49 protein-coding genes and 1 pseudogene (2 of these 50 only partly in view) are annotated in these 55,131 nt (G+C 74.0%); 20 read left to right on the top strand and 30 right to left on the bottom strand.

Going from position 1 to position 55,131, the window contains the following annotated elements; translation table 11 throughout:
* The 3 genes and pseudogenes from OHT74_RS04605 to OHT74_RS04595 form a co-directional block, all read right to left on the bottom strand.
* Positions 1-712, bottom strand: a pseudogene (locus OHT74_RS04605) (MFS transporter); its annotated part reaches 644 nt to the left of the window's first position; the annotation flags it as partial.
* A complete protein-coding gene (locus OHT74_RS04600) occupies positions 709-1,347 on the bottom strand; it encodes a TetR/AcrR family transcriptional regulator (RefSeq protein WP_328619430.1) in 639 nt (212 codons plus the stop codon). The pseudogene OHT74_RS04605 and the gene OHT74_RS04600, both read right to left, overlap by 4 nt.
* Before the next feature lie 117 nt (positions 1,348-1,464).
* Positions 1,465-2,589 (bottom strand): M20 family metallopeptidase, encoded by a 1,125-nt coding sequence (locus OHT74_RS04595; RefSeq protein ID WP_328619429.1) that lies wholly within the window; start codon positions 2,587-2,589, stop codon positions 1,465-1,467.
* A 93-nt stretch (positions 2,590-2,682) separates the two neighbouring features.
* Between OHT74_RS04595 and OHT74_RS04590 the strand changes: the two genes are divergently transcribed.
* Entirely contained in the window at positions 2,683-2,925 is a 243-nt protein-coding gene (locus OHT74_RS04590) for a DUF6158 family protein (protein WP_266660845.1), read from the top strand.
* A 66-nt stretch (positions 2,926-2,991) separates the two neighbouring features.
* Here OHT74_RS04590 and OHT74_RS04585 read toward each other — a convergent pair whose 3' ends face one another.
* The gene (locus OHT74_RS04585) at positions 2,992-3,156 is read right to left on the bottom strand and encodes a DUF6126 family protein (RefSeq protein ID WP_266660843.1); all 165 of its coding nucleotides are present in this window, start codon (positions 3,154-3,156) and stop codon (positions 2,992-2,994) included.
* Between the two features lie 195 nt (positions 3,157-3,351).
* Here OHT74_RS04585 and OHT74_RS04580 point away from each other — a divergent pair, with 195 nt between their 5' ends.
* Complete coding sequence (locus OHT74_RS04580) at positions 3,352-4,887, top strand: MFS transporter (RefSeq protein WP_328619428.1); 1,536 nt, start codon at positions 3,352-3,354, stop codon at positions 4,885-4,887.
* Between the two features lie 30 nt (positions 4,888-4,917).
* On the opposite strand, the gene OHT74_RS04575 is transcribed toward OHT74_RS04580, so the two are convergent.
* Entirely contained in the window at positions 4,918-6,252 is a 1,335-nt protein-coding gene (locus tag OHT74_RS04575; RefSeq protein WP_266660841.1) for a tetratricopeptide repeat protein, read from the bottom strand.
* A 152-nt stretch (positions 6,253-6,404) separates the two neighbouring features.
* On the opposite strand from OHT74_RS04575, the gene OHT74_RS04570 reads away from it, so the two are divergent.
* Positions 6,405-7,772 (top strand): M64 family metallopeptidase, encoded by a 1,368-nt coding sequence (locus tag OHT74_RS04570; RefSeq protein WP_328619427.1) that lies wholly within the window; start codon positions 6,405-6,407, stop codon positions 7,770-7,772.
* Between the two features lie 20 nt (positions 7,773-7,792).
* On the opposite strand, the gene OHT74_RS04565 is transcribed toward OHT74_RS04570, so the two are convergent.
* Both OHT74_RS04565 and OHT74_RS04560 read right to left on the bottom strand, forming a co-directional pair.
* Entirely contained in the window at positions 7,793-8,944 is a 1,152-nt protein-coding gene (locus OHT74_RS04565) for a serine hydrolase domain-containing protein (RefSeq protein WP_266660838.1), read from the bottom strand.
* Between the two features lie 124 nt (positions 8,945-9,068).
* The gene (locus tag OHT74_RS04560) at positions 9,069-9,632 is read right to left on the bottom strand and encodes an HPP family protein (protein ID WP_328619426.1); all 564 of its coding nucleotides are present in this window, start codon (positions 9,630-9,632) and stop codon (positions 9,069-9,071) included.
* Between the two features lie 185 nt (positions 9,633-9,817).
* On the opposite strand from OHT74_RS04560, the gene OHT74_RS04555 reads away from it, so the two are divergent.
* From OHT74_RS04555 to OHT74_RS04535, 5 genes are all read left to right on the top strand, one after another.
* Positions 9,818-10,024 (top strand): hypothetical protein, encoded by a 207-nt coding sequence (locus tag OHT74_RS04555; protein WP_328619425.1) that lies wholly within the window; start codon positions 9,818-9,820, stop codon positions 10,022-10,024.
* 65 nt (positions 10,025-10,089) lie between these two features.
* Positions 10,090-11,163: a GNAT family N-acetyltransferase gene (locus OHT74_RS04550; RefSeq protein WP_328619424.1), complete on the top strand. Its 1,074-nt coding sequence runs from the start codon at positions 10,090-10,092 to the stop codon at positions 11,161-11,163.
* 187 nt (positions 11,164-11,350) lie between these two features.
* Positions 11,351-12,343 carry an isopenicillin N synthase family dioxygenase gene (locus OHT74_RS04545; RefSeq protein WP_328619423.1) on the top strand — a complete coding sequence of 331 codons (993 nt, stop codon included), beginning with the start codon at positions 11,351-11,353 and terminating at the stop codon, positions 12,341-12,343.
* A gap of 102 nt (positions 12,344-12,445) precedes the next feature.
* Positions 12,446-13,630, top strand: coding sequence for an alpha/beta hydrolase family protein (locus OHT74_RS04540; protein WP_328619422.1), 1,185 nt, complete (start codon positions 12,446-12,448; stop codon positions 13,628-13,630).
* 91 nt (positions 13,631-13,721) lie between these two features.
* Positions 13,722-14,255, top strand: a complete 534-nt coding sequence (locus OHT74_RS04535) for a GNAT family N-acetyltransferase (protein WP_266660829.1) — start codon at positions 13,722-13,724, stop codon at positions 14,253-14,255.
* A 41-nt stretch (positions 14,256-14,296) separates the two neighbouring features.
* Here the strand turns inward: OHT74_RS04535 and OHT74_RS04530 are convergent, their stop codons facing one another.
* From OHT74_RS04530 to OHT74_RS04520, 3 genes are read right to left on the bottom strand one after another with little or no spacing between them, the layout of a single operon-like run.
* The gene (locus tag OHT74_RS04530) at positions 14,297-14,944 is read right to left on the bottom strand and encodes a hypothetical protein (RefSeq protein ID WP_328619421.1); all 648 of its coding nucleotides are present in this window, start codon (positions 14,942-14,944) and stop codon (positions 14,297-14,299) included.
* Positions 14,945-14,987: 43 nt separating this feature from the next.
* On the bottom strand, positions 14,988-15,269 hold the full coding sequence (locus tag OHT74_RS04525) for a hypothetical protein (protein WP_266660825.1): 282 nt from the start codon (positions 15,267-15,269) through the stop codon (positions 14,988-14,990).
* Entirely contained in the window at positions 15,266-16,000 is a 735-nt protein-coding gene (locus OHT74_RS04520) for an HNH endonuclease family protein (RefSeq protein ID WP_328619420.1), read from the bottom strand. The genes OHT74_RS04525 and OHT74_RS04520 overlap by 4 nt, the downstream gene beginning before the upstream one ends.
* Before the next feature lie 230 nt (positions 16,001-16,230).
* Here OHT74_RS04520 and OHT74_RS04515 point away from each other — a divergent pair, with 230 nt between their 5' ends.
* The 5 genes from OHT74_RS04515 (at position 16,231) to OHT74_RS04495 (ending at position 29,124) form a co-directional block, all read left to right on the top strand.
* The gene (locus tag OHT74_RS04515; RefSeq protein WP_266998824.1) at positions 16,231-17,100 is read left to right on the top strand and encodes a DUF4132 domain-containing protein; all 870 of its coding nucleotides are present in this window, start codon (positions 16,231-16,233) and stop codon (positions 17,098-17,100) included.
* On the top strand, positions 17,097-22,049 hold the full coding sequence (locus tag OHT74_RS04510) for a DNA-binding protein (RefSeq protein WP_328619419.1): 4,953 nt from the start codon (positions 17,097-17,099) through the stop codon (positions 22,047-22,049). Before OHT74_RS04515 ends, OHT74_RS04510 begins: the two co-directional genes overlap by 4 nt.
* Before the next feature lie 102 nt (positions 22,050-22,151).
* Positions 22,152-23,315 carry an ATP-binding protein gene (locus OHT74_RS04505; protein WP_266660817.1) on the top strand — a complete coding sequence of 388 codons (1,164 nt, stop codon included), beginning with the start codon at positions 22,152-22,154 and terminating at the stop codon, positions 23,313-23,315.
* Positions 23,312-27,220, top strand: coding sequence for a vWA domain-containing protein (locus tag OHT74_RS04500; RefSeq protein ID WP_328619418.1), 3,909 nt, complete (start codon positions 23,312-23,314; stop codon positions 27,218-27,220). The genes OHT74_RS04505 and OHT74_RS04500 overlap by 4 nt, the downstream gene beginning before the upstream one ends.
* Positions 27,217-29,124: a hypothetical protein gene (locus tag OHT74_RS04495; RefSeq protein WP_328619417.1), complete on the top strand. Its 1,908-nt coding sequence runs from the start codon at positions 27,217-27,219 to the stop codon at positions 29,122-29,124. The genes OHT74_RS04500 and OHT74_RS04495 overlap by 4 nt, the downstream gene beginning before the upstream one ends.
* Positions 29,125-29,209: 85 nt before the next feature.
* Here the strand turns inward: OHT74_RS04495 and OHT74_RS04490 are convergent, their stop codons facing one another.
* Positions 29,210-29,734: a hypothetical protein gene (locus OHT74_RS04490; protein WP_328619416.1), complete on the bottom strand. Its 525-nt coding sequence runs from the start codon at positions 29,732-29,734 to the stop codon at positions 29,210-29,212.
* A 77-nt stretch (positions 29,735-29,811) separates the two neighbouring features.
* Between OHT74_RS04490 and OHT74_RS04485 the strand changes: the two genes are divergently transcribed.
* The gene (locus OHT74_RS04485; RefSeq protein WP_328619415.1) at positions 29,812-30,576 is read left to right on the top strand and encodes a hypothetical protein; all 765 of its coding nucleotides are present in this window, start codon (positions 29,812-29,814) and stop codon (positions 30,574-30,576) included.
* A 7-nt stretch (positions 30,577-30,583) separates the two neighbouring features.
* Here the strand turns inward: OHT74_RS04485 and OHT74_RS04480 are convergent, their stop codons facing one another.
* From OHT74_RS04480 to OHT74_RS04470, 3 genes are all read right to left on the bottom strand, one after another.
* Positions 30,584-32,242: a carboxylesterase/lipase family protein gene (locus tag OHT74_RS04480; protein ID WP_328619414.1), complete on the bottom strand. Its 1,659-nt coding sequence runs from the start codon at positions 32,240-32,242 to the stop codon at positions 30,584-30,586.
* Positions 32,243-32,336: 94 nt separating this feature from the next.
* Positions 32,337-32,846: a mycothiol transferase gene (locus OHT74_RS04475; protein WP_266660805.1), complete on the bottom strand. Its 510-nt coding sequence runs from the start codon at positions 32,844-32,846 to the stop codon at positions 32,337-32,339.
* Positions 32,847-32,956: 110 nt separating this feature from the next.
* Positions 32,957-33,145: a DUF6381 family protein gene (locus tag OHT74_RS04470; RefSeq protein WP_383513136.1), complete on the bottom strand. Its 189-nt coding sequence runs from the start codon at positions 33,143-33,145 to the stop codon at positions 32,957-32,959.
* Between the two features lie 235 nt (positions 33,146-33,380).
* On the opposite strand from OHT74_RS04470, the gene OHT74_RS04465 reads away from it, so the two are divergent.
* The gene (locus OHT74_RS04465; protein WP_328619413.1) at positions 33,381-33,818 is read left to right on the top strand and encodes a hypothetical protein; all 438 of its coding nucleotides are present in this window, start codon (positions 33,381-33,383) and stop codon (positions 33,816-33,818) included.
* Positions 33,819-33,896: 78 nt separating this feature from the next.
* On the opposite strand, the gene OHT74_RS04460 is transcribed toward OHT74_RS04465, so the two are convergent.
* The 3 genes from OHT74_RS04460 to OHT74_RS04450 are packed head-to-tail and all read right to left on the bottom strand — an operon-like array spanning position 33,897 to position 36,560.
* Positions 33,897-34,922 (bottom strand): NAD(P)/FAD-dependent oxidoreductase, encoded by a 1,026-nt coding sequence (locus tag OHT74_RS04460; protein ID WP_328619412.1) that lies wholly within the window; start codon positions 34,920-34,922, stop codon positions 33,897-33,899.
* Complete coding sequence (locus OHT74_RS04455; RefSeq protein ID WP_328623256.1) at positions 34,919-35,470, bottom strand: isoprenylcysteine carboxyl methyltransferase family protein; 552 nt, start codon at positions 35,468-35,470, stop codon at positions 34,919-34,921. Before OHT74_RS04455 ends, OHT74_RS04460 begins: the two co-directional genes overlap by 4 nt.
* A 28-nt stretch (positions 35,471-35,498) precedes the next feature.
* Positions 35,499-36,560 carry a type III polyketide synthase gene (locus OHT74_RS04450; protein ID WP_328619411.1) on the bottom strand — a complete coding sequence of 354 codons (1,062 nt, stop codon included), beginning with the start codon at positions 36,558-36,560 and terminating at the stop codon, positions 35,499-35,501.
* Positions 36,561-36,636: 76 nt separating this feature from the next.
* Between OHT74_RS04450 and OHT74_RS04445 the strand changes: the two genes are divergently transcribed.
* Positions 36,637-37,575, top strand: coding sequence for a UbiA family prenyltransferase (locus OHT74_RS04445; RefSeq protein WP_328619410.1), 939 nt, complete (start codon positions 36,637-36,639; stop codon positions 37,573-37,575).
* A 64-nt stretch (positions 37,576-37,639) separates the two neighbouring features.
* On the opposite strand, the gene OHT74_RS04440 is transcribed toward OHT74_RS04445, so the two are convergent.
* Positions 37,640-38,692: a PHP domain-containing protein gene (locus tag OHT74_RS04440; RefSeq protein WP_328619409.1), complete on the bottom strand. Its 1,053-nt coding sequence runs from the start codon at positions 38,690-38,692 to the stop codon at positions 37,640-37,642.
* A gap of 183 nt (positions 38,693-38,875) precedes the next feature.
* On the opposite strand from OHT74_RS04440, the gene OHT74_RS04435 reads away from it, so the two are divergent.
* Positions 38,876-40,237 carry an FAD-dependent oxidoreductase gene (locus tag OHT74_RS04435; RefSeq protein WP_328619408.1) on the top strand — a complete coding sequence of 454 codons (1,362 nt, stop codon included), beginning with the start codon at positions 38,876-38,878 and terminating at the stop codon, positions 40,235-40,237.
* A gap of 74 nt (positions 40,238-40,311) precedes the next feature.
* On the opposite strand, the gene OHT74_RS04430 is transcribed toward OHT74_RS04435, so the two are convergent.
* Together OHT74_RS04430 and OHT74_RS04425 are read right to left on the bottom strand one after the other, a co-directional pair.
* Positions 40,312-40,806 carry a hypothetical protein gene (locus tag OHT74_RS04430; protein WP_328619407.1) on the bottom strand — a complete coding sequence of 165 codons (495 nt, stop codon included), beginning with the start codon at positions 40,804-40,806 and terminating at the stop codon, positions 40,312-40,314.
* 130 nt (positions 40,807-40,936) lie between these two features.
* Positions 40,937-41,986 (bottom strand): BTAD domain-containing putative transcriptional regulator, encoded by a 1,050-nt coding sequence (locus OHT74_RS04425; RefSeq protein ID WP_443047275.1) that lies wholly within the window; start codon positions 41,984-41,986, stop codon positions 40,937-40,939.
* 96 nt (positions 41,987-42,082) lie between these two features.
* Between OHT74_RS04425 and OHT74_RS04420 the strand changes: the two genes are divergently transcribed.
* The gene (locus OHT74_RS04420; protein WP_328619405.1) at positions 42,083-42,886 is read left to right on the top strand and encodes an NADPH-dependent F420 reductase; all 804 of its coding nucleotides are present in this window, start codon (positions 42,083-42,085) and stop codon (positions 42,884-42,886) included.
* Positions 42,887-43,067: 181 nt separating this feature from the next.
* Positions 43,068-43,808, top strand: coding sequence for a hypothetical protein (locus OHT74_RS04415; RefSeq protein ID WP_266998837.1), 741 nt, complete (start codon positions 43,068-43,070; stop codon positions 43,806-43,808).
* 53 nt (positions 43,809-43,861) lie between these two features.
* Here the strand turns inward: OHT74_RS04415 and OHT74_RS04410 are convergent, their stop codons facing one another.
* Together OHT74_RS04410 and OHT74_RS04405 are read right to left on the bottom strand one after the other, a co-directional pair.
* Entirely contained in the window at positions 43,862-44,443 is a 582-nt protein-coding gene (locus OHT74_RS04410) for a TetR/AcrR family transcriptional regulator (RefSeq protein WP_328619404.1), read from the bottom strand.
* 65 nt (positions 44,444-44,508) lie between these two features.
* Positions 44,509-45,399: an SDR family NAD(P)-dependent oxidoreductase gene (locus OHT74_RS04405; RefSeq protein WP_328619403.1), complete on the bottom strand. Its 891-nt coding sequence runs from the start codon at positions 45,397-45,399 to the stop codon at positions 44,509-44,511.
* Positions 45,400-45,595: 196 nt separating this feature from the next.
* On the opposite strand from OHT74_RS04405, the gene OHT74_RS04400 reads away from it, so the two are divergent.
* Positions 45,596-46,210 carry a HutD/Ves family protein gene (locus tag OHT74_RS04400; protein WP_328619402.1) on the top strand — a complete coding sequence of 205 codons (615 nt, stop codon included), beginning with the start codon at positions 45,596-45,598 and terminating at the stop codon, positions 46,208-46,210.
* On the opposite strand, the gene OHT74_RS04395 is transcribed toward OHT74_RS04400, so the two are convergent.
* The 8 genes from OHT74_RS04395 to OHT74_RS04360 form a co-directional block, all read right to left on the bottom strand.
* The gene (locus tag OHT74_RS04395; RefSeq protein WP_328619401.1) at positions 46,182-47,600 is read right to left on the bottom strand and encodes a GH1 family beta-glucosidase; all 1,419 of its coding nucleotides are present in this window, start codon (positions 47,598-47,600) and stop codon (positions 46,182-46,184) included. The genes OHT74_RS04400 and OHT74_RS04395 overlap by 29 nt on opposite strands.
* A 43-nt stretch (positions 47,601-47,643) precedes the next feature.
* Complete coding sequence (locus OHT74_RS04390) at positions 47,644-48,477, bottom strand: carbohydrate ABC transporter permease (protein ID WP_328619400.1); 834 nt, start codon at positions 48,475-48,477, stop codon at positions 47,644-47,646.
* Positions 48,474-49,442: a carbohydrate ABC transporter permease gene (locus OHT74_RS04385; protein ID WP_328619399.1), complete on the bottom strand. Its 969-nt coding sequence runs from the start codon at positions 49,440-49,442 to the stop codon at positions 48,474-48,476. The genes OHT74_RS04390 and OHT74_RS04385 overlap by 4 nt, the downstream gene beginning before the upstream one ends.
* A complete protein-coding gene (locus OHT74_RS04380) occupies positions 49,429-50,742 on the bottom strand; it encodes an ABC transporter substrate-binding protein (RefSeq protein ID WP_328619398.1) in 1,314 nt (437 codons plus the stop codon). The genes OHT74_RS04385 and OHT74_RS04380 overlap by 14 nt, the downstream gene beginning before the upstream one ends.
* Before the next feature lie 228 nt (positions 50,743-50,970).
* Entirely contained in the window at positions 50,971-52,014 is a 1,044-nt protein-coding gene (locus tag OHT74_RS04375) for a LacI family DNA-binding transcriptional regulator (RefSeq protein WP_328619397.1), read from the bottom strand.
* Between the two features lie 112 nt (positions 52,015-52,126).
* Positions 52,127-53,350: a glycoside hydrolase family 64 protein gene (locus OHT74_RS04370; protein WP_328619396.1), complete on the bottom strand. Its 1,224-nt coding sequence runs from the start codon at positions 53,348-53,350 to the stop codon at positions 52,127-52,129.
* 19 nt (positions 53,351-53,369) lie between these two features.
* On the bottom strand, positions 53,370-54,803 hold the full coding sequence (locus OHT74_RS04365) for a glycoside hydrolase family 16 protein (RefSeq protein ID WP_328619395.1): 1,434 nt from the start codon (positions 54,801-54,803) through the stop codon (positions 53,370-53,372).
* 201 nt (positions 54,804-55,004) lie between these two features.
* A protein-coding gene (locus tag OHT74_RS04360) for an ABC transporter permease (RefSeq protein ID WP_328619394.1) crosses the window boundary here: on the bottom strand, positions 55,005-55,131 show its end. 941 nt of this gene lie beyond the right edge of the window; only the last 127 of its 1,068 coding nucleotides appear in the window; its start codon lies off the right edge, out of view; its stop codon occupies positions 55,005-55,007.

Raw genomic sequence — 55,131 nt, 5'->3', positions numbered from 1 at the left:
CGCCGAGCCCGAGCAGCGTCGGCGGCGCGGTCCAGCCGTGGGCCGGTACGCCGACCAGCGCATGGACGAGCAGGGCGAGTGCCGCGGCCAGCAGCGCCGCGCCGGTCAGCGCGGGCCGGTCCGATCCGGGCCCCTCCGATCCGGGCCGGGGCGGCGCGGGCACCCGTACGGCGAGGGCGAGCGCGGCGATCGCGAGGGCGATCGGCACGTTCAGCACGAACACGGAACGCCAGCCCGACTGCGCGACCAGCACGCCGCCGAGCAGCGGCCCCGCCGCGGCGGCCACGCCGATGGCACTGGTCCGGACCGCCACCGGGGTGGAGAGCCGGTCGGGCGGGTAGGCGAGGCGCAGCAGTGCGAGGGTCGCCGGTTGCATCAGGGCCCCGAACACCCCTTGCGCGGCGCGCAGGGCGATGACCCAGCCGACCCCGGGCGCGAGCGCGATCCCGGCGGAGGTCGCGGCGAAGCCGAGTACGCCGATGAGGAGCAGCCGCGGATGCCCGTACCGGTCGCCGAGGCGGCCGGCGATGACGAGGAACGCGGCCACGGTGAGGAGATAGGCGGTGCTCGTCCACTGGACCTGGGCCACGCTCGCCCCGAGATCGTGGCGCAGGCTGGGCTGCGCCACGCTGAGGACGGTGCCGTCGAGGGCGACGAGCATCGCGCCGCCGACGCTGACGAGGAGCGCGATCCGCTGCCTGGGGCGGGTCATGCGGGGACCGCCCCGAGGTGGGCGTCGAGGGCGGCGTCGACGAGCCGTTCGACGCCGGCCCGGTGGTCGGCCGCGCCGCCGAGGACCAGGGGCAGGCTGCCCCAGGCCCACAACTGGGCCACACCGTGCAGGTTGGCCCACAGGGCGGCGGCGGTGACCTCGGGATCCCCGCCGGCCCGGCAGCGGGAGACGAGCCCGACGAGCAGGCGGAACAGGGGAATGGTGGACTCGCGCAGCCTCGGCTGCTGCCCGGATTCCTCCTGCCCGGATTCCCCCTGTCCGGCGCCCTCCTGTCCCTCGCTGTCGAGCAGGTCGTGGCGGAACATCAGCTCGAACATCCCGCGGTGCTCCAGCGCATAGCCGATGTACGCGCACCCGAGCGCCCGCACCTGCTCGCGCGGCGAGGAGGCGCCGGCGGTCGCGGCAACGAACCGGCCCCCGAGGTCGGCGAATCCGCGCCGGGCGATCGCCGAGAGCAGGGAGTGATGGGTGGGGAAGTAGCGCCGGGGTGCGCCGTGCGACACCCCGGCGCGGCGGGCGATCTCGCGCAGACCGAGGGCGGCGGTGCCCTCGCTCAGTAGAAGGTCGACGCCGACGTCGATCAGTCGCTCCCGGAGCGGGCTGTGCTGTTCCATGGAGAGTGTCTACCAGTCGACGTAGACACTGTCTACTCAAATGCCGGGCATGATCATCGCGCGCAACTCCGGGACGATGAGCACCGGTTCGTCCAGCCGAGCCGTCAGGGGCAGGCGCTACGCGGTCTCGCTCCCGCTCTCCTGCGCGTTCTGGATCGCGCGCACCAGCCGGGCGACGAGGTTCGCCCGTTCCGCCATGGCTTCGATCACCACGTACTCGTGGTCGGCGTGGGCGCCGCCTCCGACGGCTCCCAGGCCGTCAAGGGTCGGTACTCCCAGCGCGGCCGTGAAGTTGCCGTCGCTTCCGCCGCCGACCGACCTGCCTTCGAGGCCGGGAAGCAGCTGCCGGGCCACCGCGAAGAGACCGGCCGACGCCGACTCCGGCATCGGGGGCCGCCCGATGGATCCGTGGACGGTGATCTGTGCGTCTTCGAGATGCGGAGCAAGCGCTGCGAACGCGGATTCGATGCGTTCCTTCTCGTCGGCCGACTCGACCCGGACGTCTGCGATGACCGTCGCCTCTGCCGGAACGACGTTGTCCAGGGTTCCCGCGGACGCGACGGTCGGGGTGACGGTCGTGCCGATCTCGGGGCGACCGAGCGCGGCGATGTCCAGTACCTGGTGTGCTGCCTCGATCAGGGCGTTGACCCCGGCTTCGGGTTCCAGGCCCGCGTGCGAGGCCCGGCCCGCGACGGAGACCCGGAAGGTGCCGCAGCCCTTGCGGCCGGTCTTCAGGGCCCCGCCGTCGGCGGCGCCTTCGAAGACCAGGACGGCGCCGCAGGCGAGGGCCCGTTCCTCGATGAGGGCGCGGGAGGAGTGGGAGCCGACCTCCTCGTCGGCGGTGACCAGGATCTCGACGCCCGACCGGTCCTCGAGCGCCGCCAGACCGTGGATCGCCTGCACCAGGCCGCCGAGCATGTCGAAGACCCCGGGGCCGGTCGCGTGCCCGTCCTCGACCGCGAACGGGCGGCGTGCGAGGGTGCCGAGCGGAAACACGGTGTCGTGGTGACCGAGGATCAGCACCTTGGGATCGCCGCCGGCCGACCAGTGGACGTGCGGTCCGGCTTCGCTGTCGATGAGGACGGCCTGTCCGCCGAGGCGGCTCTCGATGACGCCGGCGACGGTTTTGGCCGATGCGGCCAGGGCCTCGAGATCGCGCGAGGGAGACTCGGTTTCGACGAGTGTCCTGAGGTCCTCGATCATCGCGTCAACACTCACGTCGACGGTCGTGCGCAGCGTCATGGGGCAAGGGTAGCCGGGAGGCCGCGGCGGAAGGCCGCGGCCGGGACGAACGCGGCGGTGCAGGGGATGATGGAGTGGAGGAGGTGCAAGGCCATGGCCGAGCATGACGGCGGTCCGTCGGCAGGGAAGCTGGAGGAGGGCAAGCTGCTCAAGGAGCTGGAGGCCATCCACCGGACCCGCCACGAGACCCTGCTGTACGGGTCGGACGAGGCGCTGGTCACCCATACGCAGCGGATGAACGAGCTGGAGCACGAGTACGTACGACGGCACCCGCAGCGCGCCCAGACGCCGGGGCGGACCCGGTCGGGCGCACGCGCCCGGAGCGGCGAGGCGTGAGGGCCTGAGGGCCTGCGCGGCCTGAGGAGCCTGGGGAGCCTGCGAGGCCCAAGGAGCCTGGGGGCCTTACTTCTTGGCGTGCTCGCCCAGGTAGAACAGCAGCCAGACGAACCCGGCGAACACGTGCGTCCCGAAGATGTAGAAGAACGCGCGCAGAGCGACGCCCTTCTCCTTCCACTTCTCGTGCTTCGCCGCCGCGGAGGCGTGATCCTCGGTCTTGTCGTCCGGCACAGCGGATCTCCGTTCGGGGGCGGGCGGGGGCGGGCGGGGCGAGGGCGGGGCGGGTCGAAGAAACAGCGTACGTGGGTCCCCGAGTATGAGCCTCCTTTGCATCGAATGAGACAAATTTGTATCATTCGAGGCGAGGGAGGCTCACTGTGATGCGATGCGACCGCCTCCTCGCCGCGCAACCCCGAACGGAACCCCATGCACGCCCGCCGCACCGCCGCTCCACTCGACCCGCGTCGGTGGACCGTCCTCGCCATCCTCTCCGGCAGCCTTCTGCTGATCTCGATGGACACCACGATCCTGAACGTGGCCTTCCCCTCCCTCGTAGGCGACCTCCAGCCAGGTGCCGTGCAGCAGCTGTGGATCATCGACGTCTACGCGCTCGCCCTGTCCGGCCTGCTGGTCACGGCCGGCGCCCTCGGTGACCGCTGGGGCCGCAAGCGCCTGCTGATGGCGGGCTTCGGGATCTTCTCCGTCGCCTCCCTCATCGCCGTCTTCTCCACCGAGGCCTGGCACGTGATCGCGGCCCGCGCCCTCCTCGGCATCGGAGGCGCGGCGATCATGCCCTCGACCCTGTCGATCCTGCGCAGCGTGTTCACCGACGCCAAGGAGCGGGCCTTCGCGCTCGCCGTCTGGGCGGCCGTCTTCGGCGGCGGCATGGCCTTCGGCCCGGTCGTCGGCGGGCTCCTCGTCCAGGACTACGGCTGGCACTCCGCGTTCCTCCTGAACCTCCCCGTCGCCGCCGTCATCGTCGCGGCCGGCCTGCGCTACCTCCCCGAATCCCGCTCCGCGCGCAGCGCCGGCCGCTGGGACTGGTGGGGCGTCGGCCAGTCGATCGTCGGCATGCTCGCCCTCGCGGGCGGCATCAAGCAGCTCGGCAAGAGCGGCGTCGCCGCTCCGCTCCCGTGGGTCCTGCTGGCCGTGGCCGCCGTCGCGCTGACCGTCTTCGTACGCCGCCAGCTGCGCGTGGAGAACCCGCTGCTGCAGGTACGGCTGTTCGCCAAGCCCGCCTTCGGCGTCGCCGCCACCGCCATCTTCCTGCCCATGGTCGGCATGGGCGCGATCCTCTTCCTCGTCACCCAGTGGTTCCAGTACGGCCAGGGTTACACCCCGCTCGAGGCCGGGCTGCGCCTGCTGCCCGCCCCGCTCGCGCTGATCTGCGCCTCGCTGGTGGCCCCCCGGCTGATGCAGCGCTTCGCGATCCGGCACGTGCTGGGCGCCGGACTGGTGGTCCTGGCCGCGGGCATGGCCCTGCCCTGGACCTTCCAGCAGTTCGCCGACCTCGGCTACCCGGCGTTCGCCGTCGCCCTGACGGTCATGGGCCTGGGTGCGGGCATCGCCACCACCGTCGCCTCGGTCACGCTGATCTCGGCCGCACCCGCGGACGAGGTCTCCAGTGCGGCCGCCATCGAGGAGACCTGCTACGAACTGGGCTCGGCCATGGGCGTCGCCGTCCTCGGCAGCACCGCGGCCGCCCTGTACCGCAGCAACCTGCCGGCGCTCGACCTGGACGGCTCCACCGTCGCGGCGGTCCGCGAATCCGTCGGCGAAGCCGCCCACATCGCCGAACAGCTGGGCGGCACGGTCGGCAAGGGCCTGATCGAGGCGGCCTCCCAGGCCTACACCCTCGCCATCACCCCGGCGTTCCTCATCGCCGGACTCCTCGCGGTCGCCGCGGCGGCAACCACCTGGACGATGATCCCGCGCGACCTCCGGCCCACCGAGAACCACTGACGAGGCCGGCCCCGCTTTCAGCCGCCCGCATCACCGCCGCAGCGGTGATGCGGGCGCCGGGCCCAGTGTGGTGGTCCCCGGCGCCGCGCGATGGCCCAGGCCCGTGCGGTAGGCGTCCAGCGCGGCCTCGGTCCGCCCCGTACGCCGCAGCAGGTCGCCCAGCAGCCGGCACAGGTCCGCCAGATCGCCGTTCGCCCCGCTGCGCTCCAGCAGGGTCAGCGCCTGCACGTAGTGCTCCTCGGCGGCTTCGGTCTCCCCGCGCTCCTCGGCCATCAGGCCGAGCAGCCGGTGCGCGCCGCCCGCATGCACGGCGCCGTGGCTGTCGCCCAGCTCCAGCAGTGCGGAGAGCAGCCCGGCCGCCTCCTCGCAGCGGCCGAGCCGGCGCAGTACGTCGGCGAGCTCCACCTCGACCTGCGCCGTGAACAGGGCGGCCCGCCGGGCGGAGAGCATGTCCCGGGCCGTGCGCAACTCGGCCTCCGCCGCCACGAGATCACCGTTCTGCGCCTGTACGTAGCCGCGCATCCAGTGGCAGTGCGCCAGATCGGTCCGCAGCCGCAGCTGCCGGTAGATCGCCTGCGCCTTGGCGAGCGAGGCATCGGCGTCGGCCGGCCGCCCCGCGGTCAGGAAGGTACGTGCGACCTGCCGGTGCATCCCCGCCACCAGCGCAGGGTCGGCCACCTGCGGAGCCAGCGCCAGGGCCAGTTCGGCAGCGTGCGCGGCCCGGGCGTGGGCGCCCATGTCGATGTACGGGCCGATCACGGCGGCGTAGAGCAGCACCAGCGCCTCCGGATCGGCCAGCCCGCTCGCGCCCAGCTCGTCGATGGCGGATTCCAGCAGGTAGCAGGCGTAGCGGAGTTCCCCGGCGAGCAGATGCGCGACGGCCCGGCCGCGGATCGGGCGGGCGCGGCGGGGGAGCGGCTCGTCGGCCAGCAGCCGCTCGGCCGCCTCGAAGTGGGCGATGGCGTCCGGCAGTTCCCCCGATTCGATGGCGCAGTCGCCGAGGCCGAGCAGCGCCTCTGCCCGCTCGGCGTCGAGGCCGAGCCGTTCCGCGTCCGCGAGGAGCTGCCGGTAGCGGACGGCGGCCTCGGCGGCGTCGCCGGTGGCCAGCGTCTGCTGGGCGTCGGTGAGGGCGAGGCGCACCTCGGTGGCCAGGTGGGCGGGCCGCCCGGTGGCCAGCTCCTCGTACGAGGTGCCGAGCCGCCCGGCGAGGAAGCGCAGCGCCGTCTCGGAGGGCCGGACCTTGCCCGACTCCAGAGTCGAAATGTAGGCGGGGGTGTACGAGGGCTCCGCCAGCGCCCGTTGTGTCAGGCCGAGTTCCGCGCGCATGCGCTGAACCCTGCGGCCGATCTCGGCCGGTTCGTCCATGAAGACCCCCCTGGTTGCTCCAACTCCCCATGGTGCAGGGGCGGCAGGCCATTGCGCACGTCCCGTGCGCCCCCTAGTTTAAGCAACCGGTTCAGCCCACTTATCAAGCCGCTTAACTTGCGGCAATTTCCGGCTTCCCGGGGGAGAACTCCATGGATCCGTCCCTTCGCCTGACCCTGCGCGCCGCCCTCGCCGCGGTCTGTACGACGGCCCTGCTGCTGGCCGCAGGCCCCCTCGGCACGGCGGCCGCAGCCCCGCCGCCGATACCGTCGCCGACACCGGCGAAGACCGGGACCGAGGTGGAGATACCGGGGCCGGAGGACGGCACCACCGCCGGATCCGGCCACGCCCGTGTCCCCGTCGCCGGGAAGGCGAAGAAGGCCCCGCAGCTGTCCGAGGCCGAGCGGGCGGCCGACGGCGAGGTCGCCAGGATGGTCGACAACGGCCCGACCGCGGACCGCCTCGACATCGTCGTCATCGGCGACGGCTACACCGCCGCCGAGCAGGACCGGTTCCACGCCGACGCCCAGGCCAAATGGGCGGAGATCGCCGCCGTCGAGCCGTACTCCACGTACCGCAACCTCTTCAACGTCTGGACGGTCGACGCCGTCTCCCACGACTCCGGCGTATCCGGCGACCCCACGCCGGCCACCGTCCGCGACACCGCCCTCGGCTCGTACTTCTGGTGCGAGGACATCGAACGGCTGCTCTGCATAGACCAGCCGAAGGTGGACGCGTACGTGGCGAAGGCGCCCGAGGCCGACCTGGTCCTCGTCCTCGCCAACAGCGCCAAGTACGGCGGGGCCGGCTACAACGAGCCCAGCGCCACCCTTGGCTACGAGGGGATATCGACCGCGTCGGCGGGCAACGCGAAGTCCGGCCAGGTCGCCATCCACGAGACCGGCCACTCCCTGGGCAAGCTCGCCGACGAGTACTTCTACCCCGGCACCCCGGGCTACGAGAAGTACGAGGGCCCCGAACCCGCCGACTCCAACACCTCCACGCTGCCCGCCGACCGGATGGCCGCCGAGCAGGCCAAGTGGTACCGCTGGCTCGGCGCCCCGTCGCCCGACGGCGGCACGGTCGGCGCGTACGAGGGCGGCGGCTACTACGTCACCGGCCTGTACCGGCCCACCGACAACTCGATCATGCGCGTGCTCGGCAAACCCTTCAACCTGCCCGGCACCGAGGCGATGATCGCCGGCTTCTACCAGCACGCGAAGCCCGCCGCCGCGCTCACCCCGACCGGCCGCACCCTGCGGCTGCGCAACACGGCCAAGGTCTCCGTACCCCGGCTGGCAGGCGCGGACGGCCGGCAGCTCGACGTCCGCTGGTACCTCGACGGACGGGAGCTGAAGCGGTTCGCCGGCCGGACCGAGGTCGCGGTGTCCGAGCTGTGGCTCTTCGACCTGCGCACGCACAAGCTGTCGGTCACGGCCGAGGACCGCACGCCCTCGGTCCGCGACCCGAAGATCGCCCGCGGCCTCAAGTCCACGGTCGACTGGACCGTCCGCCTGTAGCCACGCGGTACCCGGGAGTTTCAGGCGCCGGCCGCGTACGTCCAGAAGTCGCGCATCACGGCGGGCGGCGTCGGGCCGGTCATCTCCCGCTGGGTGAGCAGGACGGAGACGGCGCCGGTGGCCGGGGTGATGTGGGCCGCGGTCCCGGTGCCGCCGACCCAGCCGTACCGCCCCGGCACGTTCCACGGATCGCGGGCCGTGACGTCCACCGAGCCGCCGAACCCCCAGCCCTGGCCCTCCAGGAACAGTTCGCCGCCGGACCGCTGGGCCACGGTCAGCCAGTCGGTGGTCATCTGCCGCACCGACTGGGCCGACAGGAGCCTGCCCCGGTCCCCGTCCAGCGCCCCCTGCGCGAGCATCATCCGGCCGAACGCGTACCAGTCGTCGGCGGTCCCGACCAGGCCGCCGGTGCCGGAGGGGAAGGCCGGGACCCTGCTCCACTGCCCGTGGGGGGCGTCGGCCAGTTCGAGGCCGCCGTCACCCCCGCGGTAGTAGCTCGTGAACCGGCCCAGGTCCGCGGGCAGGACGGCGAACCCGGTGTCCGCCATGCCCAGCGGCTCGAAGATCCGTTCGGCCAGGAACTCGGGCAGGGACTGCCCCGACACCCGGGCGATCAGCACGCCCAGGATGTCCGAGCAGGTGTTGTACAGCCAGGCCTCGCCCGGCTGGTACAGCAGGGGGATGCCCGACAGCGCCTTCATCCACGCGTCCGGCTCCGCGATCTGCTGCGGCTGCGGCGGCCCCTGCTTCAGCTCGCTGAACAGCAGACCGACCGCAGGCAGCGAGAAGTCGGACGGGAACCCGTACCCGGCGCGGAACGTGAGCAGGTCGAACACGGTGATCGGGCGCGCCGCGGGCACCACGTCGCCGACCGGGCTCGCGGGCGTACGGACGACGACGCGCGAGGCCAGCTCCGGCAGCCACGGATCGACCGGGTCCTCCAGTGCGAACCGGCCCTCCTCGACCAGCATCATGACCGCCGCGGCAGTGACCGGTTTGGTGAGCGAGGCGATACGGAAGATCGAATCCCGGACCATCGGTGCCGTGCCCTCGATGTCGGCCGAGCCGACGGCCTCGACCTCCACCCGGTCGCCACGGGCCACCAGGCCCACCGCCCCGGGCAGCGATCCGCTGCTCACGTGCCGTTCCAGGATGTCGCGCAGGCCGGTCATCACTCCACCTCTCCCGATGCCTCTCCCGAGGCGGGGGCCGGCCGAGCGGGCCGGCCCTCGCAGACAAAGACTCCCGCAGCGGCGTGGATTCATCGGCCGGACGCGCGGCGCAGGACCGGACCGGTCACCACCAGTAGGCGGGATACCGCGGTGCCTTGCGCCGGATGCGCGAAGCGGCGTACCCGGTCAGGACGAGCAGCACCGTCGCGCCGAACAGCAGGGGGACGAACCGGGCCGGAGCCGGGTTCTGGAGCACGATCACGACGGAGGTGGCGCAGGCGGGCGAGTGCGGGGTGCGGGCGGCCATCAGCAGCGCGAGCGTGACGCCGGCCGCGACGGCCGCGGCCCAGGCGCTGCTGCCGGCGGCGGCGAGGACGCCGTAGCCGACGGCCATGCCCAGCAGATGGCCGACGACCACACCGCGCGGCTGGGCCAGGGGCAGGGTGGGGGCGCTGTGCACGAGGGCGGCGCTCGCGGCCAGCGGCGGTATCAGCACCGGCTCGTGGAGCATCGCGCCGATCCCGACGAGCCCCAGCAGGACCGCCGTCACGGCGCTGATGCTGTGGAACGCGGCTGCGGGGGTGGGGCGAGCGGGAGCCCGGCCGAAGGCGGTCCGGGAGCGGGCCGGCTCGCCGGCGGATTCGGGAGCGGGGGTGGTGGCGGACGGTGACGGCAGGGCGGTGCTCATGCGTGGTTTCCGGGGCAGGACGACAGGGTGAATGCGGTCGAGGCGGCACGGAGGCAGGGTGATCAACCGCCGCCTCGGCCTCGCGCCTGTCCCTGGTACGGCCGACGCAGACCGGCTACGACCTTATCCGCCAGGTGTGCGGGGGCCGTCTCGGGGGAGGGATACGGATACGGGAAGGACGGAACATGACGACGCACGCCCACGGCCCGGAGGTGCACGGCCCCGAGGGGTCGAGCGACTGCGACCAGCTGTCCGCGCCCGCCCCCGCCGAGGGCGGTGAGCCTGCCTGCCTGCTCCACCTGGTCTGCCCCGACTGCGGACGGCTCGCCACCGAGCGGGGCGTCCGAACCTGCTCCCGCTGCGGCGGCCCGCTCCCGGACCCCGGCCCCTGACGGCTCCGCTACCGTGCCGGATATCCGCTGGCCCGGGCGCGGGCGGCCGACCTAGGGTTCCGCCCATGACGATCATGGGCTCCGACGCCGTAGACCGATCCGTGTCCCTCACCGCACAGGCGCTCCGACGGGTGGCGCACCTCGACTGGTCCGCTCCGGCCGCCGACCTCGAGTGGAGCTGTTACGACACCGCCGTGCACGTGGCGAGCGATTTCATCGGGTACGCCACCCAGCTGACCGGGCGCTCGACCAGCGGATACGCCCCCTTCGACATCAGCGCGGACCCCGGCACCACGCCCGCGGGCCTGATCCAGGTCATCGAAGCCACCGGAGGCCTGCTGTCCGCCGCCGTGGCCGTGACCGACCCCGAGGTCCGGGCCTGGCACCCGTACGGCATGGCAGGCCCGGACGGATTCGCCGCGATGGGCGTCGTCGAGACGCTGCTGCACACCCACGACATCCTGGTCGCCCTCGGCGTCCGCGACTGGGAGCCCGACGCGGACCTCTGCGAACAGGTCCTCGTCCGGCTCTTCCCGCAGGCTCCGCGCGATATCGCCGCGCCCTGGCCGACCCTCCTGTGGGTGACCGGCCGGGCCGGACTCCCGGGCCTGCCCCGCCACCGGGCCTGGCGCTGGTACGCCGAACCCATCACCACGGAACGCGTCGTGCTCTGCGAGATCTCCCCGCTCGTCGCGGGCGACCTCCGCGACGGCGGCACCGGCGGCTTCGCCTGGGCCGAGGACGGCCCCGGCGAGGGCACCCGGGCCGCCGCCGGGATGGTGGCCAAGGCGCGGGAGGAGGGTACGCACCGCCCGGGGTGGGGCGCGTACGCCATCGTCCGTACGCAGGACCGGCGCGCCATCGGCGGGATCGGCTTCCACGGTGCGCCCGACGCCGAGGGGAACGCGGAGATCGGCTACGACCTCGTACCGTCCGCCCGCGGCAACGGGTACGCCACCGAGGCGCTGAAGGGCCTGGTCGGCTGGGCCCTCGGGCAGCCCGGTGTGACCGCGCTGCACGCCCGCGTCGATGCGGACAACGCCCCCTCCCACGGGGTGGTCGTCCGGGCGGGGTTCGAGCGGACGGGCTCCACCGAGGAAGGCGAAGCCCGCTACACCCTGCGGGCCGCAGCTCGGTAGCCGCTGCGGGCGTGCGCGCACACCGTGCCCCGGATCACGCGCGCCCGGTGGTGCGCGCACCTGCCGTACCTCTCGTACGTGCCGCCGTGCAGCGGGCTGGAGGTGAGGCGTCCTCGGGGCCCGGCGGGTGTCCGGGGCGATAGCCTCGGAGACGGACGCCCGACACCGGCTCGGAAGGCAGGTCCCGATGGCGAGTTCTCCGATTTCCGCCGCCTCCGCTCGTTCCCAGGTCCCCGTGATCGACCTCGGGCCGTGGCGGTCCGGCGAGCCCGGGGCGCGGGAGCGGATCGCCGCCCGCGTCGACGAGGCCCTCCAGGCCGCCGGGTTCCTGCTGATCACCGGGCACGGCGTGGACCCGGAGCTGCCCGCGCGGATCCGGAAGGCCGCCAAGGAGTTCTTCCGGCTGCCGGCGAAGGCGAAGGAGCCGTACGCGGTCGCGGTCGGCGGCCGCGGCTGGCTCGGCCCGGGCGCCGAGGCCAACAGCTATGCGGAGGGGGCCGCCTCGCCGCCCGACCTCAAGGAGTCCTGGTCGTGCGCGGCGGACGAGCCCACCGGGGACCCGTCCGTGGACGCCGAGTGGTTCCGGCCGAACGCCTGGCCGGCCGAGGTGCCCGCGCTGCAGCCGGCGGCCGTCGAGTACATCGCCCGGATGCGGGCCCTGTCCGACGAGCTGCTGGAGCTCCTCGCCACCGCGCTCGGCCTCGCCGCGGACCATTTCACCCGCCACACCGGGCACCCCACCTGGGGGTTCAACCTCAACTGGTACCCGGGCACCGAGGTGCTCGGCGAGCCCCTGCCCGGCCAGTTCCGCATCGGGGCGCACACGGACTTCGGGACGGTCACGGTCCTCGACCGCGAGCCGGGCTCGGGCGGGCTCCAGATCCACACCGACGCCGACGGCTGGCAGGACGCCCCGTACGACCCGGCAGCGCTCACCGTGAACATCGGCGACCTGATGGCCCGCTGGACCGGGGACCGCTGGCGCGCGGGCCGCCACCGGGTGCTGCCGCCGCCCACCGACGCACCGGCCGAGGAGCTCATCTCGCTGGTCTACTTCTACGAATGCGACCCGCACACCCGGGTGGAGTCCCTCCCGGCGCCGGTCGGCCGGGTGGTGCACGACCCCGTGGACTCCCACACGTACCTGCGGGGCAAGCTGGACGCGATCACCGTGTCCTGACACCTCCTACCGGAGGGGGAGGCGGCACCCTCCGCCCGGGGGAGGTTCCCGTCCTCCTGCGAGGTGACGATCAAGCGGGGGCATCCGCATAGGTTCGGCATCATGAATCGACGCCGAACCGCTGCATCCCTCGCGTTACTCGCCCTCCTCCTGCCACTGCCGCTCGCCGCCGCGGGCGCGGCCGCGGCCGCCCAGCCGGTTGCCGCGTCCGCCGCCGCGGACACCCGTGTGGTGCTGCCGGAACTCCCCCGCCCCACCGGGAAGTTCGCGGTCGGCCAGGAGACCCTGCACCTGGTGGACCGCAGTCGCACCGACCCGTGGGCGGGGTCCGGCCCGCGCGAGCTGATGGTGACCATGCGCTACCCGGCCCACCGCGGCACCGGCGGTCCGGTCCGCCCCTGGCTCACGCACGAGGAGGCCCGGCTGCTGCTGGCCGACCGGAAGCTGGACCAGGACGTCGCCGTCGAGAGCCTGGTCGGTACCAAGGCCTACGCCCGGTCCGATGCCCGCCCGGTGGCGGGCCGGTACCCGCTGATCGTCCTGTCGCCCGGGTTCACCGTCCCGCGCGCCACCCTCACCTCCCTCGCCGAGGAGCTCGCCTCCCGCGGCTATGTGGTCGCCGCCGTGGACCACGCGTACGAGACCTCCGGGACGGCCTTCCCCGGCGGGCGCGTCCTGACCTGCCTGGCCTGCGGGAAGGCCCAGAGCGAGGCGGGAGCCAAGCTGGTTGCCGACAACCGCGCCCGTGACGTGTCCTTCCTGCTGGACCGGCTCACCGGCCGCCACCCGGCCTGGCGCAACGCCGGCCTGATCGACCAGAGCCGGATCGCGATGGCCGGGCACTCCATCGGCGGCTCCGCCGCGGTCGCCGCCATGGCGACCGACCCGCGGATCCGCGCCGGGATCGACATGGACGGCGGGGTGTTCTCGCCGGTGCCTGCGGGCGGGCTCGACGGCCGGCCCTTCATGCTGCTCGGCGCGCAGGAATCCCGCCCGGGCGGGACGGGGACCGGAGAGGCGAGCTGGGACCCCAACTGGCAGCGTCTCGACGGCTGGAAGCGCTGGATCACGCTCGACGACTCGAACCACTTCACCTTCACGGACTGGCCGGCCATGAGCGACCAGCTCGGGCTGCCCCCGCTGTCGCCGCTGCCCGGCGCCCGTTCGGTCGACCTGACCCGGCGCTACGTCGGCGCTTTCTTCGACCAGCACCTGAAGGGCGTGCCGCAGCCGCTGCTCGACGGCCCGAGCCCCGAGGCGCCGGAGGTCCGCTTCCACCATCCGTGATCCGCGGCACGCGGGGTGGTGATCGGGTACGTGCTGCTCGCCCGGGCCGGCCCGATTACCGCTGGTCGGCGGTGTTCGGCAGGATGGGGGCATGACCGAGATCCGTACCCCCCGACTCCTTCTCCGCCGCTGGACCGACGACGACCTCGTCCCCCTGTCGGAGATCAATGCCGACCCGGACGTGATGCGCTGGATCGGCGACGGCTCCACCCTCGACCTTGAGCAGACCGCCGAGGAGATCGAGCGCTGGGAGGACGAGTGGGACGAGGAGGGCTTCGGCCTCTTCGCCGTCGAACTGCTGGCTTCGGGGGAGCTGATCGGGGCCGTCGGCCTGTCCGTGGCGCAGTCCCCGGCGGAGGCACGGGACTTCGTGGCGGTCAGCTGGCGGCTCGGCCGGCAGTACTGGGGCCAGGGCTACGCCTCCGAGGCCGCGCAGGCCACCCTGGAGTTCGCCCTCCAGGACCGCGGCCTCGACCGGGTGATCGCGGTGAACCGGTCGGGCCACGAGGAGTCCGAGAACGTGATCCGCAAGCTCGGCATGGTGCTGGACCTCGACACGACGGACCCGGAGCACGGCCACCTGCTCCAGGTCCACAGCATCGACCTGTCGGAGTACGAGGGCTGACCCGAGGGTTCTTCCGCAGCCCGCGGATCAGGGCCGGCGGATCAGGGCCGGCGGAACCAGCGGCGCCGCGGGGCGGCCGGCGGGCCGAACGGCGGGAGGGCCTTGAAGCGCTCGTCCAGGACCACCGTCGGGGCGATCCGCCGCAGCGCGCCGCGGACCAGCGTCAGCGGGTGCTCGGGGAACTCCGCGTCCCACTCCTCGAGGTCGGCGACGTGGTACGGCAGTCCGCCCGAAACGTCCGGCCCGTACGGGTGCGGGCGGAAGTAGTTCTCGTGGCCCACACGGGCGCCGACGAGGGCCTCCCGCATCCCGGTCGTGCCCTGCTCGCCCGCCTGCACCTTGATCACGGTGCTGCAGCCCGCCTTCGGCACGGTCCAGGAGGCGAGGAACACCAGCCCGTGCCCGGTGTTCGGCCGCCGGACCTTGACCAGTTGCCGTACGGCCGGGACGGAGTCCACCTCGCCGGGCACGGCCTCGATCAGCCCTCCGCCCGCGCGGGCCACGGACCGGGCGAGGCCGTGCCGGAGCCGGTCGGTCTCTTGCAGCGGCGCCGGCAGATCCGGGACCAGGGGGAAGAAATGGACCGAGAGGACGAGGCCCTTCTCGTCGGTCCAGACCCCTTGCTCGCGCTCGGTGAAGCCGGTGAGGTCCATGCCCGTGATCGGTGTCGGTGTGGATATAGGTGTCATGGGGACCATGATGCTGATCATCGCCCTGGCCTGCCGCAGTGGGTCAGGAGGGGGCCGGGCCCGGGGCCTCGGCCGCATGGCCCGCGCGGACAGCGGCGAGCACGGCGGCGTGGACGGCGGCCGGGTCGCCGTGGTGGGGGACCGGGCTGCCGGTCAGGGTGTACCACTCCTCCGCGTCCGTGTACTGGATCTCGATCCGGACCCGCCCGCCCGCCACCGCCGTCGTCCGCACGGTCAGCGGGCCCGTGATGACGCCGACCTCGTCGGTCATCGCCCCGCCGGGCCCGGCCAGGACCCCGTCGTACCACTGCTGCCGTCCGGTCATGCCGCGCAGCTGTCCAGCATCGTCCCGAGCATCTTCTTCTCCGGTTCCGTAACCGTCAGGCCGTACGTCGATTTCACGGTGGTCCAGGCCCGCCCGTACTGGCACCAGCTCGACTTGTCCGGCGGCTGCCACAGGTCCGGGCTCTGGTCGCCCTTCGACCGGTTCGTGGCCGCGGTCACCGACAGCAGCTGAGGGTGGGTCAGGTCGTTCGCGAAGGCCTTGCGCTGCGCGGCGTCCCAGCCCGCCGCACCCGAGCGCCAGCCCTCGGCGAGCGGCACCATGTGGTCGATGTCCATCTTCGACGCCTCGGTGACCACCACCCCGTCGTACAGGCTCTTCCAGGTGCCGGAGACCGCCTTGCACTCGGAGTCCTGGGTGACGTCCTTGCCGTCGCGCTTGAGGACCACCTCGCGGGTGTCGCACTTGTTGCCCTGCTCGGCCCAGTGCGTGAACTTGGCCCGGCTGTAGCCGGCCATGGTGCCGGGCGGCGCGACCTTCAGCGCGGCCAGCCGGGTCCGGGCCACCTGGGCGGTGACCAGGCCGGGCAGCACGTCCCCGGCGGCCGGTTTGGCGTCGCCCGCACCCGGAGCGGAGGGCGACGTCCCGGCCGAGGGCGGCGGCGCCGAGGGCTTCGCGTCCTTGTCCGTCGTGCCCGTTCCCGAGCACCCGGCCGCGGCCAGCAGCACCGACGCCGCCAGGACCGCACCGCGTACACGTATCTGACGTCCCATGAATCCCACCCCGAGCCGGCTCCGCACCCTGTCCGGGAAAGACTACCCAGAACCGGACATTCAACCGGACGCCCAACCGGCCGCGCCCGCACCGACGTCGAGCAGGGCCCCCTCGTGGGGCATTGTCAGTGGCTCTCGCTAGTCTCCCCGCATACCGCAGCTCAGGGGGTCTTTTCCCCCTGGTCGACGCTGCGCGCATCCGGATCGGGCAGGCGGAGGGGCACGTACTGATGGCATGGCTGGCGGCGGGCGAGGGGTACGAGATCGCCCTGGTGGAGGGGAAGGTGGCGGCGCGGTCCGCCACCGGCCGGACGGCGGGGCGGCAGTTGAAGACGCTGCCCAAGGCGCTGCGCGACCACCCCGAGGTGGACCGGCTGCGCCGGCTCGCCGAATGGCTGGATCGGCACGAGGCCGCCTGCATCGCCCAGGTGGACACCTGGATGGTCTCCTCGCTGCCCGTGCCGACGGCGCTGCTCGCGCAGGTCTGGCCGGACGAGGCCTGGCAGAACGCACTGCGCGACATGGCCGTCGTCGGCGAGGACCCGGACGAGGTGGGCTTCCTGCGGGACGCCACCGCCTCCGGCGAGCTGAAGGTGGTCAACCTCGACGGCGAGACCGTACGGCTCTCCCCGCGCACGGTGACCCTGCCGCACCCGGTGCTGCTGCCCGACCTGGACGACGTACGGGACTTCGCGGCCGAACTCGGCATCGTGCAGCGCGTCGAGCAGATCCACCGGCCGACGTGGGAGAAGCCGGAGGGTCTGGCGGCCACCGCCACCGAGGTACGGGACTACGCGGGCGGGGTCTTCGCGAGCCGGTTCGGCCTGGCCGCCCGGGCGACGGGCCTCGGCTACCGGGTCTCCGGCGGCTACGCGACCTGCAAGGTCCGCGACACGGGCGGAGGTACGGAAGCGGCGGTCTGGATCGGCGAGCCGTACTACGAGGACGAGACGAGCACCGGCGCCCTGAGCTGGCACGACGAGAACGGCCGGGCGGTGCGCCTGACGGAGGTCGGACCGGTCGCCTGGTCCGAGGGAATGCGGATGGCCGCGGCGCTGTACGCCGGGCGCAAGATCGAAGAGGGCGGGGACGCGCGATGAGCACCACCACCAGCACCACGAGGGCAACCGACACCGCGGCCGACGCCGAACTGCTGCTCAAGGCCGGCGCCGTGCTGCCGAGCGGCACCGAGGGCGCAGGCCCCTCGGCCGTCGACCTGACCGCACGCACCTACCGCCACCCCGCCCTCGCCGACGACCGCGTCGTGGTCCGGCTGGCCGCCGCCGAACTGGGTCCGGCCGAGGACCTGGCCGCCGGCTTCCTGGGACTCGTACTCGACGAGGGCGAGCCGCCCGTGGTCGGCCTCGGCCAGCGCCAGGCCCTCGGCTTCCCCGAATGGGTCCTCGTGCACCACCCGGAGGACGGACACCACGCCCTCGCCGTCGTCCCCGAACTCGACCGGCTCGCCCGCCAGGCCAAGACCAAGCCCAAGGCCGCCCTCGACGCCTGCCACGAACTGGCCGGCCGGCTCGCCGCCGCCGTCCCGCACTTCCTGCCCGTCTTCTACGAGCAGGCCGCCCGCGTCTTCCTCGCCGTCGAGAACACCACGTACGCCGCCCAGCTGTTCGGCCGCGCCCGGACCAGCGAGGCCCAGCACGGCCTCGCCGTCGACGAGGACCGCCTCGACGGCGTGTTCCTCGAATTCGCCCTGGTCGGCGCCCTCCCGGTGAAGGTGCTCACCGGCTACGGCAAGGAGCTGTCCGGCCGCGTCAGCCCCGCCGAGGCCCACGAGCGCTTCCGCCGCCTGTGCGTACGCCGCACCGCGGGCGGGCTGCCGCCCTCCGCGCAGGCCGCGACCGAGCTGCGCCGCCTCGCCCGGGCCGCCGGCCTGACCGGCACCGAGGCCGAGCAGGACTACCTCGCCGAGCTGCTGCCGCTGCCCGCCACCCTGCGCGCCGCGTACGGCTGGTGGAAGGCACACCGCACGGCCCTCGTCGCGCTGGCCCGCCGGGTGCCGGCCGTACGGGGCACCCTGCTCGGTCTGATGCCGCCCGGCGGCGGCGACGGCGAACTCTCCGCCCTCTGGCTGGGCCTGCTCGAGGAATCCGGCGCGACCGCCGGGCTGATCGCGGCCGAACTGCCCGCCGAGCAGCGCTGCTCCGACGGCGCCGCCGGCTGGCTCGAACGCTTCCACGCCGCCCGCCACAGCGGCTGGGGCTCGCGCCCCACGCTGCCCGCCCTGCTCGACCTCGTCACCCGGGCGGCCGACCGGCTGCGCACCGAACTCGCCGAGCCCGGCCGCGAAGCAGGCCTGAAGGTGGGCGTCGAGGACGCCGACCTGCTGGACCTGCTGCTCTCCCTGGACATCCCGGTCACCGACCCCGAGACCGACTCCACATCCCACCGGCGCCACGACCAGCTGAACCTGGCCGCCTGGGCCGGCTCCGACCAGCGCCGGGACCTCCTCGCCATCGCCGCCGACCCCCGCTTCCGGCCCGCCTTCCGGCGCGCCGCGTACGGCCTCGGCGGTGACGCCGACTCGGTGAACGTCATGCGGCTGCTCGCCGCCTCGCCCGGCGGCCGCCCGATGCTCACCGAGTGGATGCACGACGTGGCCGGCGCCTCCACCGCGGCCGGTCTGCCCGGCCTGCCCGAGGCCATCCGCCGGCTGACCTGGCTGCCCGCCGAGGCCCTCGAACTCGCCCGGGAGGAGGTGGCCGCCGCGGCCGCCGCCGACCTCGGCGAAACCCTCGCCCGCACCCTGCGCGCCGGCCTCTTCGAGGAACTGTCCTGGCCCGCCTGGGAGTCCGCGATCGCCGAGATGACACCCGCCGGCCAGGGCGGGCACGGGCTGACCGTCGTCGAGGCCTGGCCCCACCTGATCGTCGCCAACTCCGCCCAGGTCCGCGTCATCGACGCCGACTCCACCGTGCTCACCCACGACCTGCGGGCGCCGAGCGGCACCTCGCACCGGTACGGATTCCACTACGTCGACGGCGAACTGCTCGTCTTCTGGTCCTCCCACTGGGGCGGCGGGGGCATCGAGGGCTACTGGCACACCGCGCCCGGCACCGTGTTCACCCTGGACCACTCCGGCAACCACTGGAACCTGCGCTCCGACGACATCAGCCTGCCCCTGCCCGGCGGCGGCCGCACCACCGGCGGCGGTGTCCTGCACGCGGGAGACACCAGGCTGCCGAGCGAGCAGCCCCTGCTGCACGACGGGACCTCGTACTGGCTGTGGCAGCGCCGCGACCAGGACAACGACGGCGGCTGGCGCGAGTACGACCCCTCGGACGGCGCCCTCGGGCGGCTCTCGCAGCCCGGCTTCCTCGCCGACGCCCTGCGCGCGCACCCCGCAGACGCCACCGTGCCCGCCCAGTCCGCCTGGCTGCGGCCCGCGCCCACGGTCGAGGGCTCGGTCCTCGGCGCACCCGTGGACGGCCTGCTCGGCTGGCGCACCGTACGCCTCCCCGGGCGGGGCTGGGAGGGCGCCGACACCGCCGGACGCACCGTGAGCGTGCCCGAGGGCAGCGAGATGCCCGTCGCCGCGCTCGCCTTCCCCGGCGACGAGCGGCCCCGCGCCCTGACGCACCGCTGGCGCGAGCTGAGCATCAGCGACCCGGACGGCGTGGTCACCGCCCAGTCGCGCAGCGACTACCGCAACGCCGCCTTCGCCACCGGCAGCGTCGACCTCCCGCCGCTGCCCTTCTGGTACGCGCTGCGTCCACGCGACCCCGAGGCCTCGGCCGCCCTGCGCGCGGCGGACCGGGCCACGATCGGCGCCCTGCTCGAGGCGGCCGCCACGGCCGAAGCGGTCACCGACCTCCCCGACGTGGTGAGCGCCGCGCTGCCGCAGGTCACCGCCCCGAAGCTGATCGGCGGCATCATCGAGGTCCTCCGCTTCGCCCTCGTCCAGCAGAAGGCGCTGGACGAGGTCGCCGCCCGGCTGGACCCCGACACGGGTGCGGCGGCCGACCGGGGGCCGGAAGGCCCGACCGACGAACTGATCGCCGACGCGCTGTACGGGCTCGTCGGCACCGGGTACTACCGCTGGGGCGCCCAGAGCGACGTCGCCTACCGCTACTTGGACGGGCTGGTCCGGGCGGCCGCCGACACGGGCGCCGAAGAGGTCCCCGGCCGGCTCCACTTCGACCTGCCCGAGCTGTCGTACTCCGCGCTCCCGTTCACGCAGCTGCTGGACCAGCCCGCGGCGATCGCGTACCGCGCCGTCGCCGTCGGTACCACCGACGAGCAGCGGACCGCCCTGTGCACCCTGCTGGGCCGGGTGGACGCGCTCGGGCTGGACTCCGCCGAGGGCTCCGCCGACCGCTGGCGCCGGGTCCTGGTCCACCTCGACCAGCGCCATCTGCGCACCCCCGACGGCATCGAGCGCAACACCTCGCACCGCAGCCTGCTCCCGCTCGGCGGCGGAGCCGTCCTCGGCCTCACCGAGCACAGCGTGTCCGTACCCGACGGACACGAGTTCGGGGCGCTGCTGTACGACCCGGCCGGCCGCTTCGCCGTGCCCGGCCCCTACACCGTGCGCGGCGACGCCCCGCTCGGCGACCGGGAGCGCGGCCCCGGCTGGCTGACGGCCTTCCTGGCCGAGGCCGCCGAACGCGGAACGGCGCCGTTCCTGCCGGAAGCCGCTGAGGAGTTCGCCCGTCTCACCGGGGTGTCCGGCACGCTGGCGCGTCTGCTGCTGGCCGGCCTGCCGAACATCGACAGCTACGAGCACCATTTCCTGCCGGCCGAACTGCGCACCGCCCTGGGCGTCAAGGCGGCCGACGCGAAGCACGCCCGGTCCGAGCTCAAGAGCCTCCAGATCGAGGTGCGGCGCGAGGTCGTCGCCGCGCTGCTGCCCGCCGACCCGGCGCGGCTGTGGACCGAAGGTCCGGACGTGGCCGCCGCCGCGCAGGCGTGGAACCGTCTCGTGGGTCGTCGTACGCCCGTGCCCGAGTGGCTGCTCGCCGAGGCCACGCGCGCCGCGCGCACCGGCTGGTCCACGCACCGGGCGCTGGCCGCGATCCTCGGCCCGGCACAGTCGCGCCCCTTGAGCGTGGACGTCGCCTGGGAGGTGAAGGGGGACCACGTCGAGCCCCGCGAACCGGCCGACGACCCCTTCACCTCGACCGTCCTGACCGGCGCGCTGACCCTGACGGCCTGGGCCGCCCACCGGCTGCCCGCCGGGGACCCCCTGCGGGCCGCGCTGCCGCCCGCCCTGACCGCCGTCCGGCAGCGGCTCGCCGCGCCCGAACTGATGCTCAGCATCGGGCACTTCACCAGCCTGCCGGACTTCCGGAAGGCCGCGGGCACGCCGACCGAGACGGGCGAGGGCTACGAGCGGTACGGCGCGGTGGTCATGGCCACCGCGGACGACCGGCCCAAGCCCGCCCTGCGGACGGCCCTGCTCGACTCGACCGGCTCCGACCCGTACCTGCCGGCGCTGCGCGGCGAGGACCAGCAGCCGTCGCCGGTGGAGACGGCGCTGCGGGCCGTCCACGACGCGCGGTTCGCGGCTCTCCTGGCGGATCCGGGCGCGCCGGCGGCAGGAGCCGCCGACAAGGACGGCACGTGGTGGCCGCAGGACCCGAGCCGCTCGGTGCCCGAGCTGGTGGCAGAGGTCTCCGAGGCCCACGGCCTGGGCGCGGACGCGGCCGCCGTGTACCTGGCGCTGCTCGCGATGCCCGACCCCACCGACCGCAACGTGGCCCGCTGGACGGGCTGGAAGCCGGCCCGGCTGAAGGCCGCCCGTGCCGAACTGGCCGCCACCGAGCTGGTGGTGACGGCCTCCCGGACCCGGGCGGGGCGCTCGCTGTTCCTGCCCGGCGGCTGGGCGGAGATGTCCTCGCCGGTGCTGCCGGTGGAGCGGTGGAAGCTCCCGATGTACGGTCTGGCCCCGGCCGGGCGGCCGGTGCTGGGCGTGCTGGTCCCGGACGAGCCGGCCGTTGACCTCTACCGGAGGGCCTGGCAGCGGGTCCGCGAGGGCGACGTACCGCGCTTCGAGGCCCTGAAGGTCAAGCGCACCCGCACGCGACGCCGCTGACGGCCGACCGGTGAGCCGGCCGGGCGGCGCAGTGCGCCGCCCGGGCCCCTCCCCACACATCCCACCGACTTCGCACATACCCCGAAGGACACGACACACCTCATGACCGTGACCGAAACAGCTGCCCCGGCCGCCACCCGGCAGGCCCTGCCCGCCGAAGAGCGGTACTCCGCCGAACTCGCCTTCCTCGCCGCCCAGGACACCGGCCCCCGCCCGCCCGGCTGGGCGCTCACCCCGCGCGCCGTCGTCACCTTCGTGTGCGGCAGCGAAGGCGTGGAACTGGCCCTGCCGGGGCGCCGCCGTGCCGGGCTCCCGGCCAAACTGGCCATCGCCCCGAAGTTCGTCGGCGAACGGGCCCTGGTGGAGCGCTGCGTCGTCACCCTCGCCGGCGAACGCGGCCTGCTCCTCACCGGCGAGCCCGGCACCGCGAAGTCGATGCTGTCCGAGCTGCTGGCCGCCGCCGTCTGCGGTACCAGTGCGCTGACCGTGCAGGGCACCGCCGGCACCACGGAGGACGCCTTCCGGTACGGCTGGAACTACGCCCTGCTGCTCGCCCAGGGCCCCACCTCCCAGGCGCTCGTCGACTCCCCGGTGCTCTCCGCGATGCGGACCGGGCGGGTGGTGCGCGTCGAGGAGATCACCCGCTGCCTGCCCGAGGTGCAGGACGCCCTGGTGTCGATCCTGTCCGACCGGCGGGTGAGCGTGCCCGAACTGACCGCCACCGAGGACGCGGTGGTCTCCGCGGCCCCCGGGTTCACGGTCATCGCCACCGCCAACCTGCGTGACCGCGGTGTCTCCGAGATGTCCGCCGCCCTCAAGCGGCGCTTCAACTTCGAGACGGTCGCGCCGATCGCGGACGCGGACGCCGAGGCCACGCTGATCCGCCGCCAGGCGGTGGCCGCGGTGCAGCGGGCGGGCGCCGCGTTCGGGGTGGACGACGCGGTCCTGGATGCGCTGGTCACGGTCTTCCGGGACCTGCGCTCCGGGCGCTCGGCGGAGGGCTGGGACGTGGAACGCCCCGGTACGGTCATGTCCACCGCCGAGGCGGTCCAGGTGGCGGCCTCGCTGGGCGTCGCCGCGGCGTACCTGCCGGGCGGCGACGTACTGGACCTGCTGCCGGGCCACCTGCTGGGCGTGGTCCGCAAGGACGACCCGGCCGACCACGGCCGCCTGCTGGGCTACTGGGACGGCCCGGTCCGCCGCCGCGCGGAAGACGGCTCGGCGATGTGGCGCCGCCTCTGGGACCTCCGCGGAAACCTCCGATGACCGGGCCGATTCCGGGCGCTCGGCCCGGGGAGCCCGCGGATACGCGCCGGGTCGCCGCCGCGAACCCGGCTGACGTGCGGACCGCCGCGTCCGCCTCCGCGCCTGCCGATCCGCGGGACGCCGTGGGTGCGCTCGCCGCGTCCCGTGCGCCGTACCTGCTGGGTGTGCGCCACCACAGCCCCGCGCTGGCGGCGGTGGTTCCGGCGCTGCTGGACGCCTCGGAGGCGGAGGTGGTGTGCGTCGAGCTGCCGACCGACTTCCAGCCGTGGCTGGAGCACTTGGCGGACCCGGAGACCGCGGCTCCCGTCGCCCTGGCCGGTACGGGCCGGGACGGCGGGCTGGCGTTCTACCCGTTCGCGGACTTCTCCCCGGAGCTGGCCGCCATCCGCTGGGCGCGTGCGCGCGGCGCGGAGGTCCGCTGCTGCGACCTCCCGCTGACCGACCCCGGCTGGACCCTGCCCTCCTCGGACCAGGACGCGTCCGAGGACTCGCCGCACGGCCGTCGGCGGTTGTTCGCGCAGGCGCTGACCGCGTCCGGGACCGGGCGCGACGGTGACGACCTGTGGGACCGGGCCGTGGAGGTGCTGGCCCCCGGCTGCGCCCCGGAAGCCGTCCGGCGGGCCGCCCTCGGCGTCGGCTGGGCCCTGCGCCAGGACGGCCCCGTCCCCGCGACCGACCTGGCCCGCGAGGCCCACATGCGCAGCGTCGTCAACGCCGCCGCCTCGGGGGGCCGGAAGGTCGCCGCCCTGATCGGCGCCTTCCACGCCCCGGCCCTCGTCGCCGACCCGGCACCGGCGGCTGTCGCCTCCGCCCCGACGGATGCTGCCGTACGGGCCGGCCAGGGCGCTCCTTCGGCCCCGTCCCGGACCACCGGTGCGGACCGCGCGTCGGGCACGGAGCCCGCGGCCGTCGTGGTGGCGGAACCCGCTCCCGGGCCAGGGAACAGCGCCCCGGCAGCGGACGAGGTGCCGGTGCCCGGTTCCGGGGCGGACGCTTCCGCCCCGGAAACGCCGGCGCCCGGTGGTGGGCGCGGGGCAGGCTCCGTCGCCGGCCCGGCGGGTGCTTCGGGCGCGGCCGTCCGTGGAGTGGCCGAGGGGCCGGCTCTCGTGCCCGGGGTGGATGCCGGCGAGGGGGCCGTCACCTCGTTCGTGCCCTACTCCTTCGATCTGCTCGACTCCCGCTCCGGGTACCCCGCCGGGATCCGGGATCCGCTCTGGCAGCAGGCCGTGCTCGAGGCCGGCGGGGATCCGGTGCGGGTGCGGGATGCCGCGTCCGTCGCCCTCACCGGCATCTGCAGGGAGCTGCGCCGCGCCGGGCACACCGCCGGGACCGGCGAGGCCGCCGAGACGCTGCGGCTCGCCTGCGACCTGGCCGTCCTGCGCGGGCTCCCCGCCCCCGGCCGGGGCGAACTCCTCGAGGCCGTCACCACCGTGCTCGGCCAGGGCGAACCCCTGGGCCGGGGCCGGGCGCTGGCCCGTGCGCTGGAGGCCGTTTTCGTCGGCACCGGCCGCGGCCGGATCACCCCGCACGCCCCGCGCTCCGGACTCGGCCCCTCCGTCGAGGCCGAGCTGGCGGAGCTGCGGCTGCCGGGCCCCGAGGAGCCCGCCTCCCGCGAGGTTCGCCTCGACCCGCTCCGCTCCCCGCTCGACCGGCGCCGCGAGGTCCTGCTCCGGCGGCTGGCCGTCTGCGGGGCCTCGTACGGGGAGCCCCTCGACGTGGCCGCGACCGGCGACGGCACCGCCCTCGGCACCAAGTGGCGGCTGACCTGGACGCCTTCCGTCCCGGCCCGCCTCGACCTGGCCGGCGTCCGCGGCGTCACCGCCGCCCAGGCCGCCGCCGGGACCCTGCGCGAGACCGCCCGCCGGGCCGCCGCCGACGGCGGTCCGACCCCGGCCCAGATCCTCACCGGCCTGGCCGCCGCCGCGCGGTGCGATCTGCCCGAGCTGGTCGACGTACGGCTGGACGAGGCCGGCGAGGTCCTTCCGCAGACCGCGACCCTGCCCGAACTCCTCGAGTCGCTGGATCTCTTGGAGGGGCTCGCCCGCGGGCACTTCCCCGGTGCCTCCGACGGCTCCCGCACCGCCGCGGCCGCGCTCACCGACCGGCTCCTCGAAGCCGCCGTACGGTCCCTGCCCGGACTCGCCGGCAGCGAGGACCACGGCGACGCGCGCGCCCTCGTGGCCCTCGCCGACCGGGCCGCCACCCTGCACCTGGGCCTGCGGATGGACACCGCCCTGGCGGAACTGACCGCCACCGCATCCCCGTTGATGCAGGGCGCGGCACTGGCCGTACGGGTCCTCCTCGATCTCGATCCGGCCGCCGGTCTCGGCGGCCGGGCCGCCGGATGGATCGACGGCGCCGCCGCCCCCGACGGCCGGCGCTCCCTGGCCCGCCGCCTCGGCGGAGTCCTGGCCGCCGCGGGACCGCTGCTCGACTCCTCCGCGGCCGCCCTCACCCCGGTCCTCGACCGGATCGACGGCCTCGCCGACCAGGAGTTCCTGGACCGGCTCCCGGCCCTGCGCGGCGGCTTCGACGTACTCGCCCCGGCCGCCCGCGACCGGCTGCTGGACACCGTCACCGAGCGGCTCGGCGACCGCATCGACCTGTCCCTCGACGCGCCGCCCGCCCTGCTCGCCCTCTGGGCCGCCGCGGACGCCGCCGGCGCCGCGGCCCTCAAGGCCCTTCCGCTGCCGGCCGGGGACACCCCGGCTCCCGAACCCGGCCCCGATCCGGAGGTACCCGTACCGCCCCTGCCCGCGCCCCTGCGCGGAGAGCACCGGCTGGCCCCCGCAGACCGCTGGCGCCTGCTGCTCGGCCGCCAGCGCGACCGGCTCCCCGCAGGCGCCCGCCGCTACGCCCACGCCCTCGACGAGCTGTACGGCAACGGCCGCGGCGAAGGCGCCGCCGACCTCGAAGGCGGCCGGGGCAACGGCGGCAACGGCGGGGGACAGGAGCCCTCGTTCCCCACGGCCCGCGAATGGTCGCAGGAGCTCGAATCGCTCTTCGGCGCCGACGTACGCGAGGAGGTGCTCGCCGACGCGGCCGACGCGGGCCGCTCCGACGTACTGAGCCAGCTCGACCCGGCGGCCGTCCGCCCCTCCGTGGAACTGCTCAGCTCGGTCCTGTCGCTGGCCGGCGGCATGCCCGAGACCCAACTCGCCCGACTGCGGCCCCTGGTGAGGCGGCTGGTCGACGAACTCGCCAAGGAGCTCGCCACCCGGCTGCGCCCGGCGCTCTCCGGCCTCGCCACCCCGCGCCCCACCCGCCGCCCCGGCGGCAGGCTCGACCTGGCCCGGACCCTGCGGGCCAACCTCGCGCACACCCGCCGCCTCGACGACGGCCGGGTGGTCGTCGTCCCGGAACGGCCCGTGTTCAGCACCCGGGCGAGCCGCGAGGCCGACTGGCGGCTGATCCTCGTGGTCGACGTCTCCGGCTCCATGGAGGCCTCGGTCATCTGGTCGGCCCTCACCGCCGCCGTCCTCGGCGGTGTACCGACCCTGTCCACCCACTTCCTGGCCTTCTCCACCCAGGTCGTGGACCTCACCGACCGCGTCGAGGACCCGCTCTCGCTGCTCCTGGAGGTCCGTGTCGGCGGCGGTACGCACATCGCGGCGGGCCTGGCCCACGCACGGTCCCTGATCACCGTGCCCAGCCGCACCCTCGTCGTCGTGGTCAGCGACTTCGAGGAGGGCGCGCCGATCGGCGGACTCCTCGGGGAGGTCCGCGCACTGGCCGCGTCCGGAGCCCATCTGCTGGGCTGCGCCGCGCTCGACGACGCCGGAGCCCCCCGGTACTCGGTCCCCGTCGCCCGGCAGCTCGTCGCGGCCGGCATGCCGGTGGCCGCCCTCAGCCCGCTCGCCCTCGCCCGCTGGGTCGGCGACCGCCTCCGTGGAGAACCCCGTTGAGTACCGAGACGAACGCCGATACCGAGCTGAGTGCCGATGTGAACACAGGGCTCCTTCCGCCCGTCGCCCCCGAGGTCCTCGCCGAGGCCGTCGAGAACCTCACCGCCCGGCTGCGCAAGAAGCTCGACGCCGCCATCGAGGGCTGCGCCGCGGGCGCCGCCCGGGCGGACGACGGGAGTGTCACCGTCCGCTTCGGCGAGGACGCGCTCGTCACCCTGCGGCCGGGCCCGGCCGGTACGGTCACCGCGGCCGAACAGGCCGTCTGCACCTGCCTGCTGGCGCCGCGCTGCCTGCACCGGGCCGCGGTACTCGGCGCGGCGCCGCTCGCGGACGCGGGGCAGCTGCCGCCGGAGCCCGATCCCGAGGCCGGCTCGGTGCCGGGAGCTGCGCCCGCTGCCGTTCCCGGAGGGGCCGAAGCCGCCTCGGGGTCCGCGCCCGTCGCTCCGCCGAGCACGCCCGAACCCGCGCCGGTTGCCCTCACCGCCGCCCAGCTCGGCGCTGCCGCCGCGCTCTGGCAGGCCGCCGCCGAGGCCCTCGCGGCCGGCGTCACGGCCGGCGGCGCCGTGGTCCAGGCCGAGCTGCTGCGGGCCGCCCACACCGCGCGCCTCGCCGGGCTGCCCCGGGCCGAGGCCGCCACTCTGCGCGTCGTACGAGGCCTGCGCGCCGCCCGGGAGCGCAGTGGCGCCCACCGGCTCGGCGACCTCACCGGAGCCTTCCGCGAACTCCTGCACACCGCCGGACTTCTGGCCTCGGGAACGCCCGGCCCGGCGCTCACCGGCACGGCACGCCGCGCCTACCAGCCGGGCGGCAGCCTGCGGGTGTACGGCCTGTGCCGGGAGCCCGTCCTGTCGGCCACCGGCTACGGGGGAGTGGTCACCCACCTGCTCGCCCCCGACGGCGCCCGCTACTCGGTCTCCGACGTCCGCCCCGGCGGCCTGGCCCGCGCCCGCGGCGCCGGTTCCGCCTCCGTGGCCCTCGGCGGAGCCGCCCTCGACCATGCGGGCCTCGCGCGCGGGGGACTCCGTATCGCCGGGGCCACGGTCTCCGCCGACGGCCGCCTCGGCGCCGGACGCGGGGTCCAGGCGACCCCGCTGCGCGGAGTCCGGTGGACCGAGGAGCCGGCCGCAGGGCTGTTCGCCCGCCCGGCGGCCGAGGCCGTGGCAGCCCGGCTCGCCGACCGGGACACCGACCCGGACGGAGCCGCGCCCGCCCTCCTCGGCTGCGAGGTCACCGTCGTCGGGGCGGCCGGCGAGGACCTCCTGGTCCGCGAGGTACGAGCGGACGCGCCCCTGCTGCGGCTGCGCGCCGCCCACCCCCACCCGGAACTGCCGCACACGGCCAACCTCCGCCGTATCGCCGCCCATCCGGGGCTGGTGCTCCGCGTGCTGGGCCGGCCCGACCTGGACCGCGCCGCCACCCTGCGGCCGCTCGCCGTCGGGCCGGTGCCCGGCGCGGAGTACACCCTGCGCCTGCCCGAGGAGTGGCTGGGCCGCGCCGACCTCGGCTACGACCTGCTCCAGGGCAGCCACTTCCCGCCCGGTACGGCCGAGACCCCCGCCCCCGCCCCCGCTTCCGCTGCCGAGGCTCCGGACCTGCTGGCCGACTCACCGCTGTGGCGGGTACGCCGACTGCTGGAAACCGGGGTCGCGGGCGGCCGACGCGCCGTCGCCGAGGCGGCACGCACCGCCGAGCCGCTCACCTCGTACGGGCCGCTGCGCCGGGCCGGCTTCACCGCGGCGGCGGAGCTCGCCACGGCTCTCGCCGCGGAGGCGGACCGCCGCCCCCGCGACTCCTTCGGCCGCCTGACGGACCCCTCACCCGACGCCTACGCCTGGGCCTGGCTGGCCGCATCCACCCACCTGGCCGCGGCGGAACGCTCCCTGGTGGCCGCGTCCTGGACCTGAGGGCTCTCGAGCCGGGCGGCGTATGCGTCGGTGAGGATGGTGCAGGTGCACCAGTCGCCCGCGCACGGGGTGCCCCGGTCCATGCTCACGGTCTGTCGTGGGCGGGCCCGCGCAGCCATGCGGCGAGTGTGGCGAAGTCCGCGGGTGTGAGGCCGAAGTGGGGGTCCACGCGGTGGAGCAGGGACCGGCCGGGGTGGTGTGCGGTCACCCAGGTCCGGTCGGCCGTGGTGATCTCGTCGTCGACCCAGGCGAACGGGCGGCCGGCGGCGAAGTCCACGAGGGCACGGGTCTTCCAGTGGATCCGCTCCCGGGGGCTCTCCTCCTCGTACGGGTCAGGCCAGGCCACCACCGGCAGATCCGGCAGTCCGGTGCGCGGCGCGACCCACTCGTTCGCGTCGTCCATCCAGGTCGTGGCCCACACCAGTTCGCACGGCAGCGCCAGCAGGCGGGGTCCGAGCCCGGGATCGATCCTGGCGAGGAGGGGGTTCGCGTCGGGCCGTGTCCCGTACGTCGGATAGCCGTCCGGGAGCTCTTCGGGCGTGGCCCCGAACGGGATGAGCGGTCCGTCGACGTCGAGGAAGAGGAGAGGGCGCTGCCCGGGGCCGGTCATGGCGGCACGATAGCCGCCGCCGGGACGTGGAACCGCGGGCGGCGTGATCCCCTCTCCCTGGGCAAAGGGGGAGGACCATGACGAGGACAGCTGTGTCCATGGCCGGGAGAGCGGCGGTGGCGGGGCTCCTGTGCGCCGCGCTCGCGGCCTGTGGCACGAGACATGCCGGGGAAGCCGCCGCGCCGCCCGCGCCGGCGAAGGAGACCTGCGGCCTCGACCGGACGACGGGCGGCGGCACGGGTCTGCCGGATCCGCCGACGGAGGAGCAAGGCGGCGGCTACGCCGGGCCTCCGACGGATCAGGAAACAGGCGGTTACGCCGGTCCCCCGACCGACCAGGAGACGGGTGGCTACGCCGGGCCGCCGACGGATCAGGAGACGGGGAGTTACGCCGGTCCGCCCACGGATCAGGAGACCGGTGGGTACGCGGGGCCGCCCACGGATCAGGAGACCGGTGGGTATGCCGGTCCGCCCACCGATCAGGACACCGGGGCGCCGAATCCGCCCACCGACGGGGACATCACCAACGGTGCGGGCCCCTGCGGCGGTGCGGGGTGGTTCGACATGACCCGGGACTTCAACGCCTACTACGCCGAGCGGCGCACCAGAGCAGACCTCTTCCTCCCCGAGCGAGCCGTCAGGGAGGCCCGGGTCCGCAAGGGGCGGGACGCCGGCGAGGCACTCGTCACCTTCACCACCCGATCCGTCGGCAAGGGCCTGGCGGAGGACGGCCGCCGGATCGCGCAGATGTTCGTGTCGTGGCGGCAGCAGGTGTACGGGGACCACGGCACGGTGACCGTCCGGACCCCGGACGGGGACGTGGTCACCACCGAGCCCTGGTGAGCGGAGCTCAGGGCCACTGCACGTCCCAGAACGCGCAGTGGTGCTCCGCAGGCCCGTCGACCACGTGGATGCCGCCCGGCCCCGGCGCGAAGGACAGCACGGATCCGGCGGGGCCGAACCGCGGCCATGTGGCGGGCTGCCTGCCCGTGCGGGCGAACGCCGTCCAGTCGCCGGTCATTCGCTTCGACAGCTCGCGCTGCGGCGCGGTCAGGGCGGCATCCATCGTGAACAGGTAGGGCAGTTCGAAGCCGTGCGAAGCACCGTACGGGAACCCCTCCACCTCCGGCAGGCCGGTGAAGTTCGGCGCGTCCCGGTCGCTGAACCGGTACACGTACGTCGGCACGTGCCGGGCCACCGCCCTGCTGTCCCGCAGCGCCGGGCAGGTGAACGAGGCGTCGGACAGTACGGCGGCCCAGGCCAGCGCCGGCGTCGGGTACGCAGCCACCGGGTACTGCGCCTCGACGGCCGGGACGGCGGCCGCGCCGAACGACTGCTCCACCCGGGCCCGGTAGGCGCCCGCGTCGGGGATGGGGAACGCCTCCAGGCTCTGCGCCAGGAAGATCCGCATCTCGTCCCGGGTACTGCCCTCGATCACCGGCACCCGGTGGAAGCGCCCGGCCTCCAGGGCCCGCCGGGGTTCCTCGGGCAGCAGGCGGTTGCCGTAGGAGACGAGCGAGAACCGCATCATCAGCTCCGGGGTCGTGAGCGTCGCGGCGTCGATCCCGCGCAGGCAGTCCAGTACGGCGCCCGGCTCCGGCCGGCCGCAGCCGAGCTCGGCAGCCGCCGACACCCCGGCCGCGAGGGTGCGCTGCTCGGGCACGAAGGGCTCGTACCGGCCCAGGGTGGGCAGCAGTGAGCGGGGCGGCATGGTGATGGAGCACGAGCCGCTCTGCAGGATCGCCCGCTGGAACAGGCCGCCCGAGGCCGGTGAGGTGAGGTGGGCGCAGACGCTGAGGCCGCCCGCAGACTCCCCGAACAGCGTCACGTCGGACGGGTCGCCGCCGAAGCGCCCGGCGTTGGCCCGCACCCAGCGCAGCGCCGCCTGCTGGTCGGCGATGGCGAAGTCGGGGGCCCCGCCGAGCGCCGGATGCCCGAAGAGGCCGAAGATTCCGAGCCGGTAGTTGACGGTGACGACCACTGCGTCGCCCTGGACGGCCAGCTGCTCGGGCTGGTAGAGGTCCCCGGCCCCATTGACGAAGCCGCCGCCGTGGAACCAGACCATGACGGGCCGCCGCTGCCCGCCCGAAGCCGACGAGGCCGATGCGTTCGGCGAGGTGACATTGAGGTACAGGCAGTCCTCGGAGCCGCTCGGCCCGCCCGGCCCCACCGGCGGCAGCTGTACACAGCGCGCGCCCGGTGCCCCGGCGTCGCGTACGCCGGTCCAGTGCGCCGCGGGCTGCGGGAGCCGCCAGCGCAGCGGCCCGGTCGGCGGCGCCGCGAACGGGATCCCCTCGAAGGAGCGGTACGCGCCGTGCGCCCGGCCGCGTACGGGCCCCCGGTCGGTGTCCACCACGGGCCGGTCCGTGGCGGGTGCGCCCGCCACGGCGGACGCCGGTCCGGCCGCGGTGGCGAGCAGGAGGAAGGCGCACCACACGGCGCACCACACGGCACACCACACGGCGCTCCACCGGGCGTTCCAGCGTCGTGGGTAACGGGCACGGGACACGGGCGACCGCCTTTCGTCACTGCCATGCTTTCCCCGAAGTCGGCCGGAAATCCGGTCAACGTCCGTGCCGTGCGGGGGCGTTCGGCGTCGGACGCTACCGCCGCTGCAGCGAGCCCCGTACGTAGGCCGCCTGGCCGGCGTGCTGGAGGTCGTCGGCGATGACGCTGACCAGCCGCACCCCCAGGGTGACCGGCGGGTCCCAGCGCTCGTCGACCACCCGTTCCAGATCGGCGGCGGCGAGTCCGCGGATGAACGCGGTGCTCTGCTCGTGGACGGCGTCGTAGTACCCCAGCAGCAGGTCGCCCGACTCGACCACGACCTTCCCGACCTGCGTCGCGGTGTGCCCGAAGCCGGTGGCCTCGGCAGGTACCGGCAGAGCGAAGCGGGTGAACCAGTCCTGTGCCGTCCAGACCTGCTCCAGGCCCGACGCGTCCGCCACGTGGTCGTCCTGTACCCGGGCGAGATGCCACACCAGCCAGGTGATCGAGTTCGCCTTCGGGTCGATCCGCGCGTTCAACTCCTCGGCCGATAGCCCCTCGACCACGTCGTGCACCACCTCCCGGATGCGCCCGTACGCATCGGCCAGTACCTCCGTAGCCTTCATGCACCGTCCCCAGACGTGTCCGCGAAACCACCGATATGACGTGACGTGACGTGAAGTACGGCATCGGCCGGTGCCCGTGGCCACCGGCCGATGTGTGAGGTGACGCCGGGCTACATGGGATCCATGCCCCGGTCGTCGATCTTGCCTTCCTTCTCGCTCTGCTCCTGGAGCCGGCGGGCCTTCTCCTGGAGCCTTCGGCGCTCTTCCGGATCGGTGGAGCGTTCCGCCGCCTTGCTCAGCTCCTGCGCCTTCTCGCGCAGTTGCCGGACCCGGCCTTGGGTTTCGCCAGCGCTCATGATCACTCCTCGGGTGTGGGGGGTAAGGAGGCCGGATTCAGCGAACCAGCAGCGCCGCGCGGGCGCATCTCGAACCGTCTGCTCCGGTGACCGCCCGGCGGGCTGCTCCCCCGTTTGCCCGCCCCGAATGGCGCAGCGGAGCGGGGTGCCGCTGAATGTGACTGCGCGTGCGCTTCCCCTGACGCACGTTGACCGGCGTGCGATGTGCAGACCCGCGCGTCGGCGAACGGAGCGTTCCATGAATGACCCCATCACGCTTGCGGCTACCCCCACCCGGTCCGGGGCGCTGCGCCACGTCCTGCGCTGGCCGGTGGCCGCCGCCCTGCTGGTCTGCGGCGTCCTGCACCTGCCGGGCGACCTGACGGCCCTGCCGTCCCAGGCCCCGACCGCCCTCCCTCCCCTCTTCGCCACCGTGCTGTGCCTGGGACTCGGCGCGCTGCTGGCGGTGCGTGACACCGCCGCCGCGTGGCGGGCCGGTGCGGCGGGTGCCGTCGCCGTCGTCGCCCTGCACGTGGTCGGCGGAGTCGCGGGGTTCGACCCGCTGGAGGGCGCGGCGAGCGCCTCCCTGGCCTGGGCGGGCGTCACGGCGGTGCTCTGCGCCGCGGCCGCCGCCGTCCTGGCCGGCCTGGCGCTCCTGAACCGGTCACCGCAGGCCCGGGCGGGCGCCGGCGGCTGACCGCGCGACGGGGGCGGGACCGGCGGTTCGTGCCGGTCCCGCCCCCGTGGCATGCGTACCACGCCCGGTCCCGCCGTCCTACGCGAGCAGGTTGACCCCGTGCGTGAACACCCTGGGCAGCCGGGCCGCCAACGGGACGATCCGCCCCGCGAGCCGGGGCTGTTGGCGTGCCCAGAGCAAGGACGCGGTGAGCGTGCGGTAGCTGCGCGACAGCTCCCGCCAGGCCCGTTCGTACGCCTGCGGCCGGCCCTCCCGTACGCAGCGGACGAGTGCACCCGCGGCGGTCACGGCCAGGGTGAGCCCCTCGCCGGTCAGCGCGTCCACGTACCCCGCGGCGTCACCGACGAACAGCACCCGCCCCGCGACCCGCACCCGGGCCTGCTGGCGCAGCGGCCCGGCGCCGCGCACCGCCGAACCGGAGCACCCGGCCAGCCGCTCGCACAGCAGCGGGAACCGGGCCAGTTGTACGTCGAAGGGGGCGCGTTCGGTGGTGAGGACCGCCACTCCGACCCGGCCGGGCCCCAGCGGGGTCACGTACGCCTCGCAGTGCGCCGACCAGTGGACCTCGACCAGGTCGCTCCAGGGCTCGACGGCGTAGTGGCGGCGCAGCCCGTAGCGGGGCGGCCGGCCGGGGGCGGGCGGCGCCGCCAGGCCCAGGCCGCGCCGGACGGGGGAGTGCAGGCCGTCCGCCGCCACGAGGTGGCGGGCCGTCAGGCCGGCCGCGCCGACCCGGTCCGCGTCCTGGCGGACCTCGCCGACGCGCCGCGCGAGCACCCGTACGCCCAGCCGGTCGGCGCGTTCGGCCAGCGCCGCCTGGAGGACGGTGCGGCGGGTGCCGAGACCCGGCCCGGTGCGGAACAGCCCCTCGGCGTGCAGCCCGCTCACCCCGTCCAGGTAGCGGATGCCGCGGAACGGGCTGCCCGGTACGCAGACGCCGAGCTCCCGGAGCCGGCGGACGGCCCCCGGCATCAGGCCCTCGCCGCAGGCCTTGTCGATCGGGGTGGGGCGCGGCTCCAGGACCACGACCTCCATCCCGGCCAGCGCCCCGTGGATGGCCGTGGCCAGCCCGGCAGGGCCGCCGCCCGCGACGAGCAGGTCGATCACCGGGCCCTGCCCTCCGCCGGTACGGTACTGCGGTAGATCGGCGCGGCATGGGCCAGTGCGTCCTCCTCGCAGCGGACGCGTACGCCGAGCAGCAGGAGGTTCAGCACGGTGAAGCCGGCCGCCGTCATCCAGGCGCTGTGCACCAGCGGCAGCGCCACACCCTCCACGACGACCGCGACGTAGTTCGGGTGGCGCAGCAGCCGGTACGGCCCCGCCGCCACCAGCGGCAGTCCCGGGACCACCAGCACCCGGGTGTTCCAGCGCGGGCCGAGGGCGCTGATGCACCACCAGCGCAGGCCCTGGGCCGCCAGTACGAGGGCGAGTGCGGGCCAGCCCAGCGCGGGCAGGAACGGGCGGTCGGCGACGAGCGGTTCCACCACACAGCCCAGCAGCAGCGCGGTGTGCAGGGCGACCATGGCGGGATAGTGGCCGCGGCCGTACTCGATGGCGCCGCGGGACAGGCTCCAGCGCGTGTTGCGGCGGGCGACGGCGAGTTCGGCGAGCCGCTCGGCCACGACGAGCGCCATGAGCAGCAGGTACAGGTCCATGGGGTTGATCGGGTTCATCGGCATGAGGTCACCAGCGCAGGAGGACGAGTTCGGAGGCGAAGCCCGGGCCGAAGGCGACCATCAGCCCGACCGAGCCCGGTGCGGGCGGACCGGCGGCCTGGACCGCGTTCAGGACGTGCAGGACCGAGGCCGAGGAGAGGTTGCCCGCCTCCGCCAGCGAGCGCCGGCTCGCCGCGAAGGCGGAGTCCGGCAGCGCCAGCGCGTCGGCCAGCACGTCGAGGACCTTCGGCCCGCCGGGATGGACGATCCACGCGTCGACGTCCGGCGGCTTGAGGTCGTGCCCGGCGAGGAACGTCTCGATCTCCTCGGCCACGTGCAGCCTGACCAGGGCGGGCAGTTCACGGCCCAGCACCATCCGGAAACCCCAGTGGCCGATGTCCCAGCCGAGGAGCCCCTCGGTGCCGGGGTACAGGCGGCTGCGCGCGGCCACCACCGAAGGCCCCGGCCTCGTGCCGTGCAGCGGATGGCCGCGGCCCACGGCGAGCAGCGCCCCGGCCCCGTCGCCGAAGAGGGCGCCGGCCACCAGGTTCGCCATCGAGGTGTCCGAGGGCTGCAGGGTGAGGGAGCAGAGCTCGGTGGACAGCAGCAGGGCCGCGTGGTCCGGGCGGCCCGCGAGGTAGTCGTGGAGGTGGCCCAGTCCGGCGGCGCCGGCCGCGCAGCCGAGGCCGAAGAGCGGCAGCCGCTTCACGTCGGGGCGCAGACCGGTACGGGTCGCGAGGCGGGCCTCCAGTGAGGGCGTCGCGAGCCCGGTCACCGTGGTCGACATGACCAGGTCGACCTCGCGCGCCGCCAGGTGGCCCGCGGCCAGGGCGGCTTCGACGGCGCGGGCGCCGAGCTCCTCGGCCGTCTCCACGAAGAGGGCGTTCGTACCGCCGAAGTCGTTCGACGGACCGTAGCGCTCCAGCGGGAGCGCGAGGTGGCGGGACTCGACGCCCACCGAGGCGTGCAGCCGGTGGAGCAGGGCGGTATCGGCCCCCGGAGGCAGAAAGCGGGCGAGCGCCGCCGCGATCTCGGACTGGCGATAGCGGTGGGGCGGGAACACGCTGCTCACTGCCAGGACACGCGTCATTGATTCAACATAGGGAACAACTGACACTTCGTGATGAATCCCGCATACCGGGCGCGGCGCGGCATAGCGTGATCGCGTGCCCCCCGCCCGAGCCGCAGACGGAACTCCGCCGACTCCCGCCGCAACCCCGCAGACCGGCCGGCCCGCGCCCGCCGTCGGCCCGTCGCCGCCCGCCGCGTCCGGTCCAACGGGCCTGTTCGGGCTGCTGGGATCCTGTCACCCGGTGCCCGCGGCCGCCGTGACGCTCTTCGCCGCCGCCCTCGCCGCGGCCGTGGGGCGCAGCCTCCCGGGGGCGGCGCTCACCGTGGCCGCGGTGGCCGCGGGTCAGCTGTCGGTGGGCTGGTGCAACGACCGGGTGGACCTCGGCCGGGACCTGGCGACGGGCCGCCGCGACAAACCCCTGGTCTCCGGGGCGGTACGGCCCGCCGCGGTGACGGCCGCGGCGCTCACGGCCCTGCTGTTCTGCGTCCCGCTGTCGCTGGCCGGGGGATGGCTCGCCGGCTGCGCGCACCTGTGCGGGGTGGCCGCCGCCTGGGCGTACAACCTGCGGCTGAAGGGCACCGCCGTCTCCTGGCTCCCGTACGCCCTCGCCTTCGGGCTGCTCCCCGCCTTCGTCACCCTGGGCCTGCCCGGTGCGCCCTGGCCGCCGTGGTGGCTGACGGCCGCGGCGGCCCTGCTGGGTGCGGGCGCGCATTTCGCCAACGTGCTGCCCGACATCGACGACGACCTGGCCACGGGCGTGGTGGGCCTGCCGCACCGGCTCGGCGCCCGGCGCTCGGCGGCCGTCGGGGGGCTCCTGGTCCTCGGCTCGGCCGTCGCCCTGGTCGCCGGACCGCCGGGTCGGGTGCCCCCGTACGGCTGGGTGCTGCTCGCGGCGACGGCTGCGGCGGTACTCCTCGGGGCGGGCCTGCCGACCGGCCGGAGCCGGATCCCGTTCCTGGTCACGATGGCGATCGCGGGGGCCGATGTCGTGCTGCTGCTCGTGCGCGGGGCGGACCTGGCCGGGCTCCGCTGACGCGGCCCTCGCCGACGCGCCCTCCGAGCGCCGGGCGAGCGCCAGCCGAGCGCCGGCCCTCGGCTCAGGCCGCGGCCGCCGCGGTCGGGGGTCGGCGGGTCCGGGTCCACTCCAGCAGCTGTTCCCGCGGCCAGGTGTTCACGACGCGCTCGGCCGGCACCCCGCATTCCACGGCCCGTTCGCAGCCGAGCAGCTGCCAGTCCAGCTGGCCCGGGGCGTGGGCGTCCGTGTCGATCGCGAACAGCGTGCCGGCCTCCACGGCCGCCCGCAGCAGCCGGCGCGGCGGGTCCAGCCGCTCGGGCCTGCTGTTGATCTCCACGGCGGTCCCGGACTCCGCGCAGGCGGCGAAGACCGCCTCGGCGTCGAACTGCGACTCGGGGCGGGTCCGGCCCGTCACCAGCCGTCCCGTGCAGTGGCCCAGGACGTCCATCAGGGGGTTGCGCACGGCCGCCAGCAGCCGCCGCGTCATCGCGGGCGACTCCATCCGCAGCTTGGAGTGGACGGACCCGACGACGACGTCCAGCCGATCCAGCAGCTCCGGCTCCTGGTCCAGCGAGCCGTCGAGCAGGATGTCGCATTCGATGCCGGTGAGCAGCCGGAACGGTGCCCACGTCTCGTTCAGCTCCGCCACCACCTCCAGCTGCTCGCGCAGCCGCTCCGGCGAGAGGCCCCGCGCGACGGTCAGGCTCGGCGAGTGGTCGGTGAGTGCGGCCCACTCGTGGCCCAGCTCGACCGCCGTCCGCCCCATGGCCTCGATCGGGCTGCCGCCGTCGGACCACTCGGAGTGCAGATGACAGTCCCCGCGCAGGGCCGCGCGCAGCGCGAGGGCGGCAGGGCTCGCCGGGGGGCCTTCGGGGTGCGCCGCGACCTCGTCCTCGAGGTTCTGCAGGTACGCGGGGATCGCCCCGCCGACCGCCTCGCGCACCACCTGGGCGGTTTTCGGCCCGATGCCCTTGACCGCTTCGAGGGTTCCGGCCTCGACCCGCTCCAGCACCTCGCCCTCACCCATACGGGTGAGTGCGGCGGCCGCCGTCCGGAAGGCCTGCACCCGGTAGGTCGGTGCCTGCCCCCGCTCCAGCAGGAAGGCGATCCGCTCCAGCGCCGCAACCGGATCCATGGGCGTACCTCCTGGTTCCAGTGTGATGGGCCGGTTCCAGTGTGACGGGCAACCCCAAGGATGTCTTGGGAAGGTCATAAGATTTGTTTATAGGGTCATAACCAGGGGGCGGGTGCCGGGTTAGGGTCGCCTTAGTTTAAGGTTCTCTTGATCCAGTCTTTTGTCGGTCGAAGGGAACCTGTCATGCCTCGCCCCCTGCGGGTAGCAATCGTCGGTGCCGGCCCCGCCGGAATCTACGCCGCCGATGCGCTGCTGAAGTCCGAGGCGGCCGCCGAGCCGGGTGTCTCCATCGACCTGTTCGAGCGGATGCCCGCCCCCTTCGGCCTGATCCGGTACGGCGTCGCCCCCGACCACCCGCGGATCAAGGGCATCATCACCGCCCTCCACCAGGTGCTCGACAAGCCGCAGGTCCGCCTGTTCGGCAACGTGGACTACCCGAACGACATCAGCCTCGACGAACTGCACTCGTTCTACGACGCCGTGATCTTCTCCACCGGCGCGACCGCCGACCGTGCGCTCGCCATACCGGGCGTCGAGCTCGACGGCTCCTACGGCGCCGCCGACTTCGTCTCCTGGTACGACGGCCACCCCGACGTCCCGCGCACCTGGCCGCTGGAGGCCGAGAAGGTCGCGGTGCTCGGCGTCGGCAACGTCGCCCTCGACGTGGCACGCATCCTGGCGAAGACCGCGGACGAGCTGCTGCCGACCGAGATCCCGGCGAACGTCCACGACGGCCTCAAGGCCAACAAGGCGCTCGAGGTGCACGTCTTCGGCCGCCGCGGCCCGGCGCAGGCCAAGTTCAGCCCGATGGAGCTGCGCGAGCTCGACCACTCGCCCAACATCGAGGTCATCGTCAACCCCGAGGACATCGACTACGACGAGGGCTCGATCGCCACCCGCCGCTCCAACAAGCAGGCGGACATGGTCGCGAAGACCCTGGAGAACTGGGCGATCCGCGACATCGGCGAGCGCCCGCACAAGCTCTTCCTGCACTTCTTCGAGTCGCCCGCCGAGATCCTCGGCGAGGACGGCAAGGTCGTCGGCCTGCGCACCGAGCGCACCGAGCTCGACGGCACGGGCAACGTCAAGGGCACCGGCCAGTTCACCGACTGGGACGTCCAGTCCGTCTACCGCGCCGTGGGCTACCTCTCCGACGAACTGCCCAAGCTGCCGTGGGACATCGACAGCGGCACGGTCCCGGACGAGGGCGGCCGCGTGATCGAAGCCGGCGCGCACCTGCAGTCGACGTACGTCACCGGCTGGATCCGGCGCGGACCGATCGGCCTCATCGGCCACACCAAGGGCGACGCGAACGAGACGGTCGCGAACCTCCTGGAGGACCACGCGGGCGGCCGCCTGCAGACGCCCGCCGCACCTGCGCCGGAGGCCGTCGAGGCCTTCCTGGCCGAGCGGAACGTCCGCTTCACGACGTGGGAGGGCTGGTACAAGCTCGACGCGGCCGAGAAGGCGCTGGGCGAGCCGCAGGGCCGCGAGCGCGTGAAGCTCGTCGAGCGCGAGGACATGCTGAAGGCGAGCGGCGCGTAACCGCCACGCATCGCGTTCACGGGTGGGGGCCGCCGGCGGTGGCCCCCACCGTGTGTCCGGCCTCCGGCCTGCGCTCAGTCTTCGATCGAGAGGATCTTCCGGGTCTTCAGATCGGCCTGGACGTGGATCCGGGTGGTGTCACTGCCGCTCCAGGTCAGGGTGACGGTGGCGTTCGTCTTGCCCATGCCGCTGTCGATGTAGGTGACCTTCCACTCCAGCGGCACGTTCTGGGCGCGCAGGACGCCGTCCGCGTGGTTGGTCTCCTCCCATTTCGCCAGCTCGCGCTGGAGCGGCGCGGAGAGGTAGGCCGCCCGCAGCTGCTTCGCGCGCGTGCCGTCCTCGTCGTACACCGCGTCGATGTACGCGCCGTAGAAGGTGGCGATCCGGGAGAACGCGCTCTCCGGGCCGCCGGACTCGGACGGGGCCGCGGCGACCGCCCGGCCGTCCTGCGGTGCGACGGCGGCGCCGGTCGCGGAGGCGCTGGTGACGAAGGCGAGGGTGAGTGCGGCCGTCGCGGCGGTGGCCGCGAGGGCGAGGGAAGCGGTGCGCGTGGCCGGAAGCTTGAACATCGTTCGGACCTTTCGCCGTGCCGGGTTGCCGAGTTGCCGAGTAGCTGAACCCACCGACGCCGCCACCCGGGCGGACGGTTCTCGGAACGTACGAAATGGCCTGAATACGACGCAGATGGCGTACAGCCGCCTATCGGGGCGAACCCAGGCACGCCAGCGCCGCCGCCCGCAGGGCCCGAACGCCCGCCGGGAGCGCCGTGCGCACGTCCGGCGCGAAATCCGGAGCATGGTTGGCCGGCAGGACGGCCGGCGCCCGCCGTCGCCAGCGCCGACTTCCCGATGCCGGGGCCCCGGAGACGACGACGAGCCGCGGCCCTTCGGCGGAGGTCAGGCGTGCGGCAATGGCCGTGCGGTCGCTCTCCCGTCCGGCGAACCCGGGTACGGGTGACAAGCCCGGGCGTCCGGGGCGGGTTCCGGGCACCCCGCGCCAGCCGCTGTCCGACGCGGGCTCGGCCGACGGCGCCGGCACGCCGGGGACTTCCGGCACGGCCTGCAGTGCCCCGGGGGCGGCGGCCCGGGGCAGGCCTGGCCGTGCGCCGGCCGGTTCGGGCTGTCCGATCTCCTCGGAGCGCAGGATCGCGAGCTCCAGGCGGCGCGGCCCGGCACCCGGGTCGACGCCGAGCTCGTCGCGCAGCCGGTCCCGTACGGTGCGGTACTCGGCGAGGGCCTCCGCCTGGCGACCGGTGCGGTAGAGGGCCTCGATGAGCTGCTCGGTGAACCGTTCGCGCACCGGATGCCGGCGGGCGCTCTCGTACAGGTCGACCAGTACCTGATGGCAGTTCCCGGCGGCGAGTTCGAGATCGCAGACCCGCTCCAGCACGCGCAGCCGCTCCTGTTCGAGCGCCGGCGCCGCGTCGCGCCGGAGCATGCACGAGGCCACGTTGGCCAGCGGTGGCCCGTGCCACAGGGACAGTGCCTCGCGCAGGCGGTACAGCTCCTCGCCCGGGCCCGTGGCGGCCGGTGCCTGCGCCGTCAGGGCTCGGAACAGTACGAGGTCGAGGGTCTCGGTGTCGTTGTGCATCCGGTATCCGCCAGGCACGGCCTCGATGGTGGTCGTGGATATGCCGCACTTCGTGAAAAGCCTGCGCAGCCGCAGTGCGCACGTCTGCAACGCGGCGCGTGCGGTGGCGTGCGGTTCCTCGTCCCACACCGCACGCAACAGACAGGTGGTCGAAACCACGACTCCGGGGTGCAACAGTAGAGCCGCCAGATTTCCCTGTGCGGATGCCATCGCGCGGCAACCAAAGGTGATTTCAGGTCGGCGTGGCCGAGATTCATGACCGATTCCGTGTGGCTTGGAACCGGCCACTCGAACGGGGGATCCGCAGACGGGAGGCCCGTACCCGGAATGCACGGCGGCTGCCGGTGGTTCGGACTCCACGCAGAACCCGACCACCCTGCACGCACTGGAGAGCTCATGAAGATCGGCATCATCGGCGCAGGCAACATCGGCGGCAACCTGACGCGCCGCCTGACCGCGCTCGGACACGAGGTGTCCGTGGCGAACTCCCGTGGCCCCGAGACCCTGTCCGACCTCGCGAAGGAGACGGGAGCCACGCCGGTCACGGTGGCGGAGGCGGCCCGCGGGGCCGAGGTCGTCGTGGTCACCATCCCCCTGAAGAACGTGCCCGAGCTGCCCGCCGGGCTCTTCGACGGGGCGGCGGAGGACTTCGTCGTCATCGAGACCGGGAACTACTACCCGAAGCAGCGCGACGGCCGTATCGCCGAGATCGAGGACGAGGGCCTGACCGAGAGCCGCTGGAGCGAGCGCCACATCGGCCACCGGGTGGTCAAGGCCTTCAACGGGACGTACGCCGAGGACATCCTCGACCGGCACCGCCCGGCCGGGGACCCGGACCGGATGGCCCTCCCGGTCGCCGGCGACGACGAGGCGGCGAAGCAGGCCGTCCGGGCGCTCATCGACGCACTCGGCTTCGACTCGGTCGACGCGGGCGGCCTCGACGACTCCTGGCGCCAGCAGCCCGGCACGCCCGTGTACGGGCTGCGGGCGGGGACCGGCGCCGTGGTGAAGGCCCTCGCCGAGGCCTCCCCGGTCCGGACGGCGGAGTTCAAGGGCTGACGGCCCACGGCCGGGCGCGGGAGCACGGGGACTCCGGCGCCCGGCCGGGGCTCGGGCGCCGGCTCCGGGCCGCCCCGGGGCCGGTCGGCAACCGTGACCGAAGTGTCATGCGCCGCGCCCCTGTACCGGCGGGCCGCTCTTGCTACCGTCCTGCCGTCACAGGAGCCGTAGGAGGGCACCCATGCACGTCAGACCCCGTCTGCTGATCGCCTCGGCGGTACTGGCGGCGCTGTCGGCCGTTCTGACGGCCTGCTCCGGTCACCCGGACACCCCGTCCGCTCCCACCCGGTCGTCGGGCGCCCCGCCCTCGGGCTCGGCGTCCCCGACGGCGACCGGGTCGGGGACCCCGGCCGTGTCCTCACCGGCGCCCGCGCCCACCTCCACTTCCACCCCCACGTCCTCGGCGACGCCCGCGAAGACGCAGACCGTGTCGGCGGCCCCCGCCCCCGCGACCCGGCTGTCCCTGACCGCGGCCGCCGCGGGCGGCAGGCTGAACCTGGTCCGCGGAGGCCCCGCGCAGGAGTTCACGGTCACCGTCCGCAACGGCAACTCCCGGGCCTACGGGCACCTGCTGATCGCCTTCCAGATGGAGCCCCTGACCGGCGAGCCCGGCGACCTGCCCGGACCCGCGTCCCCGTACGTACTGGAGCGGCGCGACCCGGCCACCGGCTCCTGGCGCGCGGTGGACCTGCGGATGGCCACCGACGCCAAGCCGGCCCACCTCTACGAGGGCGGCGCCCCGCTCGCCCGCGACGCCGTCCGCACCGAGCGCTACCGGCTGCGCGCCACCGCCACGGGCCCCAGCGGCAGCAGCCCGCTCATGGTGTACGCGCTCGACACGGACGCCGCCGAGGGCGCCCCGCTCGACTCGGGACGCCCGGGGTACTTCTCGCTGCCCCACACCACCCGGCGCATCCTGTAACTCCCCTTCCCGCTCCCGTACGCACCGCGGCGACCGAAGCGGCAAGGGCCCTGTCACGCGTTCGGTGGAGTGGCCCGCAGACCCCCGAGCAGGGTGGCCAGGTACCGGTGAGCGGTGTCGATCCGGTCGTCGGCAGTGCTGCCGTGGACCTGCACGGCGTAGGCGATGCCGCACATGAGCGGGACGAGGTCCGCCGACGCCAGGTCGGGGCGTACCACCCCGGCCGCGCGGGCCCGGTCGAGGAGTGTGGTGCCGGCCGACCGCAGCGACCGCTTGAGTTCCGTGGTGCGCGGCAGGGCGTCTTCGGCTGCGGCGGTGACGGGGGCCAGGGAGGCGTCGGTGACCTGTGCCTCGACCGTGCGGGTCAGGAAGCCCTCGAGCGCGCGCCACGGGTCGGTGTCGGCCAGCGCCTGCTCACCATGGGCGGTCAGGGCTTCCAGGCAGGGGGTGGCGACGGTCTCCAGCAGTGCCTCGGGTGTGGCGAAGTGCCGGTAGACGGTGCCGACACCGAGGCCGGCGCGGCGGGCGACGTCGTTGAGCTGCAACGGCGTGCCCTGGTCGACCAGGGCACGGGCGACGTCGACGATCCGGTCCCAGTTGCGGGCCGCGTCCTTGCGCAGTGGCGTCGTCGTCATGGGGACATGTTAATGGGATAGCCCATCCGGATGCTCCCGCCGCCGTGCAGGTTCCGGCCGGCAGGTCAGACGGCCGTCGCCGGCGCGTACCGTTCGCTGAGGCGGCGTACGGCCGCGGCGACGCGCGGGTCCGTCGCCGCGCGCAGCGGCGCCACCGGGCTCGCCTGGGCGCCGATGACGAGGCCGGTCCGCCCCGTCAGGGCTTCGTCGGTGGCGGCGGCGATCGAGGGCCTGGCCGCCACGGACGCCGGACCGGACGTCGACCGTGCGAATGTGCGGCGTACCAGAGGCCACATCAGCCGCAGCACGGGCGAGACGATCTTCGGGTCGGTCAGGGTGCCGTCGGTCATGTCGGTCGCGGCGCCTCCGGGGTCGGCGGCGAAGACCGATACCCCCGTGCCGTCCAGCCGCTTGGCCAGGTCGAGCGTGTAGGCGAGGTTGGCGAGCTTCGCGCGGCCGTACCAGTGGAAGCCGTAGTAGCCGCCGGGCGGCTCGACGGCGTCGAACACCCGCTTCGCGACCCCGACCGCGCCCGAGGTCACGTTCACGATCCTGCTCGGTGCACCGGCCGTCAGCGTGGGCAGCAGCAACTCGGTCAACAGGTAGGGCGAGAGGTGGTTGACGACGAACGACGCCTCGACACCGCCCAGATCCCGGCGGTCCGCGAACATCGCGCCGACGTTGTTGACCAGTACGGTCAGCGGTTCCCCCGAGGCGGCATGCTCCGAGGCGATCCGGTCGGCGAGCCCGCGCACCTCCTCGAGCGAGGCGAGGTCGGCGGACAGGAACCGGGCTGGGTGCGCCGGGTCCGTCGCGTTGATCCGGTCGACCGCCCGGGCGCCCCGCTCGGCGTTGCGTCCGATCACGGTGACGGAGTACCCGGCAGTAGCCAGCCCCAGCGCCGTCTCCAGGCCGATCCCGCCCGTTCCGGCCGTGACCACAGCGGTCCTCTTCATGGCGTCCGTCCCACTCGGTGTCCGGATACTTCATCCGCTTGATGTGACCGTAACACATATGCGGATGAACTATCCGGTTGGAGTCCGCCGCCTCCGGGCCGGCCGTCGTCCGACTGCGGGGATGCCCTCCCGGTCGGGGTGGATAGGCTCGGCCGGGCCGCAGGGGCGGCGCGTACCCGACGGAAGGAGCAGTGCCATGACCGGCGGCGACGAGGTCCGGATCCTGCGTGCGGGCGACCGCGCGGCCGTCGCGTGGAAGAACGGCGGCGGGGTGACCCGGGAGATCGCGGCCTGGCCCGAGGGCGCGGGCATGGCCGACTTCGGGTGGCGGGTCAGCCTCGCCGAGGTGGCCGCGGACGGGCCCTTCTCGGCCTTCCCCGGCGTCGACCGCACCCTGACCCTGGCCGAGGGGGCGGGCATGGACCTCACCGTGGGCGGCGCCCGCCGCCGCGTCGACGAGCGCTACGCGCCGCAGGACTTCCCCGGCGACGAACCCACCGAATGCCGGCTCCTCGACGGGCCCGTCGTGAACTTCAACGTGATGTACCGCCGCGACCGCGTGCACGCGCAGACCGCGGTCGTACGGGGCGGCCTCGCGCTCACCGCCGGGCCGGGGGAGACCCTGCTGGTGGTCGCGCTCCAGGGCCCTGCGGAACTCGAACTCAATGGCGGAACCGGAGCCGGAGTCGCAGCCGGCCCCGTCGCCCTCGGCCCGTACGACGCGGTCCGGATCACCGGCGCCGGCACCTGCCGCCTGCGTACCGGGGGGCGCGCGGCGGTGGTCAGGCTGGCAGACCGCCCCGGGCGATGACGTCGGCGTACCAGCGGGCGCTGTCCTTCAGCGTGCGCCGCTGCGTCGCGAAGTCGACGTGGACGAGGCCGAACCGCTTGCTGTAGCCGTACGCCCACTCGAAGTTGTCCAGCAGCGACCACACGAAGTACCCGCGCACATCGGCCCCGTCCGCGATCGCCCGGTGCACCGCGGCCAGATGGCCGTGCAGGTAGTCGATCCGCTCCGGGTCGTGCACATCGCCCTCCGGGTCCGCGTAGTCCACGTACGCCGCACCGTTCTCCGTGATCAGCAGCGGTACGGCGGGCAGTTCGTCGCGCAGCCGGATCAGCAGATCGTGCAGGCCGCCCGCGTCCACGGGCCAGTCCATGGCCGTCCGCGGCCCCGGCGCGGGCAGGAAGCGCACGTGTCGATCGGCGCCGACCCACGGCGAGGGCCCGGCGGAGGGCTCCGGGTCCCCCGGTTCGGCGGCCGCGACCACCGTCGGGGAGTAGTAGTTGAGGCCCAGCCAGTCGATCGGCGCCTCGGCGGCCGCCAGATCGCCGTCCCGGACGAAGGACCAGTCCGTCACCCCGGCGGTGTCGCCGACCAGGTCCTCCGGGAGGCGCCCGTGGAAGACCGGGTCGAGGAAGATCCTGTTGCCCACCGCATCGATCCGGCGCACCGCGTCCAGGTCGGCGGCGGAACGCGTCAGCGGCCGCAGCGCATGCAGGTTCAGTGTCAGCGAGACCTCGGCCGACCGGGGGAGGACCGCGCGCAGCGCCGCCACGCCCAGCCCGTGGGCAAGGTTGAAGTGGTGCGCGGCCCGCAGCGCGGACGCCGGCTCGGTGCGGCCCGGGGCGTGCACCCCGGACGCGTAACCGAGGAAGGCCGCGCACCAGGGCTCGTTGAACGTGGTCCAGGCGGCCACCCGGTCGCCGAGCGCCCCGGCCACCAGCCCCGCGTACTCGGCGAACCGCTCGGCGGTCTCCCGCCGCGGCCAGCCCCCCAGGTCCTCGAGCTCCTGCGGCAGGTCCCAGTGGTAGAGGGTGGCGACCGGCCGGATCCCGGCGGCCAGCAGCTCGTCGACGAGCCGCCGGTAGAAGTCGAGGCCCTGCTGGACGGCGGGCCCCCGGCCGGTGGGCTGGACCCGCGGCCAGGCCACCGAGAAGCGGTAGTCGCTCACCCCGAGCCGTCGGAGCAGGGCCACGTCCTCGGTCATGCGGTGGTAGTGGTCGGCGGCCGTGTCTCCGGTGTCGCCGTTGCGGACCTTGCCGGGGGTGCGGCTGAAGGTGTCCCAGATGGAGGGTGTCCGGCCGTGCAGGGCGGCCGCGCCCTCGATCTGGTAGGCGGCAGTGGCCGTGCCCCAGCGGAAGCCGGCCGGGAAGGAGAGGCCCGTCTTCGTGACGGGAGACGCGTCGAGCGTGGTCATGGGAAGACTCCAGGAAGATGAGGGGAAGGCCGGGGCGGCCGCGTCAGCCCTTGACCGCGCCCTGCATGATGCCGCCGACGATCTGCCGGCCGAGCAGTCCGAAGACCAGCAGCACGGGCAGCGTGCCGAGCAGGGTGCCCGCCATGATCACGGACTGGTCGTGGACGTATCCGCCGCCCAGCTGGCGCAGCGCCACCTGGACGGTCGGCTCTTGCGAGGACAGTGCGACGATCGGCCAGAAGAAGTCGTTCCAGGCCGTCATGAAGGTGAGCAGGCCCAGGACCGCCATCGCCGGGCGGGCGATCGGCACGACGATCGACCAGAAGATCCGGGCGTGCGAGGCTCCGTCCACCCGGGCCGCCTCGATCAGCTCGTCCGGCAGCGACTGCACCAGGAACTGCCGCATGAAGAACACGCCGAACGCCGAGACCAGCCCGGGCAGCACGACGGCCTGCAGCTGGTTCACCCAGTGCAGCTTGACGATCAGCATGAACAGCGGGATCACCCCGAGCTGCGGCGGGATCATCATCGAGGCGACGACGGCGCCGAGCAGCGCCCCGCGGCCCCGGAACCGCAGTTTGGCGAAGGCGAACCCGGCCAGCGTGGAGCACAGCACCGTGCCGACGGTGATGGCCGCCGAGACGATGAGCGAGTTGAGCAGCGCCGTGCCGATCGCCGCCTCGTCCAGGACGGCCTGCAGGTTGTCCAGGAGCCGCGGACCGGGCAGCAACGCCGGTACCGGACGCGCCAGTTCGGCGTTGGAGCGGCTCGCGGCGACGAGGGTCCAGTACAGCGGGAAGGCCGAGAGCAGCACCGCGCAGATCAGGACCGCGTACGTCAGCCTTCCGCCGCGCCGCGCGGAGACGTGCGCGCTCATCGGCCGGCCTCCTTACGGGAACGGCGGTGCACGGCCCAGGCGTTGGCCCCGACCAGCACCACGATCAGCAGGAACATCACCCAGGCGATGGCCGCCGCCCGTCCCAGGTGGAAGAAGCCCCAGCCCTGCTCGTACATGTACAGGCCGAGGGTCTGGTACTGGTGCGAGATGCCGCCGGATATCGATCCCTCGAACAGCAGCGGCTCGCCGAACAGCTGGGTGGCGCCGATCGTCGAGACGATCGAGGTGAAGACGATCGTGGGGCGCAGCCCGGGCAGCGTCACGTGCAGGAACTGCCGCAGGCGGGAGGCCCCGTCGACCTCCGCCGCCTCGTACAGCTCGGTCGGGATCGTCTGCATGCCGGCCAGGTAGATCAGCGCGTTGTAGCCGGTCCAGCGCCAGACCACGATGGACGAGACGGCGATCTGGGAGGCCGCCGTACCGTTCTGCCAGTCGACCGGGTGGATGCCCGCCAGGTCCAAGAGGCGGTTCACGAGCCCGAAATCGTGCCCGAAGAGCTGCGCGAAGATCAGCGACGCTGCGGCGACCGAGGTCGCGTACGGCAGCAGCAGCGCGGTGCGGAAGAACGTGCGGGCGCGGAGCCGGTAGTTGAGCAGGTGGGCCAGGCCCAGCGCCATCAGCAGCTGGGGCACCGTGGACAGGACGCCGATGGTGAACGTGTTGCGCAGCGCCGTCCAGAAGAACGGGTCGGTGAACAGCGCCGTGTAGTTGCCGAGGCCGCGCCACTCCAGCTCGCCGGGGGTCTGGAGTTCGGCGCGGTAGAGGGAGACGTACGCCGTGTACAGCAGCGGGAAGATCCCGAACGCCGCGAACAGGGTGAAGAAGGGGGCGAGGAAGGCGTACGGGGACAGCGCGGCCGGCCGCCCGCGCCGCCGGGGCTGCGGCTCCGGCGACGTGAGGGCGGTCAGCGGCGCCGGTGGTGCGAGCGGCTCAGCCGAGGGCATTCTTGACGGCCTTCTTCGCGTTCGACCAGGCCGTCTCGGGAGCCGTGCCCTTCCGTTCGACCTCGCTCAGCGCGTTGTTGATCTGGTCGGCGATGTCCTTGTCGTGCAGGCCGAGCACCTGGACGGGGGCCTGTTCGGCGGCGTCGCCGAAGATCCGGCCGATCGGCGCGTCGGAGAAGTACGGGTCCTTGGCGTCGGCTATCTGGCCGATGGACTGGGTGGCGGAGGGGAAGTTGCCCTGCTTGCGGAAGACCTTGGTCTGCTGCTCGGGCGCGGTGAGCCATTTGATCAGCTCGTACGCCTCCTTCTTGTGCTTGGCGGCGCTCGGGACCGCCAGGTAGGAGCCGCCCCAGTTGCCCGCGCCGCCGGGCAGCTTCGCGACGTCCCACTTGCCCTGGCCCGCGTCCCCGGCCTGGCCCTTGATGTAGCCGAGCATCCAGGCGGGGCAGGGCAGGGTGGCGAAGGAGCCGGAGGCGAACGCCTGGTTCCACGGCGGCGACCACTGGTCCAGCTTGGCGCTGAGCCCGTCGCCGGCGGCCTTGACCGAGGCGTCCCATGCGGCCTTCACGGCGGGGCTGTTCTCGTAGATCAGCGCGCCCGAGGCGTCGTAGTAGCGCTCCTTCTGCTGGCCGACCATGATGGCGTTCAGGCTGCCCACGCTGTCGAGCCAGGCGCTGCCGGCCGGCGCCTTCTCCTTGTACCGGCGGCCGAGTTCGAGGTATCCGTCCCAGGTGGCCCACCGCGCCGCCAGTTCGGTGCGATCGGTGGGCAGCCCGGCGGCCTGGAACAGGTCGCGGCGATAGCACATGGCCTCGGGGCCTACATCGGTGCCCAGGCCCAGCACCTTGCCGTCCTTGGTGGCCGCGGCGGACCACTTGGCGGGGGCGAACTCCCCCTTGAGCGCCCCGGCCCCGTACTGGTTCAGGTCCACGAACTTGCCGGCCTGCTGCTGGGCGACCGAGGCGATGCGGCCGACCTCGATGGCCTGGACGTCGGCCAGACCGCCACCGCCCGCGAGGCGGGTCTGGAGCGACTTCCAGTAGTCCTGCTCGTCCTCGGTGTCGGTCTGCTTGATCTTGACGCCGGGGTGGAGCTGCTCGTACTCGGCGTAGAGCCCGGACTCCTGGTAGCCGAACGCGCCGAACAGGTCGACGGTGAGCGTGACGTCGCCGCCTGCGGTGTCGCCGGAGGACGCACCGCCCGACCCGGACCCGGATCCGCAGGCGGCCAGGAGCACGCCCGTGAGCGCGACGGCGCCGAGTCGGGTCACGGCTCTGGTGGCGGTTCGGGGGATGTACATGGGGCGGCCTCCTTGGCCTGGACGGGCAGGGTGCGGGGGTGGGAGTGCGCCAGCGTTGAGAGCGCTCTCAGAGCGCGACTGGAGCGTGCACCCGCAGCCCCGGCCCCGTCAAGAGTTGTACGCACAACAACCCGCCTTCGTCCACAATCACCCCTGCAGTACGACGAGTTCAGGCCGCACCGGCCCGGCGGATCGGATGGACAGGAGGGATCACGCGGATCACCCGGATCACGCGGAGGTGCGCCGTACCAGCGCCGTCGGAGTGACCACCGAGGCCGGTACGCTGCGCTCGGCCTGGTCCTTGTTCAGGGTGCGCAGCAGCAGACGGGCCATCAGGCGCCCCATGCCCTCGATGTCCTGGCGCACGGTGGTCAGCGGCGGATCGGCGGTCTCCGCCACCAGTTCGGCATCGTCGAAGCCGACCAGCGCCACGTCCCCGGGCACGGCGAGGCCACGCTCCCGCAGCACCCGCAGGGCGCCCGTCGCCATCAGGTCGTTCGCCGCGAAGACCGCGTCGAGGTCCGGGCAGCGCTCCAGCAGGCCGGCCATCGCGTGGGCCCCGCCCTCCGCGGTGAAGTCGCCCTCCGCGATCAGCGCCGGATCGGCATCGAGCAGCACGTCCCGGTAGCCGTCGAGCCGGTCCACCGCCGAGGTCTGGTCCAGCGGGCCCGCGATGTGCGCGATGCGCTGCCTGCCCTGCTCCAGCAGGTACCGCACGGCCTCGCGGGCGCCCCCGCGGTTGTCCGCGTCGACGTACGCGACACCGCCGTGCTCCCCGGACCCGGCGGTCCAGCCCGGCCGGCCGCCGTAGACCGTGGGCATCCCGATGCGGCGGGTGATCGCGGGCAGCGGGTCGTCGGTGTGCAGCGAGAAGGCGAGCGCCCCGTCGACGTGGCCGCCGGCCAGGTAGCGCTCGATGCGGTCGTAGTCCCCCCGGTCCTCCACGAGCAGCAGAACCAACTGCGTGTCGTGAGCGGTCAGTTCCTTGCTGATGCCGCGGATCTGCCGGGAGAAGAACGGGTCGGAGAAGATCCGGATCTCCGGCTCGGCGATGATCACCGCGACGGCCCCGGTACGCCGCGTGACGAGGGTGCGGGCCGCGGGATTCGGCACGTACCCGAGCTCCCGTACGGCCTCGCGGACCTTCTCCACCAGATGCGCGCGGACCCCCTCGCCGCCGTTGACGACGCGGGACGCGGTGGCCCGGGACACCCCGGCGCGCTCCGCCACGGCCTCCAGGGTGGGCCGGTGGCCGGGAAGCTGTTCGGGCACGGGCGCTCCTCCTGCATGTCCGGGGGCTGTTGGCTCGCCGAACAGCAGGGTAACCCGTACCGCCGGGAGCCTGAGAGCGCTCCCGGTGGCACGGGCAGGACAGCCCCTTACGTCACCAGCCGATGCCGAGGGTCAGGCCGGTCGGCGGCTGGGCGTTGCCGAGGATCTGGACGGAGGACTGGTCGTTGACGTCGTCGTAGGGGAACCCGTAGGCCCGGTTGTTCAGGCTGACGGTGTGGAAGAAGCCGGCGTAGTCGTTCTTCGCCGTCCCGCCGTAGTACGCGGCCGGGGCGTACCAGGCGGTGGTGTCGAGGGCGACACCCCGGTTGAACGCGGCGCAGAACTCCGCACCGAGCCGCTTCTCGGTGTCGTTGCCCGAGGCGAGCGCTCCCGCGCACGCCATGACGTCCGGCGAGGTCGGCTTGCGGAGGGTGAAGGGGCCCGCGCCGTTCTTGCTGAAGGTCAGGACGGAGCCGGAGACCCGCCCCGAGAAGGTCTCGCCGAGCCGGGTCAGGGTGAACGGGTGGGCAGTGTAGTGGGACCAGGCCTGGTCGATGGCTGAGGTGAGGTGGTTCTGCTGCGCGCCGCCCGCGAGGAACAGGTTCGAGGAGCGCGGCGCCACGATGCGGTAGCCGTTCTGCAGCGGTTTGAAGGCGGCCCCGACGGAGGCCGCGTACTGCTGCATGACCTCGGCGCGGGTCCGGGTGATGCCCCGGGTGGTGTCGTAGCCGCTGGAGGTCTGGCGCAGCCGCGAGGTCATCGGGAAGCCGAACTGGTCGACCTGGGTGGTGTTCCCGCCGAAGGCGACCTGGCCCTGCACGTACGTGTACTCGTACCAGTCGTAGTACACGTCGCTGTTCGGGTCATTGGGATTGCGCAGGTCGGGGCCGCCCCAGCCCTGGTCGTCGGGGGAGACCGGGAGGTAGAGGGGCGAGCCGAGGGAGACGTAGATCCGGCCCCCGCGGATCGATGCCGGGGAGGGCACCGTCCCGCCCACCTGGGCTAGCGTGAACGACATGTTGGGGTAGTTGACGCCCCTCTTCACCAGATGGCCCGGCGCGGTGGCGTCGAGGTGGTTGATGTGGGCCATGGAGCCGTCGGGCTTCATGTACGACCACTGGCCCGGGATCACCTGGCCGAGCACGGTGACGAAGATCTGTGAATCGGCGTACGTGCCACGGGTGTTGTTCTGGAAGGTGATGGGGAAGCTCCCGGTCCCGCTCGTCGCGAGGTTCGCCGCGGCGCGGGTCGGGGCCGGCAGGACGAACCCGAGCAGGGCGATCAGCGCGGCCAGCAGGGTCAGCACGGTCAGCGGGGACCGTTGTCGGGTGTTCATGGGTGTCTCCTCGGGCCGGTCAGTGGCCGAAGCCGAACCAGTTGACGTTCACGTAGTCGGCGCCCTGGCCGCTGGTGAAGGTCAGATAGACGTCGTGCGTGCCGGTGACGGCGCTGATGTTCGCCGGGACGGTCCTCCAGCTCTGCCAGCCGCCGGTGTTCGCGACCGAGAAGCTGCCGATCGGCGGGCCGGTACGGCTGTCCAGCCGGACCTCGACGAGCCCGCTGACCCCGCCGGCCGCCCCGCCGGCGACCCGTCCGTAGAACTGCTTCGCCGCGGTGGAGCCGAAGTCGACGCCCCGGTACAGGGCCCAGTCGCCGTTGGCGATCGTGCTCAGGTTCTGGCCGCCGCCGGTGTCGGTGGTGGGCTCCTTGGCCAGCCCGGCCTGGCCGTCGTACGACTCGGCCTCGATGGTGCCGTACCCGTCGCGGTGGCCGGACGGGGGTGTGGTGGGCGGCGTCGTCGGGGGTGTGGTGGGGGGCGTGGTCGGCGGGGTCGTGCCGCCCGTCGACTGCAGTACGGACACGTAGTCGACGGCCATCGAGTAGCCGGGCTGGGTGCCCGCGTCGGGTCCGCCGCCGAACGCGTCCGGGAAGCCGCCGCCCATGGCGACGTTCAGGATGATGAAGTAGCCGTGGTTCGTGGCGTTGGTCCAGGTGGCGGCGTCGACCTGGTTCGCCCGCACGGTGTGGAAGGTGTTCCCGTCGACGGAGAAACGTATCTCCTCGACGGCGGTGGACCGGTCCCACTCCGCGGCGTACGTGTGGAAGCCGCCCTGGCAGCTGGTGCCCGGGCAGACGCGCTGGCCGCCGATGCCGGAGGTCTCGTTGCACGGGCCGCCGGGGCTGGTGCCGCAGTGCAGCGTGGCCCAGACGTTGTTGATGCCCTGGACGTTCTCCATGATGTCGATCTCACCGATGCCGGGCCAGTTCCACCAGTTGCCGCGGTAGGGCGCGCCCAGCATCCAGAACGCCGGCCAGTAGCCCTTCGCCGCCGCTCCCGTGACGTTCGGCATCTGTATCCGGGCCTCGGTGCGCAGCTTCCCGCCCGCCGGGGGCTGGAAGTCGGTGCGCCGGGTCTCGATGCGGCCGGAGGTCCAGTTGCCGGCGACGTCCCGGCGCGGGGTGATCCGCAGGTTCCCGGCGCCGTCGAGGGCGACGTTCGCGGTGCTCGAGGTCATCGTCTCGACCTCGCCCGTACCGAAGTTGGCGGGTCCGCCGGGGTAGCTCGTCCCGGTGGTGTACTGCCAGTCGGCGGTGTTCACGCCGGAGCCCGCGGCCCCGTTGAAATCGTCCAGGAACACCTGGGACCAGCCCGCCGGGGGCGGGGGAGCGGCGGCGTTGGCGGGCAGGGTGACCACGGCGGCGGCCGCCGCGGCCACGGCCATCGCGCTGAGCGCGGCGACGACGGCCCGGCGGACGGTCGACCGTTTTCTACCGGATGTGTGACGCATGGGTGTGCCCTCTCTCGGGGGGAGCGGCCCGCTGGCTGAGAGCGCTCTCAAGCGGAGCCGCTGGCCACTGTGCTCCCGGTGTCCACCGGCGTCAAGACTTCGAACCGCCAACGGCCATATGGACGGCTGGAGTTCAATGCTTGAAGGGCGGTAAGGGGACGGGCCGAGCGAGCGCGGCGCCCCCGTCCGTGCCGGCCCCCGTCAGGTGGGCAGGCCCACCGCCCGCTCCCCGGCACGCCGCTTCTGGATCACGACGGCCACCACCAGCAGGGCGCCCTGGGCGACGTTCTGCCAGAACGGGTTGACGCCCTGTACGGTCAGGCCGTTG

The organism is Streptomyces sp. NBC_00354 (assembly GCF_036106915.1).
Taxonomy (GTDB): domain Bacteria; phylum Actinomycetota; class Actinomycetes; order Streptomycetales; family Streptomycetaceae; genus Streptomyces.
This window is presented reverse-complemented; position numbering and strand designations above follow the sequence as displayed.

What these genes read in the sequence shown, in the direction of transcription:
- OHT74_RS04600 (WP_328619430.1), bottom strand. Translation starts at nt 1,347, where the DNA reads ATGGAACAGCACAGCCCGCTCCGGGAGCGACTGATCGACGTCGGCGTC.
- OHT74_RS04595 (WP_328619429.1), bottom strand. Translation starts at nt 2,589, where the DNA reads ATGACGCTGCGCACGACCGTCGACGTGAGTGTTGACGCGATGATCGAG.
- OHT74_RS04590 (WP_266660845.1), top strand. Translation starts at nt 2,683, where the DNA reads ATGGCCGAGCATGACGGCGGTCCGTCGGCAGGGAAGCTGGAGGAGGGC.
- OHT74_RS04580 (WP_328619428.1), top strand. Translation starts at nt 3,352, where the DNA reads ATGCACGCCCGCCGCACCGCCGCTCCACTCGACCCGCGTCGGTGGACC.
- OHT74_RS04575 (WP_266660841.1), bottom strand. Translation starts at nt 6,252, where the DNA reads ATGGACGAACCGGCCGAGATCGGCCGCAGGGTTCAGCGCATGCGCGCG.
- OHT74_RS04570 (WP_328619427.1), top strand. Translation starts at nt 6,405, where the DNA reads ATGGATCCGTCCCTTCGCCTGACCCTGCGCGCCGCCCTCGCCGCGGTC.
- OHT74_RS04565 (WP_266660838.1), bottom strand. Translation starts at nt 8,944, where the DNA reads ATGACCGGCCTGCGCGACATCCTGGAACGGCACGTGAGCAGCGGATCG.
- OHT74_RS04560 (WP_328619426.1), bottom strand. Translation starts at nt 9,632, where the DNA reads ATGAGCACCGCCCTGCCGTCACCGTCCGCCACCACCCCCGCTCCCGAA.
- OHT74_RS04555 (WP_328619425.1), top strand. Translation starts at nt 9,818, where the DNA reads ATGACGACGCACGCCCACGGCCCGGAGGTGCACGGCCCCGAGGGGTCG.
- OHT74_RS04550 (WP_328619424.1), top strand. Translation starts at nt 10,090, where the DNA reads ATGACGATCATGGGCTCCGACGCCGTAGACCGATCCGTGTCCCTCACC.
- OHT74_RS04545 (WP_328619423.1), top strand. Translation starts at nt 11,351, where the DNA reads ATGGCGAGTTCTCCGATTTCCGCCGCCTCCGCTCGTTCCCAGGTCCCC.
- OHT74_RS04540 (WP_328619422.1), top strand. Translation starts at nt 12,446, where the DNA reads ATGAATCGACGCCGAACCGCTGCATCCCTCGCGTTACTCGCCCTCCTC.
- OHT74_RS04535 (WP_266660829.1), top strand. Translation starts at nt 13,722, where the DNA reads ATGACCGAGATCCGTACCCCCCGACTCCTTCTCCGCCGCTGGACCGAC.
- OHT74_RS04530 (WP_328619421.1), bottom strand. Translation starts at nt 14,944, where the DNA reads ATGACACCTATATCCACACCGACACCGATCACGGGCATGGACCTCACC.
- OHT74_RS04525 (WP_266660825.1), bottom strand. Translation starts at nt 15,269, where the DNA reads ATGACCGGACGGCAGCAGTGGTACGACGGGGTCCTGGCCGGGCCCGGC.
- OHT74_RS04520 (WP_328619420.1), bottom strand. Translation starts at nt 16,000, where the DNA reads ATGGGACGTCAGATACGTGTACGCGGTGCGGTCCTGGCGGCGTCGGTG.
- OHT74_RS04515 (WP_266998824.1), top strand. Translation starts at nt 16,231, where the DNA reads ATGGCATGGCTGGCGGCGGGCGAGGGGTACGAGATCGCCCTGGTGGAG.
- OHT74_RS04510 (WP_328619419.1), top strand. Translation starts at nt 17,097, where the DNA reads ATGAGCACCACCACCAGCACCACGAGGGCAACCGACACCGCGGCCGAC.
- OHT74_RS04505 (WP_266660817.1), top strand. Translation starts at nt 22,152, where the DNA reads ATGACCGTGACCGAAACAGCTGCCCCGGCCGCCACCCGGCAGGCCCTG.
- OHT74_RS04500 (WP_328619418.1), top strand. Translation starts at nt 23,312, where the DNA reads ATGACCGGGCCGATTCCGGGCGCTCGGCCCGGGGAGCCCGCGGATACG.
- OHT74_RS04490 (WP_328619416.1), bottom strand. Translation starts at nt 29,734, where the DNA reads ATGACCGGCCCCGGGCAGCGCCCTCTCCTCTTCCTCGACGTCGACGGA.
- OHT74_RS04485 (WP_328619415.1), top strand. Translation starts at nt 29,812, where the DNA reads ATGACGAGGACAGCTGTGTCCATGGCCGGGAGAGCGGCGGTGGCGGGG.
- OHT74_RS04475 (WP_266660805.1), bottom strand. Translation starts at nt 32,846, where the DNA reads ATGAAGGCTACGGAGGTACTGGCCGATGCGTACGGGCGCATCCGGGAG.
- OHT74_RS04465 (WP_328619413.1), top strand. Translation starts at nt 33,381, where the DNA reads ATGAATGACCCCATCACGCTTGCGGCTACCCCCACCCGGTCCGGGGCG.
- OHT74_RS04455 (WP_328623256.1), bottom strand. Translation starts at nt 35,470, where the DNA reads ATGGACCTGTACCTGCTGCTCATGGCGCTCGTCGTGGCCGAGCGGCTC.
- OHT74_RS04450 (WP_328619411.1), bottom strand. Translation starts at nt 36,560, where the DNA reads ATGACGCGTGTCCTGGCAGTGAGCAGCGTGTTCCCGCCCCACCGCTAT.
- OHT74_RS04440 (WP_328619409.1), bottom strand. Translation starts at nt 38,692, where the DNA reads ATGGATCCGGTTGCGGCGCTGGAGCGGATCGCCTTCCTGCTGGAGCGG.
- OHT74_RS04435 (WP_328619408.1), top strand. Translation starts at nt 38,876, where the DNA reads ATGCCTCGCCCCCTGCGGGTAGCAATCGTCGGTGCCGGCCCCGCCGGA.
- OHT74_RS04430 (WP_328619407.1), bottom strand. Translation starts at nt 40,806, where the DNA reads ATGTTCAAGCTTCCGGCCACGCGCACCGCTTCCCTCGCCCTCGCGGCC.
- OHT74_RS04420 (WP_328619405.1), top strand. Translation starts at nt 42,083, where the DNA reads ATGACCGATTCCGTGTGGCTTGGAACCGGCCACTCGAACGGGGGATCC.
- OHT74_RS04415 (WP_266998837.1), top strand. Translation starts at nt 43,068, where the DNA reads ATGCACGTCAGACCCCGTCTGCTGATCGCCTCGGCGGTACTGGCGGCG.
- OHT74_RS04410 (WP_328619404.1), bottom strand. Translation starts at nt 44,443, where the DNA reads ATGACGACGACGCCACTGCGCAAGGACGCGGCCCGCAACTGGGACCGG.
- OHT74_RS04405 (WP_328619403.1), bottom strand. Translation starts at nt 45,399, where the DNA reads ATGAAGAGGACCGCTGTGGTCACGGCCGGAACGGGCGGGATCGGCCTG.
- OHT74_RS04400 (WP_328619402.1), top strand. Translation starts at nt 45,596, where the DNA reads ATGACCGGCGGCGACGAGGTCCGGATCCTGCGTGCGGGCGACCGCGCG.
- OHT74_RS04395 (WP_328619401.1), bottom strand. Translation starts at nt 47,600, where the DNA reads ATGACCACGCTCGACGCGTCTCCCGTCACGAAGACGGGCCTCTCCTTC.
- OHT74_RS04390 (WP_328619400.1), bottom strand. Translation starts at nt 48,477, where the DNA reads ATGAGCGCGCACGTCTCCGCGCGGCGCGGCGGAAGGCTGACGTACGCG.
- OHT74_RS04385 (WP_328619399.1), bottom strand. Translation starts at nt 49,442, where the DNA reads ATGCCCTCGGCTGAGCCGCTCGCACCACCGGCGCCGCTGACCGCCCTC.
- OHT74_RS04380 (WP_328619398.1), bottom strand. Translation starts at nt 50,742, where the DNA reads ATGTACATCCCCCGAACCGCCACCAGAGCCGTGACCCGACTCGGCGCC.
- OHT74_RS04370 (WP_328619396.1), bottom strand. Translation starts at nt 53,350, where the DNA reads ATGAACACCCGACAACGGTCCCCGCTGACCGTGCTGACCCTGCTGGCC.
- OHT74_RS04365 (WP_328619395.1), bottom strand. Translation starts at nt 54,803, where the DNA reads ATGCGTCACACATCCGGTAGAAAACGGTCGACCGTCCGCCGGGCCGTC.